At 68.9% G+C, this 42,596-nt stretch carries 33 protein-coding genes and 2 pseudogenes; 14 read left to right on the top strand and 21 right to left on the bottom strand.

All coding sequences use genetic code 11. The features are described 5' to 3' along the window. The 3 genes from ACWGKS_RS19695 to ACWGKS_RS19685 all read right to left on the bottom strand — a co-directional run. Window positions 1–630, bottom strand: a 630-nt coding sequence (locus ACWGKS_RS19695; RefSeq protein ID WP_452523464.1) for a saccharopine dehydrogenase NADP-binding domain-containing protein, incomplete at its 3' end; no start/stop codon positions are given. Further along, on the bottom strand, window positions 627–6,122 hold the full coding sequence (locus ACWGKS_RS19690; protein WP_358505364.1) for a non-ribosomal peptide synthetase: 5,496 nt from the start codon (window positions 6,120–6,122) through the stop codon (window positions 627–629). The genes ACWGKS_RS19695 and ACWGKS_RS19690, both read right to left, overlap by 4 nt. A gap of 83 nt (window positions 6,123–6,205) precedes the next feature. Beyond that, complete coding sequence (locus tag ACWGKS_RS19685; protein ID WP_452523463.1) at window positions 6,206–12,784, bottom strand: amino acid adenylation domain-containing protein; 6,579 nt, start codon at window positions 12,782–12,784, stop codon at window positions 6,206–6,208. A gap of 136 nt (window positions 12,785–12,920) precedes the next feature. Here ACWGKS_RS19685 and ACWGKS_RS19680 point away from each other — a divergent pair, with 136 nt between their 5' ends. Further along, on the top strand, window positions 12,921–14,546 hold the full coding sequence (locus ACWGKS_RS19680; RefSeq protein WP_358505369.1) for a (2,3-dihydroxybenzoyl)adenylate synthase: 1,626 nt from the start codon (window positions 12,921–12,923) through the stop codon (window positions 14,544–14,546). 48 nt (window positions 14,547–14,594) lie between these two features. Here the strand turns inward: ACWGKS_RS19680 and ACWGKS_RS19675 are convergent, their stop codons facing one another. The 3 genes from ACWGKS_RS19675 to ACWGKS_RS19665 form a co-directional block, all read right to left on the bottom strand. Continuing rightward, window positions 14,595–15,197: an isochorismatase family protein gene (locus ACWGKS_RS19675; protein WP_358505444.1), complete on the bottom strand. Its 603-nt coding sequence runs from the start codon at window positions 15,195–15,197 to the stop codon at window positions 14,595–14,597. A gap of 110 nt (window positions 15,198–15,307) precedes the next feature. Further along, window positions 15,308–16,123, bottom strand: a complete 816-nt coding sequence (locus tag ACWGKS_RS19670; RefSeq protein WP_358505372.1) for a 2,3-dihydro-2,3-dihydroxybenzoate dehydrogenase — start codon at window positions 16,121–16,123, stop codon at window positions 15,308–15,310. 71 nt (window positions 16,124–16,194) lie between these two features. After that, window positions 16,195–16,590, bottom strand: a complete 396-nt coding sequence (locus tag ACWGKS_RS19665) for a Fur family transcriptional regulator (RefSeq protein WP_358505375.1) — start codon at window positions 16,588–16,590, stop codon at window positions 16,195–16,197. A gap of 263 nt (window positions 16,591–16,853) precedes the next feature. On the opposite strand from ACWGKS_RS19665, the gene ACWGKS_RS19660 reads away from it, so the two are divergent. The 5 genes from ACWGKS_RS19660 to ACWGKS_RS19640 all read left to right on the top strand — a co-directional run bounded on the left by ACWGKS_RS19660 (window position 16,854) and on the right by ACWGKS_RS19640 (window position 19,347). Beyond that, entirely contained in the window at window positions 16,854–17,957 is a 1,104-nt protein-coding gene (locus ACWGKS_RS19660; protein ID WP_358505378.1) for a CobW family GTP-binding protein, read from the top strand. A gap of 2 nt (window positions 17,958–17,959) precedes the next feature. Beyond that, window positions 17,960–18,211, top strand: coding sequence for a 30S ribosomal protein S18 (gene rpsR, locus ACWGKS_RS19655; RefSeq protein ID WP_358505381.1), 252 nt, complete (start codon window positions 17,960–17,962; stop codon window positions 18,209–18,211). A 16-nt stretch (window positions 18,212–18,227) separates the two neighbouring features. After that, window positions 18,228–18,464, top strand: a complete 237-nt coding sequence (gene rpmB / locus ACWGKS_RS19650; protein WP_358505383.1) for a 50S ribosomal protein L28 — start codon at window positions 18,228–18,230, stop codon at window positions 18,462–18,464. Beyond that, window positions 18,464–18,769, top strand: a complete 306-nt coding sequence (gene rpsN / locus ACWGKS_RS19645; RefSeq protein WP_358505386.1) for a 30S ribosomal protein S14 — start codon at window positions 18,464–18,466, stop codon at window positions 18,767–18,769. Before rpmB ends, rpsN begins: the two co-directional genes overlap by 1 nt. Before the next feature lie 104 nt (window positions 18,770–18,873). Further along, window positions 18,874–19,347 carry a hypothetical protein gene (locus tag ACWGKS_RS19640; protein ID WP_358505389.1) on the top strand — a complete coding sequence of 158 codons (474 nt, stop codon included), beginning with the start codon at window positions 18,874–18,876 and terminating at the stop codon, window positions 19,345–19,347. A 392-nt stretch (window positions 19,348–19,739) separates the two neighbouring features. Here ACWGKS_RS19640 and ACWGKS_RS19635 read toward each other — a convergent pair whose 3' ends face one another. Further along, a complete protein-coding gene (locus ACWGKS_RS19635; RefSeq protein ID WP_358505392.1) occupies window positions 19,740–20,600 on the bottom strand; it encodes an alpha/beta hydrolase in 861 nt (286 codons plus the stop codon). A 222-nt stretch (window positions 20,601–20,822) separates the two neighbouring features. Between ACWGKS_RS19635 and ACWGKS_RS19630 the strand changes: the two genes are divergently transcribed. Continuing rightward, the gene (locus ACWGKS_RS19630; protein WP_358505395.1) at window positions 20,823–21,629 is read left to right on the top strand and encodes a hypothetical protein; all 807 of its coding nucleotides are present in this window, start codon (window positions 20,823–20,825) and stop codon (window positions 21,627–21,629) included. A 142-nt stretch (window positions 21,630–21,771) separates the two neighbouring features. Here the strand turns inward: ACWGKS_RS19630 and ACWGKS_RS19625 are convergent, their stop codons facing one another. Together ACWGKS_RS19625 and ACWGKS_RS19620 are read right to left on the bottom strand one after the other, a co-directional pair. Next, window positions 21,772–22,458, bottom strand: a complete 687-nt coding sequence (locus tag ACWGKS_RS19625) for a glycoside hydrolase family 11 protein (protein ID WP_358505398.1) — start codon at window positions 22,456–22,458, stop codon at window positions 21,772–21,774. Between the two features lie 567 nt (window positions 22,459–23,025). Next, a pseudogene (locus ACWGKS_RS19620) lies at window positions 23,026–23,359 on the bottom strand (DUF1330 domain-containing protein); the annotation flags it as partial. 617 nt (window positions 23,360–23,976) lie between these two features. On the opposite strand from ACWGKS_RS19620, the gene ACWGKS_RS19615 reads away from it, so the two are divergent. The 3 genes from ACWGKS_RS19615 (at window position 23,977) to ACWGKS_RS19605 (ending at window position 26,687) form a co-directional block, all read left to right on the top strand. Beyond that, window positions 23,977–25,665, top strand: a complete 1,689-nt coding sequence (locus tag ACWGKS_RS19615) for a sodium:solute symporter family protein (protein ID WP_358505401.1) — start codon at window positions 23,977–23,979, stop codon at window positions 25,663–25,665. 15 nt (window positions 25,666–25,680) lie between these two features. Next, window positions 25,681–25,812, top strand: a complete 132-nt coding sequence (locus tag ACWGKS_RS19610; RefSeq protein WP_358505404.1) for a putative transporter small subunit — start codon at window positions 25,681–25,683, stop codon at window positions 25,810–25,812. Between the two features lie 440 nt (window positions 25,813–26,252). Next, window positions 26,253–26,687, top strand: coding sequence for a hypothetical protein (locus tag ACWGKS_RS19605; protein WP_358505406.1), 435 nt, complete (start codon window positions 26,253–26,255; stop codon window positions 26,685–26,687). A gap of 9 nt (window positions 26,688–26,696) precedes the next feature. Here ACWGKS_RS19605 and ACWGKS_RS19600 read toward each other — a convergent pair whose 3' ends face one another. Beyond that, on the bottom strand, window positions 26,697–27,488 hold the full coding sequence (locus ACWGKS_RS19600; RefSeq protein WP_358505409.1) for an SAM-dependent methyltransferase: 792 nt from the start codon (window positions 27,486–27,488) through the stop codon (window positions 26,697–26,699). Window positions 27,489–27,729: 241 nt separating this feature from the next. Here ACWGKS_RS19600 and ACWGKS_RS19595 point away from each other — a divergent pair, with 241 nt between their 5' ends. Together ACWGKS_RS19595 and ACWGKS_RS19590 are read left to right on the top strand one after the other, a co-directional pair. Next, on the top strand, window positions 27,730–28,020 hold the full coding sequence (locus ACWGKS_RS19595; protein ID WP_358505412.1) for a hypothetical protein: 291 nt from the start codon (window positions 27,730–27,732) through the stop codon (window positions 28,018–28,020). 111 nt (window positions 28,021–28,131) lie between these two features. Beyond that, window positions 28,132–28,719 (top strand): annotated as a pseudogene (locus tag ACWGKS_RS19590) (metallophosphoesterase family protein); the annotation flags it as partial. A 107-nt stretch (window positions 28,720–28,826) separates the two neighbouring features. Here the strand turns inward: ACWGKS_RS19590 and ACWGKS_RS19585 are convergent. Then, window positions 28,827–29,948 carry an IS630 family transposase gene (locus ACWGKS_RS19585; protein ID WP_358516399.1) on the bottom strand — a complete coding sequence of 374 codons (1,122 nt, stop codon included), beginning with the start codon at window positions 29,946–29,948 and terminating at the stop codon, window positions 28,827–28,829. Window positions 29,949–30,044: 96 nt separating this feature from the next. Between ACWGKS_RS19585 and ACWGKS_RS19580 the strand changes: the two genes are divergently transcribed. Continuing rightward, complete coding sequence (locus ACWGKS_RS19580; protein ID WP_452523456.1) at window positions 30,045–30,260, top strand: hypothetical protein; 216 nt, start codon at window positions 30,045–30,047, stop codon at window positions 30,258–30,260. 167 nt (window positions 30,261–30,427) lie between these two features. Here ACWGKS_RS19580 and ACWGKS_RS19575 read toward each other — a convergent pair whose 3' ends face one another. The 4 genes from ACWGKS_RS19575 to ACWGKS_RS19560 all read right to left on the bottom strand — a co-directional run bounded on the left by ACWGKS_RS19575 (window position 30,428) and on the right by ACWGKS_RS19560 (window position 34,054). Continuing rightward, window positions 30,428–31,399, bottom strand: a complete 972-nt coding sequence (locus ACWGKS_RS19575) for a peptidoglycan-binding protein (protein WP_358507821.1) — start codon at window positions 31,397–31,399, stop codon at window positions 30,428–30,430. Between the two features lie 325 nt (window positions 31,400–31,724). After that, complete coding sequence (locus tag ACWGKS_RS19570; RefSeq protein ID WP_358507822.1) at window positions 31,725–32,891, bottom strand: RNA-guided endonuclease InsQ/TnpB family protein; 1,167 nt, start codon at window positions 32,889–32,891, stop codon at window positions 31,725–31,727. 42 nt (window positions 32,892–32,933) lie between these two features. Continuing rightward, a complete protein-coding gene (locus ACWGKS_RS19565) occupies window positions 32,934–33,419 on the bottom strand; it encodes an MFS transporter (protein WP_358507823.1) in 486 nt (161 codons plus the stop codon). A gap of 77 nt (window positions 33,420–33,496) precedes the next feature. Next, window positions 33,497–34,054: a maltokinase N-terminal cap-like domain-containing protein gene (locus ACWGKS_RS19560; protein WP_358507825.1), complete on the bottom strand. Its 558-nt coding sequence runs from the start codon at window positions 34,052–34,054 to the stop codon at window positions 33,497–33,499. Between the two features lie 270 nt (window positions 34,055–34,324). On the opposite strand from ACWGKS_RS19560, the gene ACWGKS_RS19555 reads away from it, so the two are divergent. Next, complete coding sequence (locus tag ACWGKS_RS19555) at window positions 34,325–35,683, top strand: MFS transporter (protein WP_358507827.1); 1,359 nt, start codon at window positions 34,325–34,327, stop codon at window positions 35,681–35,683. A gap of 158 nt (window positions 35,684–35,841) precedes the next feature. Here the strand turns inward: ACWGKS_RS19555 and ACWGKS_RS19550 are convergent, their stop codons facing one another. The 6 genes from ACWGKS_RS19550 to ACWGKS_RS19525 form a co-directional block, all read right to left on the bottom strand. Beyond that, on the bottom strand, window positions 35,842–36,714 hold the full coding sequence (locus ACWGKS_RS19550) for a sulfite exporter TauE/SafE family protein (protein ID WP_358507829.1): 873 nt from the start codon (window positions 36,712–36,714) through the stop codon (window positions 35,842–35,844). 122 nt (window positions 36,715–36,836) lie between these two features. Next, complete coding sequence (locus ACWGKS_RS19545) at window positions 36,837–38,252, bottom strand: MBL fold metallo-hydrolase (RefSeq protein ID WP_358507831.1); 1,416 nt, start codon at window positions 38,250–38,252, stop codon at window positions 36,837–36,839. A 112-nt stretch (window positions 38,253–38,364) separates the two neighbouring features. Next, complete coding sequence (locus ACWGKS_RS19540; RefSeq protein WP_358507833.1) at window positions 38,365–38,937, bottom strand: rhodanese-like domain-containing protein; 573 nt, start codon at window positions 38,935–38,937, stop codon at window positions 38,365–38,367. Window positions 38,938–39,157: 220 nt separating this feature from the next. Continuing rightward, a complete protein-coding gene (locus ACWGKS_RS19535; RefSeq protein WP_358507974.1) occupies window positions 39,158–39,409 on the bottom strand; it encodes a metal-sensitive transcriptional regulator in 252 nt (83 codons plus the stop codon). 228 nt (window positions 39,410–39,637) lie between these two features. Then, window positions 39,638–42,217, bottom strand: a complete 2,580-nt coding sequence (locus ACWGKS_RS19530; protein ID WP_452523452.1) for an MMPL family transporter — start codon at window positions 42,215–42,217, stop codon at window positions 39,638–39,640. A gap of 43 nt (window positions 42,218–42,260) precedes the next feature. Next, a partial coding sequence (locus ACWGKS_RS19525; protein WP_452523450.1) for a hypothetical protein occupies window positions 42,261–42,596 on the bottom strand: 336 nt, incomplete at its 5' end.

Below are 42,596 nucleotides of genomic sequence, written 5' to 3'. Positions count from 1 at the left end.
ACGGACCCCTTCCCGGGCGCGTAGGGCGCCTTCCACGACGGCTCCGTCCCGCCAGGCCGACAGTGGGTGCCCGAACACCGCTTCCGAGGCGCTCGCCCCGGGGAGGGAGAGGAGCAGGTCTCCGGCTGCGGCCCCGGTGCACCGCTCCAAGCCGCCGGCGTGGACGGTCATCTCCCGCAGTCCGTGGCCTCGTGCGAACCAGCGGGGCAGCAGCGCGGACAGGCCCGGCAGGGTCCCGGCCGAGAGCAGGACACGGTGTTCCCCGGCCGCGGGTGATCCGGCCAGGCGGTCGTGGACGGGGGTGTCCCCGGTGACGTCGACGTAGTCCGCGCCGGTGGCCAGGGCGGCCACCGCGACCCGGTCCAGGATCCGGTAGGAGGGCCCCGCGCAGTTGAGCACCACGTCGCAGCGGTGGCAGAACGCTTCGAGGGACTCGGCCGAGTCCACGTCCACGGGGACCACCTCGACCGGGCCGCCGAGTTCCTCGGCGAGTGTGTTCAAGGGGTCGGTGCGGCGGGCGCCCAGCACGAGCCTGCCATGGCCCAGGGAGCGCAGGGCGTGCGCGGCGTGCCGGCCGACCGCACCGGAGGCGCCCACCACACCGATCACGGCGTCGTTCACGGATCTCACCGGACCACGTCACCTCCGGTGACGGCCTCCAGGTGCTTGAGCACACCGGGGGCGTAGGGGGCGCCCAAGAGGCTGAAGTGGTCGCCGGGGACCTCGACGACGTCCAGGTCGCCCAGGACCAGGCGCTCCCAGTAGGAGATGACGCTCTCCTTGTTCCCGGGGAAGGGGTAGGCGCCACCGTGGCGCAGGAAGGTGACGTCGCCCGCGTAGGGCTCGGGTTCGTACCGGGAGATGGCGAAGACGCTCTGCCGGAAGATGTGGAACATCTCGGTCAGTGCCTCGGGCGTGTAGGTCCCGGCGGAGGGCGGCACCGCGGCGCACATCCGCTCGATGCGCACCGCGCGCGGTACCCGCGCAAGGGCGTGGAAGCAGGCCGCGACATCGGCGTACTCCCCGGTCAGGCGTCCGATGGCGCCGTCGGGCAGCAGCCCCGGGGTGTCGGCCAGAAGCAGGTCGGAGGCGGCCGAGACCCGGTTCTCGTCGGCGGGGAACCCGACCGCGACCGGATCGATGCCCATCATGACGGCGAAGGCGTACTCGGAGATGAGTTCGTCGTCCAGGCGGAACGGCGGCCGGTGGGTGCTGATGGCGGTCAGGGAGGCGACCTCGGCACCGGCCTCGGTCAGGGTCCGGGCGACCTCGGTGGCGATGAGCCCGCCCAGGCAATAGCCGACGACGTGGAAGCGGTCACCGCCCCGGTCGAGCAGGGCGCGGGCGTAGTCGGCGGCCCACCCCTTGATGACGGTGGCGGGTTCGGCGGCCTGGAAGGCCGGGACGTCGGGCAGTTCGAGGCCGACCAGGGTGGCCTCTCCTCGCGAGCGGCGCCGGATCTCGGTGATCAGGGAGCGGTAGGGGATCAGCGTTCCGGTCCCGGCGTGGACCAGGGCGGTGACCGCTCCCCCGCCGGGGCCGTTGAGGGGGACGTAGGGGTCGGCTCGGCCGGGTTCGGCTGCCTCGACCTGGCCGGACAGGTCCCTCAGGTAGGAGGCCAGCCCGGCGATGGTGGGGGTGCGGAGCATGTGGCGCAGGACCACCTCCCACTCGATGTCGGCGAGGCCCGGCAGGGCCTCGCCGAGGCGACCCACCATGCGCGCGACCAGGAGGGAGTCTCCGCCCAGGTCGAAGAAGTCGTCCTCGCGGCCGACTGTGGTGCGTTCGAGGAGGTCGGCCCAGAGGGCGCTCAGGGCGCGTTCGAGGTCGTCGCGGGGTTCGGCGGTGACCTTCGCGGTGTCGGTGCCGCGTTCCTCGTCGGGCAGGGAACGCACCAGGGCGGCCCGGTCGACCTTGCCGTTGGTGGTCAGCGGCAGGGAGTCGAGCAGCCCCCACCGGCCGGGGACCATGTACTCGGGCAGGCGTTCGGCGGTGTGCCGGGCGAGTTCGTCGGCGGTGACGGGGACGCGGTCGGTCTTGAGCCTGGTCAGGTACAGGCTCTGCCCGGTTTCCGACAGGCGGTCGTCGGCGCCGGGCAGGGCCAGGGGCTCGGTGGCCCCCGCGGATTCCAGGGCCCTCGCCCACTGCTCTCGGGTGAGGAAGGTCTGGTCCCGTTCGGCCCGCGCGTCCCGGTGGCCGCCGTCCAGGCCTTCCAGGAACTCCATGGAGACCAGGAGGGCCGGGTCCCGTTCGAGGGTGGTCTCGATGAACAGCAGGTGCCCTTCGGGGGCGAGCAGCTCGCGAACCCGGGCCAGGCCCATTCCGACGTCGATGGCGTTGTGCAGGACGTTGGCGGCGATGACCACGTCGAAGGAGTTCGGGGCGTACCCCTGGTCGATGAGCGGACGGTTCAGGTCGAACAGTCCGAAGCCCACCCACGGGAAGTCGGCGAAGCGCTCCCCGGCCTCGTTGACGAAGAACGGCGACACGTCGGTGAACAGGTACTCCACGTCGTGTCCGGCGAGTGCCCGCACGACCTCCTCGGTGGTTCCACCGACCCCGGCACCGATCTCCAAGACCCGCAGTGGCCGGTCGGAGGTCCTGGTGGACGCGGCCTCGGCCAGGGCGGCGGCCGCCGCAGAGTTGAGGTGGCGGATGGCCAGGTTGTCCCGGTAGGCGCCGGCGGCCGTGTCCGTCCCGCTGCCGGGGAAGAGCAGGCCCCTCACGTCCAGGTCGCCGCGGAGGAGTTCGGGCAGGCGCTCGGAGCAGGTGCGCATGTACTCCAGGACCTCGGTCCCGTAGTCGACGGAACGCTCCAGCTCGCCCAGGAGGGTCCAGGCCCGGCCCTGGTCCCGTGCGGAGACGCGGGTGAGGCCGTCGAACCGGTCGCCCTCGCGGCGCAGCCGTCCGGCCTCGCACAGGGCGTCCAGCCACCGTCGCACCAGGCGGTGGTGGCGTCGATCGGCGTCCAAGACCGCGATGACCTCGTCGAAGGTGTGACCTGCCTGCTGGAAGAGGCCGGCCTCGGTGAGGGTGCGCGTGATGGCGCCCAGGGCCGTGGACCGCATCGCTTGGAGGAAGGTCTCCAGCGCGTCCCGGTCCAGGTCGGTGGTGGCGGCCCCGACCGCGCTTTCGGCGGCCGTGACCATCGCCTCGTCGGTGGTGCGGTACCGGCGCAGGCGGTGGCGTGCGGGCTCGACGAAGGCGGACAGCCTCCTTTCCTCCCGGCCGCCCACGGCCAGGACCGCGGCGGCGTGGACCGCCGGGTGGGACAGCAGCGCGGACTCGATCTCGGCGAGTTCGACGCGGTGTCCGCGGATCTTGACCTGGTCGTCCTCGCGCCCCAGGAACTCGATGTCGCCGCCGGGGCGGTACCGGCCCAGGTCACCGGTGCGGTACAGGCGTTCTCCCGTGTCCGGCCGGGTGACGAACCGTTCGGCGGTGCGGGCCTCGTCGCCCAGGTACCCCATGGCCACGCCCACGCCGCCGATGTGGAGTTCCCCGGGAACCCAGTCGGGGCGGTCGCGCATGTGCTCGTCCAGGACGTGGAAGGTCTGGTTGGCGAGCGGACGCCCGTAGGGAACGCTGGGCCAGGCGGGGTCGAGTTCTCCGATGGGGTGGTGGATGGACCAGATGGATCCCTCGGTCGCCCCGCCCAGGCTGAACAGGGACACCTGTGGCAGGTGGGCGCGTACCCGTTCGGGCAGGGTGAGCGGGACCCAGTCACCGGAGAGCATCACCAGTCGCAGGGAGGCGGGGGCGGCCGAGGAGACGGCGGTGAGGTAGTCGGTGAGCATCCCCATCTGGGCGGGCACGGAGTTCCACAGGGTCACCCCGTGTTCGGTGGCCAGCTCGGCCCAGTGGGAGGGATCACCGCGGCGTTCGGGGGCGGGCAGGACCACCGCGCCGCCCTCGGCCAGGGGACCGAACAGGTCGTACACGGACAGGTCGAAGCCGAGCGCGGCCAGCCCCAGGACCCGGTCCTGATCGGTGACCCCGAACCTGCGGTTGACGTCGGTGATGGTGTTCAGGGCGGACCGGTGGCTGATCATCACCCCCTTGGGGGTTCCGGTGGAGCCGGAGGTGTAGATGACGTAGGCCGGGTCGTCGGGGCCCACGGGCCGGGGCGGGACCCGCGTCGGGGCGGCCTCGGCGGGGACGGTGTCCACCTCGATGGCCTGGACGTGTTCGTCCCGCCTGCCGGTTCGCCCCAGCCAGGACTGGGTGAGGACGTGGTTCACCGCGGCGTCCCGCAGGATGGCCTCGCGCCGGGCGGTGGGCTGGGTGGTGTCCACCGGAACGTAGACGGCCCCCAGCACCAGGACCGCGTAGGCGGCGACGACCTGTTCGGCGCCCTTGTCCATGACGATGGCGACCCGGTCCCCCGGTGCGCAGCCCCGGGCCCGCAACGCTCCGACCACTCCCCACACGCGTGACCACAGGTCACCGTGGGTGAGCGTGCCGTCAACGCCGATGACGGCGGGGGCTTCGGGGGCGCGCAGGGCCGCGGTGAGGGGGCGTTCGTACAGCAACGCGTCGGGCACGGGCGCATCGGTGGCGTTGACCCGGGCGCGCACCCGCGTCTGGTGTTCGGGGAGGGCCGCCGGGGACCTCTCGGCCCAGGTTTCGTCGTGCAGGGCCAGGCGGGTGAGGAGTTCGGTGTAGGCACCGAACGCGTCGGAGGCCAGACCGGGGGGCAGGACGCCCTCGCGTACGTCCCACCGCACCCCCAGGGAGTCGCCGACGCGGGAGACCTGGCAGTCCAACCAGACCTGAGGGGTTTGGGACAGCCCGTACACCTCGCGGTCGGCCCAGGACTCGGTCGGTGTCTCCGCCTTGGCGTGGGCCTCCGTCCGGGTGCTGATCGCTCCGGTGAAGACCACCGGCATGAGCACGACGTTCTCCTCGCGGCGGCGGGAGAGTTCGGCCAGCACCTCGTTGCCGGTGTACAGGCCGTGTTCGAGGTCCTCGGCCAGACGGGCCTGTCGTGTGCGCGCGCGTTCGACGAAGGTCTCGCCGTCCTCGGCGTGCACGGCCAGCAGGGACAGGGAGGTGAAGTCGCCGACCAGCCGGTCGGTGTCCGGGTGCAGCGGCAGGCGTTGGGACACGGGGAGGTTGAGCGTGAAGTCCGGTCTGCGGGACCACAGGGACAGGACCTCCGCGTAGGCGGTCAACGCCACCGAGGAGGGGCTCAGGCCGTGCTCCGCGGCACGCTCGCGCAAGGCGTCCCAGACGTGTGGCGTCAGGGTGGTCGACAGGCGGGTGAACCGGCCGGAGGTGTCGGTCGCGTTCTCGGCCAGGGGCGGTTCGGGGGCCGGGGGAAGCTCGTCGACGCGCCCCGCCCAGTAGGCGCGGTCTCGCAGGTAGCGGGGTCCTTCGCGCAGGGAGCGACGGGCGATGACGTAGTCGCGGAAGGTCGCTTCCATGTCGGGCAGGGGGTGATCCGGGTCCTCGTATCGGGCCGCGAGCTCGTCCAGGAGCAGCCGGACGCCGGAGTAGTCGACGGCGAGCAGGTCCACGGACAGGTGCAGCCGTGCGCCGGTCTCGCCCCGGGTCAGGTGGAGGCGGACCAGCGGCCAGGTGGAGGGGTCGGGCACCAGGTCGCGCATGCGTTCGCGGGTGCGGGTCGCGTGCAGGTCGAGGTCGGCGTCACCGATCTCGGTGACGGTCAGTGAATCCCCCGGTGCCTCGGGCAGGACCTGCTGGTGTCCCTCCGGGGAGACCACCACCCGCAGCATGTCGTGCCGGGCGACCAGGCCGGTCCAGGCCCGGCGCAGGCGAGCGGGGTCGAGGTCGTCGAAGGCGAGCTCCACGTAGGCGTGGCAGGCCACCCCGCCGAAGTCGTAGGCGGAACCGCGACCGATCAGGTAGGCGGTCTGCACGTCGGTCAGGGGGAAGGGCTCGTGGCGGGAGGCGGGATCGGGGACCAGGGTCGGTTCGGACTCCTCGGCCAGGAGGGCGAGGACCTCCTCGCGGTGGTCCCGCAGCATCGCGCGGTCTTCGTCGGTGAGGGCGTTCCGCGGCGCGCGGAAGTGGACGCGCCCCTGTGAGGACCAGAGTTGGACCCCGCGGGAACGGAGGTCGTCGAGTAGTTCGGTCAGGGTCGCGGAGGTGATGTGCACGGTGGGTTCTCCCGAAGAAGTGATGGGGGTGTGCCTCGGCGCGGGCTGGAGCGGCGGGCCCGGTGGGGGATCGGCGAACGGCGTCAGATCACCCCGGTCCGAACGTCGTCGCCGGTATAGGCGCGGACCTGGTCGGCCAGGGCCGCCAGGGTGGGGTCGGCCAGGAAGGAGCGGACCGAGAGCCGGTCGTCGACCCGTTGGCGCAGCAGCGTCATCATGCGAACGGCCAGCAGGCTGGTCCCGCCCAGGACGAAGAAGTTGGCGTGGCGGTCGTCGACCGGCGCTTCGAGCAACTCACTCCACAGCTGCGCGAGCATCTCCTCGTCGGGGCCCGTGAGGGGTTCGCCGTCCGCGCCGTTCCAGGCCGAGGCCGAGTCTTCCAACGCCGTGGTGTCGACCTTGCCGTTACCGGTGAGGGGGAGCTCGTCCAGCACCGTCACGCGCCCGGGAACGGCGTGGCCGGGCAGGTACCGGGTCAGGTGCCGGGTGAGTTCGTCGGGGGTGGGCGTGCCGCTGCCCGAGGCGACGAAGGCCGCCATCGTGCGGGTGCCCCGCTCCCCCAGGGCGACCACGGCGGCGCGGCTCACGTGCGGGTGCGTTTCCAGGGCGGCCTCGACCTCACCGAGTTCGAGTCGGTGCCCACCGACCTTGACCTGGCGGTCGGTGCGTCCGAGGAACTCCAGGATCGTGCCGGGTCGGTAACGTCCCAGGTCTCCGGTCCGGTACCAGCGTCGCCCCTCATGTTCGACGAAGCGGTCCGCGGTGCGCTCGGGGTCTCCTCGATAGCCCAGGGCCACTCCGGCGCCACCGATCCACAACTCTCCGGGCACCCAGTCGGGGCAGTCCCGCCCATGGGGGTCCACCACGCGGTAGCGCTGGTTGCGCAGGGGGTACCCGTAGGGCACCGAGGGCCAGCCGCGAGGTGCGTGCCCGCCTTCGAACGCGTTGGACCAGATCCCCGCCTCGGTCGCCCCGCCCAGGGCCACCAGGTGCGTGCCGACGCCATTGGCCCGGCGCAGGGCGGAGGCCAGGTCGGTACCGACCCAGTCGCCGGAGACCAGGGCCAACCGTAGGGCCCGGGGGAACCCGTCCTCACGGGAGGCCAGGATCAGCATGTCGAGGAGTGTGGGGACGGTGTTCCAGACGGTCACCCCATGGTCGGCGCACAGGGCGCGCCAGCGTTCGGCGTCGCGGCGCTCCTCCTCGTCTGGCAGCACCAGCGCACCGCCCGCCCCCAGGAGTCCGAAGACGTCGTAGACCGACAGGTCGAAGTCGAGCGCGGACAGGGCCAGGATCCGGTCGCGAGGGCCGATGAGGTAGCGCTCGTTGACGTCGGCGACGGTGTTGAGGGCCGCGGTGTGACTCACCTCGACGCCCTTGGGCTCTCCGGTGGAGCCGGAGGTGAAGATCGTGTAGGCCGCCTGAGCGGGGTCGGGACGTACCGGGGCCGCCAGGGGCGAGGACTCCAGCAGCGCCGCCACGGTCACCGACCGTGGGGCGCCGGTTCCGTCACCGATCGCCCAGGCCGTGCCCGCCGCCCGGTGCACGCGTTCACGGCGCGGCTCGGGCTGTCCCACGCCGATGGGTACGTACACGGCTCCGGCGGCCAGTACGCCCAGGACCGCGCAGACCTGGTCGGGCCCCTTGGGCAGGCAGATCGCCACCGCGTCACCGGCGCGAACCCCGCGTTCCTCCAGGCCGGAGGCGATCCTCAGGGCCCGGTCGGCGACCTGACCATGGGTGAGGGTCTCCTGGTCGGTGATGAGGGCGGGGGTGTCCGAGCGTTGGGGGACACCGTCGAAGAAGGCGTCCTGCAACAAGCCCGCGGCCGGGTCCGTCGCGGGCCGGTGGGCGGACGCCCTGGACCGGCGCGTCCCCTCGGGCAGCAGGGTCGTCACCGCGTGGTCCCAGGCCTGCTCCCCTTCTCGGGCCAGGGTGCGCAACATGTCGAGGTAGGCGTCGAACATGCCGTCCAACACGCCGGGACGGAAGAGTTCTTCGACCGCGTCCCAGGAAATCTCCAAGGTCCCGCCGCTCTCCATCACCTGGTTGTCCAGGTGGACCTGTGGCGACTGTGACAGCCCCCAGACCCTCCGGGGGAACCCGGCGGACCGGTCCATGGACACGCCCGAGCCCAAGCCCAGGGATCCGGTGAACACCACCGGGATCGCGGGTTGGGAGGTTCCGGTGTGCCGGGCGAGTTCGCGCAGCACCCATTCGGCCGAGGCCTCCCGGTGGTCCAGGTCTTGGCCCAGGAGGTGCTGGAGCGACCTGGCCGCCATGATCGGGCGTTCTCCGGGCCGGCGCCGGTAGGAGGCCAGGGAGAGGGAGGTGAAGTCCCCCAGGACCCGTTCGACGTGAGGATGCAGGTCCTGGCGGTTGAAGAGCGTGAGGGTCACGCTCAGGTCGGTCTGGCCGCTCCAGGCGCTCAATACCTCTCCGTAGCAGGCCAGGAGCAGCGTCGAGGGGGTGATCGCGGCCCTGCGCGCCAGGTCGGTGAGGGCGCTCCACTCCCACGGGTCCAGACGTTGCGAGCGTCGGGTGAACCGGGGACGTTCGATCCGGTCCGGGTCCACGCGCAGGGGAAGGTCCGGAGCGGGAGGCAGCTCGGTGATCCGCTCCCGCCAGTAGTGGCGAGAGCGATCCTCCGCGTCGGGGTCGGTCTCGACCTGGGTGAGGTAGTCGCGGAACGTCACGTCCACCGGTTCCAGGCGCGCGTCGGGTTCGCGGTAGAGCAGGTCCAGTTCGGTGTAGAGGGTCATGATGCTCAGTGCGTCCAGCACGAGGTAGTCCAGGCCCACCCCGAGCCGGACCCGTTCGACGCCCTCGCGTGTGTAACGCAGGGCGCGCACGTCGAACAACGGCCACCGGGTCGGGTCCAGGACCTGGTGGGCCATGGTGTCGCGGAAGGTTTCGAGCGCGGGATCGGGATCATCCTGTTCGCGAGCGTCGGTCACGAGGACGCGTACGGGTGGGGCGCCGGGCAGGACCCGCTGGTTCCCGTCGGTGTCGAACACCGCTCTGAGCATGTCGTGTCGGGCCACGAGGCGGTCCAGGGCGTGTTCGATGAGCCGGAGGTCGACGTCGTCGCCGTCGAACTCGGTGTAGTGGTAGGTACCGACCCCGCCCAGGGTGAAGTCCGGGCTGCGGCCGGTCAGGTAGGCCCGTTGGACCCCGGTGGCGGGGAACGGGTCGTGACGCGTGTCGGCGTCGTGGTGGATGCGCTGGTCGTCGGCGACCTCGCCGCGTTCGGTCAGGGTGGCGGCGAAGTCCTTGAGCACCGGGTGGGCGAACAGTCGCGACACACGCGCCCCGGTGTGGCCCGCGCGACGGAGGGCGGCCACCGCGCGCGTGGCCAGGAGCGAGTCGCCGCCCAGGGTGAAGAAGGAGTCCGTGCGGGCCGGTTCCGGTGTGTCCAGTAGCTCGGACCAGACCCGGGCGACCAGGACCTCGACCTCCCCCCGTGGAGGGTCGACCCTTCCGACACCGCCGGACAGCCGGTCCCGCAGGAGCCGGGCGATGGTGTCGAGGTCGGGTTTGCCGTTCGGGGTCAGGGGGATCTCGGGGAGTTCCAGGACCGGGTCGGGGATCATCGCCGGGGGCAGCAGGGCGCGGATGTGCTCGGCGGCCGTGCCGGCCGTGCCGTTCCTCGCGGGCCGGGCCACGATGCCGCTTCCGGCGGCCTCTCGCGCAACGACCACGGCGGCCGGCCGAGGCGCGGGGCCGTCGAGTACGACGGCCACCGCGGCGCGGACGTCGGGGTGCGTGGTCAGGGCGGCCTCGATCTCACCGGTCTCCATCCGCACACCGTTGACCTTCACCTGGTGGTCGGTCCTGCCCAGGAACTCCAGGGAGCCGTCGGGGGTGTAGCGGGCCGAGTCCCCGGTGCGGTACCAGCGTCGACCACGGTCGGTGACGAAGCGTTCGGCGGTCAGGTCGGGGGCTCCCCGGTACCCGCGGGCGAGTCCCGCCCCCGCGACCCACAGCTCTCCCGGGACCAGGTCGGGCCGGTCGCGCCCCTGGGCGTCCACCACACGACAGGAGACTCCGGGCAGAGGAAGTCCCCAGGGCACACAGGTCCAGGAGGGGTCGGTGTCGTGGACCTCCAACAGGGTGGAGTGGACGGCCGCCTCGGTCATGCCGCCCAATGCGAGAAAACGGCACTCGGGGGCCTGGGCCCGCAACCGCCGCGCGAGAGCGGGCGCGATCCGGTCACCGCCCAACAGCACGGCCCGCAGGGGCGGCATCGGCGCCGTACCGGTCTCCACCGTCGACAGGAGCATGTCGAGGAAGGCGGGTACGCAGTTGAGGACGGTCACCGCCGCGTCCGACGCGGTCCGGGCCCAGCGTTCCGCGTCACGGCGGTCGGTCGACTCGACCAGTACCGCCGCACCTCCCACGGACAAGGGGGCGAACAGGTCGAAGACGGACATGTCGAAGTCGTACTCGGCCAGGCAGAGCGCCCGGTCGTCTCCACCCGCCCCCAGCGCGGTGGTGAGCACGTCGATGGTGTGGGCGGCGGATCGGTGTTCGATCTCCACCCCCTTGGGGTGACCGGTGGATCCGGAGGTGAACAGTACGTAGGCCACGGAGTCCGGTGACGTGTTCCGTTCCGTCCCCGGGGCCAGGTGCCGGGTCTGTTCGACGGTGAGGACTGGCACCCCGGAGCCGGCCGGTCGACCGGGGGCGTCGGTGATCACCAGTTCGGGGGCCCCGAGTGCCAGGATCCGGTCGCGCCGCACCACGGGTTGGGCCTGACTCACCGGGAGGTAGGCGCAGCCCGCGGCGAGTACCCCCAGGATCGCCGCGACCTGGTCCGCGCCCCGCGGTAGACGCACGGCGACGGTCGCTCCGGCGGGCACCGCGGCCTGGATGGCCCCGGCCACGCGCAGGGCCCTGTCGGCCAGGTCCCCGTAGGTGATCGCCTCCCCGTGGTCCGGTACCAGGGCGATGTCCTCGGGGCGGGTGCGCGCGTGGGCGAAGAAGGGGGCGTGGAGCGTACGCGGGGTGGGTTCGGGGAGGTCGAGGGCGGTCGTGGCCCGGGCCCGCGCCTGCGCGTTCGAGAGGAGGGGCTCGAAGCGGCTCTCCCACACCCGCGGATCGTCCACCAAGCCCTCGACCAGGTCCCGGTAACAATCGAAGGCCGCCTCCATGGTGCCGGGCTCGAAGACGCGCGCACGCAGGTCCCAGTTGAGCAGCAGACCATCGTCGAGTTCGGTGACCTGGGCGTCCAGCAGGACCTGGGGACCCTGGGAGATGATCCAGGAAGGGCGGCCGAAGCACTCCTGGACCTCGTCTGTGAACAAGGGACCCAGCCCGATGGCGCTGGTGTAGACCACGGGTGCCAGGACCGGGGTTCCGCCGTTGCGACGGGTCAGGTCCCGGAGCACCTCCACTCCCCCATAAGCGCCGTGGTCGACGGCACGGTGCAGGTCGCCCTGGAGGGTGCGGGCACGTTCGACGAAGGTCATCGGGGCGCCGGTGTCCACGCCCAGCAGCACGGAGCTGCTGAAGTCGCCGATGAGCCGGTCGATCTGCGGGTGCGACGGCGCACGGTCGAACAGCGGCAGGTTGAGAGTGAAATCCGGGTCGGTGTTCCAGGCACCGAGTACCTCGGCGAAGGCCGTGGCCAGGGCGGCGGCGGGGGTGACTCCGAAGTCACGGGCCCGTCGCTCGAACGCTCGTGCCCGCTCCGGGGTGAGCCGGTGGTGCAGACGGTGGGAGCGGGTCGTGGGGTCCGTGGGACGGGCCGGTGCCTCGGCGTCGGAACGGACCGGCAGTGTGGGCGCAGACGGAATCTCCGCCAGGCGCGTCCGCCACCAGGCGCGGGCACGCTCGCGTTGTTCGTGCCCGCGCTCGCGCCGGTCGGCGAGGTGGTCGGCGAAGTCGTACTCCAGGGGCGAGGCGTCCACTCCCAGGTAGGCACCGCGCAGGTCCTCCAAGAGCACGCGCAGGCTGAGCGCGTCCGCGACGATCATGTCGAGGTCCACGTGCAGGCGGGTGGCACCCCCGGGGAGCAGGCTCAGGGCGATGTCCAGGACTTCGCCGGCCGCGACGTCCATGCGTCGGTGGGTGGCCTCCTCCCTGATCCGCTCCAGGTTCCGTTCGACCCCGCTCGCGGGCAGGTCGCGAAGGTCGTGCACGGTGACCACGGGTTCGGCCCCGGCGGGTTCGACACGTTGGTGGCCGTCGTCGTCGAAGCGCACCCTGAGCATCGGGTGGCGATCCACCACGGTCCGAAGCGCGTGCGCCAAACGTTCGGGCTCGACCCCGGTGCCGTCGAACTCGGTGTAGAAGTGGGCGGCCACGGCGCCAAGGGGTTGGTCGTCCTGCCGGCCGATCCAATAGGCGTGCTGCATGGTCGCCATCGGGAACGGTTCCCCCTCGTCCCGGTGTCGGGTGTTCACCGGACCCGCCGGGAGGTGGGTCACGCGTGCCTCGTGGAGCAGCGCGGTCCAGGCGGCGACCGTGGGCACGGCCGAGAGGTCCTCGAAGGTGACGTCGAAGCCGTCCTCCCTCCAGGCACCTGAGAGCCGGATCATCCCGAGTGAGTCGAGCCCGTGCTCGAAGAGGTCATCGGTGTCGGTGAAAGCCCCGGTTCCGAGTACTTCGGACACCTGTTCGCGAACGGTCTCGATCACCGGTCCGGCTTCGCTGGTCACTGAACCGCGCACCCCCTGTGGTCACGTTGGACCCGATAAGCAATAATGAAAACCGTTTTCATTGTCGGTATGTCCATGTATAGCACCGGCGGGAGTCCGGGGTCGACCCCGGTCCCCGCAGAATTCGGAGGGATCGATGTCACATGACTGGCTGCGGCGACCGGAGAGGGCGGACCACCGCTACCGCGAGCAGGGCTTTTGGGAGGACGGAACGCTGGACGACCTGCTCGAAGAACAGGCCGCCCACAGGGCGGACCATCCGGCGCTGGTCTCGGGTGGGGAGCGTCTGACCTACGCGGAGCTGAACGCGCGTGTGGACCGCCTGGCCTCAGGACTGGCCGGACTCCCGATCCGTCGAGGCGAACGCGTCCTCGTGCGATTGCCCAACCACACCGAGTACGTGGTCACGATCTTCGCCCTCTTCCGGATCGGGGCCGTACCGATCCTGGCCCTACCGGCGCTGGGCCCCGCGGACCTGGAATCGCTGGTGCGCGTCGGTGAGGCCGGCGCCATGATCGTCGCCCCGGGTCGGGGGCCGAGGGCCTCATCGGCGGTCGTCGAGAGGATCGCTCTCTCCGCCCCGTCCGTACGGCACCTGGTGGTGACCGGTGACTCCGGAGACGGCGCGGCACTGCCGTGGGACTCGCTCCTGGCCCCCTCCTCGGGCTCCCGCCCCACGTCCATCTCCTCGGAACGCTCCCCTGACGACCTGGCGTTGCTCCTGCTGTCCGGCGGCACCACGGGCATCCCCAAGCTGATCCCCAGGACCCACGCCGACTACCGCTACAACGCACGGGCCTCGGCCGAGGCGAGCGGAGTGGACGAGAACGCCGTCTACCTGGCCGTCCTTCCCGTCGCCCACAACTTCACGATGGTCTCCCCCGGCATCGTGGGCACCTTCGCGGTCGGGGGCACCGTGGTCCTCGGCCCGGACCCGAGTCCAACGACCGCCTTCGAACTGATCGAACGCGAGCGGGTGACCATCAGCGCGCTCGTTCCGGCCCTGGTCGGTCCGTGGTTGGACGAGGCTCACAGATCGGATCGGGACCTGAGTTCGATGAGGGTCCTCCAAGTGGGAGGATCACGCCTGGACGAGGCCACCGCCCGCCGTGTGGGGCCGACACTGGGCTGCCGTCTGCAACAGGTGTTCGGCATGGCCGAGGGCCTGAACAACTACACCGGTCTGGACGACCCCGAAGACCTGGTGTGCACCACCCAGGGTCGGCCGCTCTCCCCCGCCGACGAGGTCCTGGTGGTCGACGAACAGGGAGATCCGCTCCCCGCCGGCTCCGTCGGTGAACTGCTCACCCGGGGCCCCTACACCCTCCGGGGCTACTACCGCGCACCGGAGCTGGACCCCCTGTGTTTCACTCCGGACGGGTTCTACCGCACCGGAGACCTCGTCACCCGGTCCGAGAACGGCGACCTCACGGTCGTGGGCCGGGTCAAGGACCAGATCAACCGGGCGGGAGAGAAGATCGCCGCGATCGAGGTCGAGGAGATGCTCATGGGCCTTCCGGGGGTGCGGGCCGCCGCTGTTCTGGGCCTTCCCGACCCGGTGCTCGGTGAGCGCTCGGTGGCACTCCTGGTCGTGTCGGGGCAGGAGTGCCCTACCAGGGACGAGGTGCGCGCGGAGTTGTCCGAGCGTGGAGTCGCGGCCTTCAAGGTGCCCGACGAGGTACGTCGAGTGGAACGGCTCCCACTCACCGGGGTGGGCAAGGTGGACAAGAAACGCCTTCGGCGGGAACTGACCGGAGCCTAGGAGAACGGACCGCGGTGGGGACGGGTCGGCTTCCGCCCCCACCGCCGGTCAGGCCTGGAACGCGACGAGGGTCTCCTCGGTGGTCACCGTGACGGCGCATCGGCGAGCAGCGTAGGACAGGGCCATCTCGTGATCGCGAGCGGAGAAGTCGGCCACCGCGTCCGCGACGACGAACGCCTCGATGTCCCGCATGAAGGCGTCACAGGCGGTCATGAGGACACCGATGTGGGCGTACACACCGCACACGACCAGCTGGTCCCGCCCCAGGGCACGCAGTCGCTCCTCCAGGTCGGTACGGACGAAGGCACTGTAACGCCACTTGGTCAGGACCACCTCGTCCGAGGCGGGGGCCAGGTCCTCGACGATCGCACTGTGCACGGGGTCGTCCCTGAGCCCTTCCCCCCACAGGTCCCGCAGCAGGCCCCGCTCCTGTTCGTTCTGGGATCCGGGTTGGGCGGTGAAGATCCGGGGCACCCGGTTCGATCTGCACCGGTCGAGCAGGGCGCCGATGTTGGCCAGCAGTTCCGGGACCGGTTCACCTCCCGGTGTGAAGGCGTCGAGAAAGTACCGCTGCATGTCGTGGACCAGTAGGACACAGCGCGCGGGGTCGATCTTCCAGTCCATCCGTTCGGCGGACGGAACCCCCGGCATGGGATAGGGGGCGATGGAGGGCAGGGCGGACACAGGAGTCTCCTTCGAGATGGTGGTGTGGGGATCGGGGCATGGGTGGGCGGGCGCGTGATCGGCCGTGTCGGTCCAGATCAGGCTCCTAGACCGGCCCCGCCGTCCACGCGCAGGTCGTGCAGGGTGATGTGGCGGGCTCTGGAGGAGAGGAGAAAGGTCACGGCGTCGGCGATGTCCTCGGGGGCGGCCACCCGCCCCAGGGGAACCCCCACCCGGAAGTCGGTGAGGTCCGGCCCGTTCGGAGAGAGGGTCTCCTTGGAAGCGCCATCGCCCCACAACTGCCGACGCATCGGTGTTTCGGTGGAGCCGGGGGAGACCACGTTGCACCGAATCCCGTGAGGGGCCATTTCGAGTCCGAAGCACATGGTGAACTGGGTGGCGGCGGCCTTGGAGGCGGCGTAGGCGGCCATGGACACCCTGGGAACCGAGGCGGCGTCGGATCCTACGGTGACGAAGTTCCCGTGTCCGCGAGACATCATTCTCGAAGAGACCGCACGGCAGACGTTGAAAACCCCCAAGGCGTTACTCGCGAAGAGTTCGTGCCAGTGCCGGGTCGGGAAGTGCGAGGTCGCCCCGTGGCGCAGGAGACCGGCGACGTTGGCGACGGCGGTGATCGGCCCGAGGCCCTCCTCCACCTGGTGGACCAACCGTTCCACGGCGTCCTCGTCGCCGATGTCCACGCAGTAGTGGATCACCCGATGGCCTTCGTGTTCGAGTTCGGCCGCCAACCGTCGAGCCGGGGACTCACGGCGGTCGACCGCGGCGACGGTGTGGCCTTCCGCCGCCAGGCTCCGGACGACGGCGGCGCCGATACCTCCGGCGGCACCGGTGACCAGGGCGACACCCTTGTCGGATCCATTCGACCTTCCCGGTCTATCCGGATGAGAGGTCACAGCGCTCCCTTCACGAGCGTTCCGCGCCGCGTCCGGAGCCCTCCGAGGCGAACCAGGGCGGTCTCGCGGAGTCACAGACAACGTGGACAGACACCGGTCAGTTCGAAGGTGTGGTCGACCTGAGCGAAATCACTCAAGTAGCGGATCTTTTCCACGACCGCCGCGATCTCGGCGACCTGTGCGATCTCCTCCACCTCTCCGCAGACACGACAGAAGAGGTGGTAGTGGCGGACAGGTGTTCCACACCGCCGGTACAGACGCTCTCCTTCGGGTGACCGGATCGTGTCCAGCACACCCTCCTGGGACATCCGGTGGACCGTGCGGTAGATGGTGGACAGGCTCGGCGGACCCGTGGCGGAGGGGTTCGACCGATCCAGGTCCCGCAGGATCTCCCGACAGCTGCGAAAGCGGGAACTACGGTCCAGGACCTTGAGCACGGCTTCGTCGTACTTGGGTGTGTTGACCATGTCAGTCGACCGCCTGGCGTTGGGGCACCAGAGACAAGCGACCGACTCGGTATCGGCATCGCCCTACGCACACGAGGGGGACTCCCGGGGACGCGACTCGATTAGATGAAAATGATTATCAGTACCGTAGCACGCGCGTGAGTCGGTTCGCCCGAATCACCCCATACTCCGGGCGGGCGTACCGAGCACCCTCGCGGCTGTGTAGAGTATGGAAACGATTTTCATTTCCATTCCAGAGAAGGCACCTCGGAGAGGAGCATCCGATGCGCATCGCCCTGGTCACCGGGCTGCACGCGACCGCGCGACGTCAGGCCGTGGACGACTTACTGGCCACCGTTCCGCGTTCCATCGCCGTGCACCACGACCTGGAGGACATCGGCGACGGCGCGGTACATCGCGTGGTCCGCGACCGCGCGGGCCCCGCTGAGAGCGAGCAGGTGGACCTCGACCACGCCTGCGCCTCCTGCACCCTGCGCGAGGACCTCATCCCCTTCCTCCTGCGCACCGCGGACGCCCGCCGACACGACCTGTGCGTCGTGGAGTCCTGGGACGGGGTGGAACCCCGGCTGATCGCCGAGAACATCGCCGCGCAGGAGGGGCTGCTCCTGGCCACCGTCGTCACGGCCGTCGACCTCGTCCACCTGGTCGCCGACCTGAGCTGCGACGACGACCTGAGCGACCGCGAACTCGACATCGCCCAGGACGACTCCCGCACGGTCGCCGAAGTCCTCAACCGGCAGGTGGAGTATCCGAACGTGATCGTCCTGCACGGAACGGGGCCCGACCGTCATGCGCGGACCCTGCTCCAACAACTCAACCCCGCGGCCGCGATCGTCCGTTCAGGCTCGGACCTGCGAGGGTTCCTCGGCGGACGCTTCGACCCCGAGTCGACTCACACCCGGATCAACCCGGCCTGGGCCCAGTACTCCGATCACGCAGAGGAGCAGGGCGTGAGTTCGGTGACCTGGACCAGGACCCGACCGATGCATCCCCAGCGGCTCTCCGACGCGCTGGAGGAGATCGTCGCCATGAGCCTACGAGGCAGAGGCAGGTTCTGGCTGGCCGGCCAGCCCGACACCCTCCTGGTGTGGGACTCCCACCAGGACCTGCTCATGGTGGAGAGCGGCGGCCCCTGGATGGCCGCGCTCCCCGAGGCCGCCATGGACCTGGTCTCACCGGCCCGACGATCCTCCGCCCTCCTGGACTGGGACCCGGTGGCGGGTGACCGCCGCCAGCACCTGTCCTTCACGGGGATCGACATGGACAGCGCGCGCCTGTTGTCCCTGTTGGAGTCGTGCCTGGTCACCGACACCGAAACCGATCAGGACTTCCACAACGACCCCTTCGCCGAGTTCTCAGAGAGGTGACCATGCCCACCGGCCATCGCCGCACCATCAAGCCACCGCGCGAACGCCGCTTCGCCAACCCGCTGGGCGACGCCGACCGCGTCGACTACAAGGACACCGCCCTTCTCCGCAAATTCATCTCGGAGAAGGGCAAGATCCGTAGCCGCCGGGTCACCCGAGTCACCGCCCGCCAACAGCGCCTGATCGCCGCGGCGGTCAAGAACGCCCGCGAGATGGCCCTGTTGCCGTACCCGTCCTCGACGAAACAGAGCTGACCAGGAGGAATCCAGCATGTCCCGTGTCTGCCAGGTGACCGGAAAGTCACCCGGTTTCGGCAATGCCGTCTCCCACTCACACCGCCGCACCAAACGTCGTTTCGACCCCAACATCCAGAACAAACGCTACTGGCTGCCCAGTGAACGGCGATTCGTCAAGCTCCGGATCAGCACCAAGGGGATGAAGGTGGTCGACGCCCGAGGCATCGAACGCGTGGTCGCCGACATTCGAGCCGAAGGGGGGAGGGTCTGATGGCCAAGAAGAGCAAGATCGCCCGCAACGAACAGCGCAAGGCGGTCGTCGCCCGCTACGCCGAGCGCCGCGCCGAGCTGAAGCGACTCATCAAGAGCCCGCACACCGGCGAGGCCGAACGAGCCGCCGCCGTCACCGAACTGCGCCGACAGCCCCGGGACGCCAGCGCCACCCGTGTGCGTAACCGCGACTCCGTGGACGGCCGCCCCCGCGGCCACCTGACCAAGTTCGGCCTGTCCCGGATTCGTTTCCGCGAGATGGCGCACCGAGGGGAGCTGCCCGGGATCACCAAGTCGAGCTGGTGACCCCGGGCGAAATCCGCCGTTCGTGATCCGAGCGGCCCGCGGGTTCCCGGGGTAGGCGCCCCTCCTCCGGGAACCCGCACCCACGGTGGCGCTCAGGACGCGGAGTGTTCGTCCCAGTGGCCGTCGTGCCGACGGTGCAGGTGCCCGTCATGCACATAGTCCACATGGTCGTCGTGGGGTACGGACACGTGCCCACAGCCCTCCCCGTGTTCGTGCGGGTGGTCCTCGTGTACGGCGTGTCTCTCGGTGGAGCACTCGTCCCAGTGATCGTCGTGGACGTGGTGCAGGTGCCCGTCATGCACATAGTCCACATGGTCGTGGTGAGGCACGGCGACGTGACCGCACCCCTCACCATGTTCGTGTGCGTGGCCCTGGTGCGTCGGATGTGCGGTCGCCATGCTCTCCCCCGAATACGGTTCCCCAACGATGACCCGAAAGCAGCAACAACGCATCCATTCTATATCGCCTCTTCAAGGATCCACGGCGACGGAAAGAATAATTTGCTCCGACATATACAGCGAAATGAGGTCGACGGCCGATGCGAACCCTCACCTGCGTCGATGACGTCGATAAAATGATTCCCATCACCACGACAGATGGCGAACAGGGACGATCTTTTCACCTCTCATGGCTTTCCCACCATCGACCGGGAGGGCATGGTGCTTGATTCGCATTGCCCGGAAGAATCGCCTTTCCGCGACGAGATCCACTACGTCTGGCGGACGCTCTCCGAAGGGGCACTGCGCGCCGAAGCCACTCCGCGTGGTCTGCTCGTCGTACCCCGCGATCCGGTCGAGGCGGGAAGTAGGGACGGTCTCTTCGATGACCCGACGGGGCCGACGCGCACCGTCCCACCCCTTGGCCCGGGTCCAGGGGATCGAACCCGAGCCGGGAGGACCCGCCCACCCGTCTCGGAGGAGGAAACGACGGGCTCGTGGTGAGCGCGCCCGGGGATCGACAACCACACCGCTCACAGGTTCTTGCTCTGCGCGTCCCACTCGGGGTCGACGCACAGGCCACAGTCCTCGCCCACGAACACGCCCGCGGCCTCGGTGTCGTCCTTGAGTTGCCAGCGCAACCACGCGCCACCGACCCGCCCGTACTCGCCGCCGTCGGGTTCGGGGAAGGTCCCGTAGTGCCCCACGTCGAGGTGGCCCATGAACGCGGGCAGCCCCTCCGGAAGGTCGCGCCAGTCGTTGAGCGCGTTGCCGTAGGCGATGTCGCTCGGCCCGCCGGTGAAGTAGGCGATCGGGGCGTGCAGGTGGTCGAGGCGTCCCGGGTCCCTGTCACTGAACATGCCGCTGTTCCAGATCACCGTGGTCGTGATGCGAGGGTCGTCGGCGACGTCGTAGGTCTCCAGCCCACCGCACGACTGCCCCATGACGGCGATCCGTTCGGTGTCCACGTGTCCGCGGTACTCGCTCAACAGCCGGGTGTTCTCATCGACCGCCCAGTCCACGGACTCGATGAGCATCTCCGCGTCGGTGCTGCCCGAACCGTCCGGGCGACCGTTGGCGATGACCAGGAAACCGTGTGAGGCGAACTCGGTGAGGATGTTCTCGAACCACGTCCCATCAGCGCGGCAGGCGCCGTTGCCCCAGGCCACGATCGGCAGGGGCTCGTCCTCGGGCAGGTCCAGGGGTCGGTAGACGGTGTGGGCGGGCAGGCGACGATCGGTGACGTATCCGGCCTCATGGGGACCGCTACCACCGGCGACCTCTACGACGTCGGCGGAGGCCGCGGCCCCCGAGGGGACCCCGACCAGGGCGGCGGCCAGGAGAGTCCCGGTCAGGAGTGCGGCGGATCTTCGGGCGGGGGTCGATGTTCCCATCGCTGTCTCCCTTGCATGGAGGAGAACACCGGCCATCCGGTGTTCAGGAAGCGAATATCCGCGCCGCACACCGGGGCGTCAACGGGGCCTGTCGACGAACGGGTGGGATCACCGATCCCAAACCCGCGCGCCGCGAACAGATCGCGGTGTTCCACCGATGCGTGCCCCGCGTCCGAGGCGGAGAGTGAGACGGAGAACATTCGACCGACAAGGGAGACCCGCGTGGACGACAACCCCCTGCGCATCTACGACTTCATGGCCTGCGACGTCTTCTGGGATTTCGACGGAACACCGTTTCCGGCGGAGCAGCACAAGTTCCTCGTCTCCTTCCACCCCACCCCGGGGGTCCCCACCCCGGAACTGATCCGGTCCATCACCGCGCGCGGCCCGGACGGGTATCGGGTGGAGTTCGCCGACCAGGAGTTCACCCCCGCCAACACCAACGGCCACATCTACGACCACGCCCTCGACCACTACTGGTACATGGTCAACCTCCCCACCGGTTTCCTGCCCGGGGGCGTGTACTCCATCGAGGTATCGGGGGTCGACGGGGAGGTCCGGACCCGTTCGCGTCACCACGACATCGCGGCCTCACGACGTCTGGTGGAGTTCTACACTTCGCACCGGACCGAGCTCGCGGAGTCCTTCACTCCCTCGGGCCGAACCGAGTTGGGGACGGTACCGGCCGACGATGAGCTGGAGTGTTCCTGGTCGACCTTGAAGGATCTGGGCGGGCCCGACGCCCACTACATCTTCCGTCTGTCCACCGGGGGGTCGGCCAGGGAATTCGACACCCAGAACCTCACCTGGTGGGACAACATCTTCGTCGAGCACATGCGCGGGCACACCGACGCCGGCCTGAACCGTTCCTCGGTGCGGGTGGGCGCCGATCTGGCGGCCGACACCCCCTACGCCTACTTCGTCGAGGCCACCGACTCCAACGTGCAGAGCGAGACCAACATCTGTCTCTTCCAGCCGCACCAGTACTTCCACACCCCGGCTCGGGCCGAGGCCGGCACCGGGACCTGAGCCGAGGGCCCGCACGGTCCGGGTAGGTCCCAAGAAGCCACTCGGAGATGGATCTAGCGCTCGGGGCACACCCGTGCACCGGGCCACGAGTCGGACCCGGAGAGCGGGGGCGCGACGGTCGGGGTCCGTCGCGCCCCCGCTCTCAACCGCTGACGTTGAGGTCGGAGCTGCCGCTGCTCTGGTAACCCTCGGTCGCCAGGATCATGTAGTGCACGAAGTCGCCCAGTTGCATGCCCGCGTCGTTCCAGGCGTCGAAGTGGTTTCCGGTGGTGATGGTGCCACCCGTACGAGTCGACTGGCGAACGCTCCAGAACTGCGGGAACGTCTCGCTGTCTCCCTCCACCGACGGGGAGTCATAACGCATCGTGTGGTAGAGGTCGTAGCTTCCGCCATCACTGTCCACCGTGCCGCGAAAGTCGCCCTCGGGCCGGTAGGTGCCGAAGTTGTCGACGATGTAGTACTCCACGAGCGGGTTCGAGGTCCACCCGTACAGACACAGGTAACCGTTGCCGGAGGGGTTGAATCTCCCCGAGTAGGCGACGTTCCTGCGGCCACCGGTGCTCCAGCCCTTTCCGCATACGAAGTTGCCGGTGTCGCTCCACTGGGTGCTGTAGGAGCCCCCGGAACCCAGGGTCATGGAGACCGAACCACCGCCGTCGGTCCAGAACGAGTAGAAGTAGCCGTCGTGGGTGCCGGTCTGGTTCTCGGTGATGGTCTGGGCATGTGCGGTGCCGGGCAGCAGCGTGGGCATCGCCACGGCCAGGGCGCCGGCTCCGGTGAGTCCGATGAATCTCCTGCGGTCGAACGGGGGGTGGGGGGTGTCGTTCATGGTCGTCTTCCTCCTGGTGGGCCAGGCGGCGCCGCACGGAAGGGACCTCGGCGACCAGGGGTGCGTCACCGTGTGTCGGCGCCGTGTTGCGCAGCGGGGTCGGTTTTTCGCCGTGTCCCGAAGTATCCGCACGAGACGAACGCGAGTCAATGTTTTCCGGAAAATTTCGGATACATTAACAATCATTCAGTCATCATTCCTGCTGGTCAACCATCATTTTTACAAACTCATCCTGGAATCTTCCCTGGAACTCGGTTCCGATACACATGTCGGGATCGATCATGATTCCGAAACTTTTCGGCCCCCCTCGGGCCGCGAAAACGAGCCCGGACCCTGCGGGTCGGGCTCATCAACGGAACGGCCGGAGGGCCCTGCCCGGTCCGCGCCCGTTCGCCCTGGGGCCACGAGGCTCGACCTGCTCGACCGCAACATCTCCGGTCGAGCCGGACCATCCACCCCCGAAAGGATGGAGACCCATCGGGGCCCGAGTCCGACGGGCCTCCATCTCGGATGTTCTCCACCAAAGCCTCGGGAATCGAGGCCGCACCGAAGGACACGTTCAGGAGAACGGCGCGAGCCCCAAGGCCGGGTCGGCTGGAGCACGGCCTCGTTCAGGGCGGCGGGGCGCAGATGGGCGATCTTCTGGTATTCGCGGCCGGTGACCATGCGACCGAACGTTTTCCGATCGGGATAACGCACCAACGGGACCGCGTCCCACCCACGCCCGTCATCGGCGACCAAGGATGTGGACCGTCGCCGGCATAGAGCGGTTCGGCTCCGTATTCCCGCGAAAAAAAGGGGCCGCCCGTCGTGGGTACTCCTCGTAGGAGGAACGACCTTCTGGAGTGAAGCGCAGCAGGTCGAGTATGACCACGGAGCCCTCCCCATCCTCCTCCAGCATGTCCGCGAGGGCCGTCCCCGGAGGGGGCGACGGCCGTGGGTGACTCCTTGCGCGGTCGTTGGGCGCACCGAGCGTGAGCGGTGACGTCCACCACAGAAACCGCCTGGTCGGTATGTAACGCCGGCGACCCCGACCGCCCGCCATCGTCGCACGCCCGTCGAGCACCCCACCCCTCGCGGCCAGGCGTGCCACCCCGGACACGGAAGCCGGTCGGAAGCGGTGTTCCCACAGCTCACAGCGCACACCGAAGGTCCTGAAATGTAGTGCATTCTGCCACAAAAGATCACGCTGAAATAACAGAACGATATCGCCAAATCGCCCCCCTGTGACCCACTTCAGGCTTATACGACACCCGAAAATCATCCGACTTGAACCTTTTGCTATAGTCCGCCTGTTGGTCCCAACCGCCCCATGCGTCCCACACGGAGCGCGCAACTTCGGGCGGCGGACAAACGGCCACCTTCCCCGCCGATCCGCAATCGGCGGGCCCACGTATCGACGAAACCACGGCCGGATGCCCAGCGCACAGCGTCGTGCGCACGGGCCGAAGCTCCATGGTCGTTACGTGCCACAAAAACCGACGGGTGATCCGGCGCCCGTCCTCAGAAAGGAAATGAATGAATTCGGAGGAAATGGCGGTCCAGCAACTGAGCGGCCCCGTCACCATTTTTCTCATCGCACTTTTCTTCGGTGGAACGCTGTTCATGTCGATCCTGATCAGCAAGAAGAAAGAGAACGCCGATGGTTACATGAATGCCGGGCATAACATCGGTTTCGGCATCGCAGCCACCTCCATGACCGCGACATGGATCTGGGCGTCCTCCATGTACGCCTCGGCCACCGCGGGTTACACCTACGGCATCTCCGGCCCCATCCACTACGGGTTGTGGGGCGCGTTGATGATCCTGTTCATCTACCCCTTCGGACGACGCATCCGTGCGGTCGCCCCTCGCGCGCACACTCTCGCCGAGGTCATGTACGCCCGTCATGGACGCTCCAGTCAGTTGATGCTCGCCGGCTCCAACGTTCTGGGCAGCGTCATCTCACTGACCTCCAACTTCATCGCCGGTGGTGCGCTGGTGGCGATGCTCTCGCCCTTCAGCTTCACCCAAGGCATCGTGGTGATGGCGGCCGGTGTCCTGCTCTACACGCTGTGGTCCGGCTTCCGTGCCTCGGTGCTCACCGACTTCGCCCAGGCGATGGCGATGCTGGGCGCCGTGGTCGTCATCATCCCGGTCGTCTTCTTCGCCGCCGGCGGCACCGGCATGTTCGAGACCGGGGCGCAGAACCTGACCCCCCAGCAGTCGAACTTCTTCTCCTCGGACGCCTTCCTGAACCAGGGCGCGCCCTACATCGCCGCCGTGCTGGCCTACGCGATCGGCAACCAGACCATCGCCCAGCGCCTCTTCGCGGTTCGAGAAGACCTCATCAAGCCCACCTTCATCACCGCCACCATCGGTTACGGTGCCACCGTCATCGGCATCGGCATGCTCGGCGTGATGGCCCTCTACCTGGGCATGGAACCGATGAACGGGGACGTCAACAACCTCATCCCCCAGATGGCGACCACCTTCCTCGGTCCGATCCTGCTGTGCGTCTTCTTCATCATGATCATCGGAGCGCTGGCCTCCACCGCCGACTCCGACCTGGCCGCTCTCTCGTCGATCATGATGGCCGACGTCTACGGTCAGAACGTCGCCGGGCGCAAGAAGGCCAACCCGAAGACGATGCTGCTGATCGGCCGCGTCACGATGATCGTCGCCACCGCCGCGGCCCTGTACTTCGCCAGCGGTCAGATGAGCATCCTCGACCTGCTCGTGTTCGTCGGTGCCCTGTGGGGCGCCCTGGTCTTCCCGGTCATCGCCTCCTTCTACTGGGGCAAGGTCACCAACGCGGCCTTCACCGTGTCCACCCTGGCGGCCGTGGCGATCTTCATCCCCGTCCGCTTCGAGATGCTGCCGATGGGCACCCCGGTCGGCCTCGTCGTGGACGTGCTGTCGGTCATCGGTGTCGGCGTGGTCCTGGGTCTGATGTCCTTCGGCTTCTTCGGGCTCAAGCCCGCGCTGTGGATCGGTTCGATCGCCGCGATCGTCACCGCGCCGTTCGGGATCGGCTTCTTGCACGACTACCACGTGCTCAGCGGGTCGCTCGTCGCCTACGCGGTGAGCACACTGGTCTGCTACCTCCTGAGCTTCCGCAACAAGGAGTCCTTCGACTTCGCCCTGATCCAGAAGCGCATCGGTTCGTTCGACAGCGACGAGGAACCGGAGAAGGCCCTGGACGACGACACCGCTTCGAAGCACTGACCAAGAGAGGAACCCATGTCGACCCTGCTGTTGACCGGCTACGTACTCATCTGGCCCATCATCGTGGCCTTCGTACTCTTCTTCCTCCTGCGCGGCTTCTTCAAGGACTGGAGTCAATCGCGTAAGGAAGGTCGTCCGATCATCTGATCCTTCCGACCGCTCCGGCCGGGTACCGATTCCGAGGAGTCGGTGCCCGGCCCCTCGCGTCGAGTTCCCCGGAGAAGGCACCGGCCGCGTGCACGCATGTCCAAGCGGGCTCGCCGGCCGATGCCCGCCTCGGCGCCATGGACAGCGTCTCTTCGATCGTGAGGGTCACCGTCGTCCACGCCGCCACGCCGTTCCCGGGCCTGGTGGCCGAAGTGGAACAGGCTCGCGCGTTCATCCGCGAGGCCGGCCCGACGGCGCGCGTCCGGTCGCCTTCCCCCAGACCCACCTTCCCGATCACCCGTACCGGGTCCGGTCCCACACCCCGGCACCCCGCGCAACGCTCAGGCCCACGACTCCCCGGCAGGGGATCACCCGGAATTCTTCGGATCGGGCCTGTGGACAACCCGATCCGGACCCCTGTCGCGGCGCACACTGGAATCATGCTCTCCACCAACGCGCACACCCTGTTGCGTACCCTCTTCCAAGACCTGTCCGGTGACCGCCACATCCTCAACCTGAGTTTCCGATACGTCATGTCCACCGCCGTCGACCGGCGGGCGGATCACTTCGAAGTGGAACACCCGGTGGTGATCGAGCGCCTGTACACGGCTCTGATCGGGCAGGCCCCGGCCGCCCTGATCGTGCGCACCTTCACCGACCGCGTCCACGAAACGCGGCCCGATGGCACGATCATCCCCGTCAAGCTGGTCCGCGGCTGGCGGGTGGGACACCGCCGGCTGGTCCCCTTGGACGAGGCGCAGATGTTCGACGCCCACTGCATGGACGCCGCGTCCGGGGAGCCCGTGCCACCCGAGGCCGGGGTGGAGTACGTGGGCGCCCCCGAGGTCGACCTGTCCGACCTGGAACAGTCGTGAACCCGACGCTCAGGGCTTGCGGGCCACACCCCCGTAACCGTCGACCTCGGGTGGGATCCCGAACCCGGTCTCCTCGTAGCGCCACCGGCTCACCCAGACCACCCCCGGTTCCACGATCTCCAGGCCTTCGAAGAAGGCCGCGATCTCCTCCGGTGAGCGCTGGACGTAGGGCTCTCCCCCGCTCTGGTTGTACTGTTCGTGCGCTTCCACGTTGGCCGCACCGTGCACGTTGGTGCCGTCGTTGATCGTCAGGAAGCTCCCTGAGGGCAGCGGATCCACCAGTCGACGGACCAGGTCACGGGCCTGGTCATGGTCGGCGACGTGTCCCAGGATCCCCATGAGCATCAGGGCGACCGGGCGGTCCAGGTCCAATGTCCGGGCCGCCGATTCCAGGATCCGTTCCGGTTCGCGCAGGTCGGCGTGGAGGTACTCGGTGGCGCCCTCCTCGGTACCCCTCATCAACGACCGGGCGTGGGCGAGTACCAGGGGGTCGTTGTCGACGTAGACGATCCGGCTGTCCGGTGCGAACGCCTGGGCCACCTCGTGGGTGTTGTCGGCCGTGGGCAACCCCGCGCCGATGTCCAGGAACTGACGGATCCCCACCTCTCCCGCCAGGTGGCGCACCGTTCGGCCCAGGAAGGCCCGTGAGGCCCGGGCTCCCTGTGCCATGCCGGGGAACACCTTGAGGAAGGCCTCACCGGCCTCTTGGTCGACGGGGTGGTTGTCCTTGCCGCCCAGCCAGTAGTTCCACACTCGCGCCGAGTGCGGAATGGAGGTGTCGATCGGGGGGTGTTCGCTCATGGGGGGCTCCACCTTCGGTGTCGGAGCGGGGGTTCGTTCGCGCCATGATAGGTCCACGCGTACCCGGCCCAAGTGTCAGATCCCTTGGCCCACAGCGCTTCCCACCCCGAGCTCCCGGTTCGCGCACCGACCCGCCCGTTCATCGATGGGCACAGCGACGGTAGTGGCGTGTTCACGGGTCGTTACCGCGGCCTGGCTAGGTTCGCCGTGTTCACGCCCCCACACGGAAAGCAGCCCGACCATGTCGGTCACCCGCCGTTCGACGGCCCACCGCCCCCTCGCCCTGCTCGCTCTCGGCGCGCTCACCGTGGCGCCCGCGGTGGCCCTGCCCTCCACCTCTTGGGCCCAGACCTTCCCCGAACGTGTCCTGCTCTCCCCCACCGCCGACCCCGCCACCTCTCAGCACGTGACCTGGCGAACCGAGGACCTGGACGAGGGAGCGCACCTGGAGCTCATCCCGGTGCGCGGCGCGTCCTCGACCGCGCTCCTGCCCGCCGAACCCACCGGGCGGACCGCGGACCGTCAGTACTAACGGGTCACCCTCACCGACCTGGCCCCCGACACCGAGTACCGCTACCGTGTCGTCCCCGGTGAGGGCGCGGCCGGTCGTTGGCAGAACTTCACCACCGCCGACAGCGACGCGGTGCCCTTCGACTTCCTCTACTTCGGCGACATCCAGAACGACATCTCCGCCGGGGCCGCGCCCGTGGTCCGGGCCGCCCTGGCCGCCGAGCCCGACGCCCGACTCGCCGTGCACGCGGGTGATCTGATCGACCACGCCGAGAACGACTCGCAGTGGGGCGAGTGGTATGACGCGTTCGGCTCCGAGGGCACCGGCGGCATCAACCACGTGACCACGCCCGGAAACCACGAGTACTCCTCCAACGCGCTCAGCGGTCACTGGGACCTGCAGTTCCCCGGCGCCGGCAACGGTCCCGAGGAGGGTGTGGACCTGAACGAGACGGTCCACCACACCGATTACCAGGGCGTGCGGTTCATCAGCCTGAACTCCAACTACCGTGACGCCGACGTCGACGACGTCGACGCGTGGTTGGAGTCGCAGACCGAGTGGCTGGTCCAGACCCTGCGGGACAACCCGAACGAGTGGACCGTCGTCACCTTCCACCATCCGCTGTTCTCCAACAGCCCCGGGCGGGACAACGAGCCGCTGCGCCGGGCCTGGTTGGAGGTCCTGGAGGAGTACGACGTGGACCTGGTCCTGCAGGGCCACGACCACTCCTACAGCCGCGGCAACCTGGTGGAGAACCGTACCGAGGACCCCGACGTGCACACCGGACCGGTCTACTGCTGTGACCGGAAACGTTCACCCGGGTGTCCTCACGCTGCGATGGGTAGCGGTCGGCCTCCCCAACGAACACCTTTCTCGCTGCGTACCCGGGCGCGTTCTCGGCGTTGGGCCGCGAGCACGTCCGGGTCACGGGCGTTGGCGTTGCGCCACCGCAGGTAGGCATGCAGCGCCCGCGTCTGGACCGTGTGGTTGGGGTGGTGGGAGTTGGCGATGGTGAACTGGCGCAGCGGCCCGAAGTGCGCCTCGATCGGGTTGGCCCAGGAGGCGTAGGTGGGGGTGAAGCACAACTCGACCTTGTTGCGCCGGGCCCAGGAGCGGATCTTGGGACCCTTGTGCGCGGACAGGTTGTCCATGATCACGTAGACGGGTGCGCCGTCCGGGCGGGCGGCCCGAATCGACTTGAGCGCCGTGAGCGTGTTCGCGCCGCCTTTGCGCCGGTGGTTGATGCCCCACAGGGTGTCGGAGCCCACCGAGTAGCAGCCATGGAAGTAAGTGACGCCGTGGGTGCGCCGATAGGTGGCCGCGATGCGATCGGGCAGGCTCTTGCGGGCCCAGCCCGTTCCGGCGGTGGGGCGGATGCCCAACGGCCCGAACTCGTCGAAGGCGAAGATCCGGTCGGCGAAGTGCTCCATGACGTGCTCGATGCGGTCGAGTTTGGTATCGCGGTCGGGGTCGGGTGAGTCCTTCCAGGTCGTGGTGCGTTGGAAGGTGACACCGTGCCGGTGGAGCAGGGTCCGCAGGGTCTCGCGGCCGATGCGCAGGCCTGGTCCGGGGCGGCGGGCCAGGTGGGCGGCGAGTTTACGCAGCGACCAGCGGGTGAAGGGCTGGCCGAGCTTGGTCGGGCGGGTCGTGGCCGTGTGGATGACGAGGTCTTCCTCGTCAGAGGTGAGCAGGCGGGGACGGCCTCCCGCCCACTTAGGGTCCAGGCAGCTCAGCCCTTGGTCGTTGAAGGCGTGGATGACCTCGCGCACGGTCTTTTCGTCAGCGGCGACCAGGCGAGCTATGACCGGGACGGTGTTGCCGCTGGAAGAGGCCAGGATGATCATCGCCCGCCGGTAGCGAACCGTGTTGGTGCTGCCCCGGCGGACGATGCGTTGCAGTTTTTGGCCCTCAGGATCGGTGAGTCTGCGGGCTTTGAGGGGTGCGGACACCGCGGCTCCCAGGATCGGCTGCTGGTGTTGCGGTCAACCCTGACACCGATCACTCACCCAGGCGAACGTTCCCGGCCACGGCACTACGTGGTCGCGGTGACCGGCCCCAAGATGTACGAGGCCGGCGACGTGAACTGGACCTCCAACGGCGCCGAGGCGCGGGTTCAGGTCACCCATACCCAGACCTTCCAGTCGGTCTCGGTGGACGGCTCCACCCTGGAGTACGTGTCCACCACCGCCGATGGTGAGGTCGTGGACGCCTTCACCATCGACAAGGGCGAGGACGGCAAGTCGGTCACCGACGACCGTTGACCCGTCGGCGCCCATGATGTGCGCCGTGTGCCCGGTCCGGGTGGGTGCGTCGAGGGACGTCTCGGTTCTCCGTCCCGACGCGCCCGCCCGGACCTCGTCGGCCCCGTGAACCGGTGGCCGGCCCGGGCCTGGGTGGCCCCGGGCCGGCGATCCCGGCCCGGGGGTCGTCAGCCGACCAGGGCCTGCCAGGTGATGGGCCCGGCCTGGCCGTCGGAGACCAGACGGTTGGCGCTTTGGAAGTTGCTCACCGCGGTGTGCATGACGGGCCCGAAGTTGCCGTCGACCTCGACCCCGGCGCTTCGCTTGTTCATCACCGTTTGCAGGGCGCGCACGTGCGAGCCGTCGGCCACGCCCTCCTCCAGTTCGTAGACCAGATGCGGCCAGGTCAGGGGGCCGACCTGGCCGTCGTCGACCAGTCCCTGATCGCGTTGGAAGGCCTTGACCTCGGCCACGGAGACGGGCCCGTGATAGCCGTCGACCTCCAGTGAGCTTCCGCGCTGGTTCATCAGGTGCTGGATGGTGCGGACGCGGGCTCCGTTGGATTCGGGGTCGATGCTGGACCATCCTCCGCCCAGGTCGACTCCGCGCGCGGCCATGAACGGGACGGGGTCGGTGTGTGATCCCAAGGACCCGTTGTGGGTTTCGAAGTGCAGGTGGGGTCCGGTGACGTTGCCGGTGGCGCCCATGTCCGCTATGCGTTGCCCGGCCGAGACCGAGGCGTTCAGGGCGACGCGGTAGGCGCTCAGGTGGCCGTAGTAGGTATAGACGCCGCCTCCGTGGTCGAGAACGAGCGCCTCACCGGTGCGTCCGGGCAGGCCGCCACCCCAGGATCGACGGACGACGGTGCCCGCGGCTGCGGCGTAGGCGGCCGTTCCGGTGGAGTTGGTGACGTCCTGGCCCGCGTGGGGGCCGCCGCCGCGTGGGGCACCGTAGTGACCGCCGTTGGGAAAGTATCCGAGTGCGGGGTTGCACCAGGCACCGTTCATGGCCGAGGCCGCGTGGGCCGTGGCGCCGCCGAGGCCGGCCACGGCGACGGTCGCGCCCAGTCCGAGCCCGATGAGCGCGCGTCGGGACCATGGGGCAGGGGATGGGTCAGTACCGCTCGGAGCGGGGGTGGGGGCCGAGCAGGAACCGCACATATGGTCTCCACAAAGATTAGTTTCACATGTAGCATCTGTTGCGTTGGTTTCCTACATACGAGGGAGAATAAGGGCTTCGGACCCGCTTGAACAGGGGGTCACCGCTCCTTTCCTCCGACCCACCGCCCTTGTCCTGGCCGGTCCCCACGCGCCCCACCAAGGGCCATCTCCCCCGAGACCGATACGACACCGGCGCCCCCGCCGCGTGACACCCCCACCACCCCCGCAGGAGTCACAAGGTCAACTACCCGTGGCTGAAGCCCACGGGCTTGCGGGTAGGCGCCCATCTGGTGGATGGATCCTTCCTCCCGCGTCCGACACCCACTCATCTGGTGGGTGCTGGGGCGGTTGACTCGCGCCCCGCAGCCCACGCCGCCTGGCCTCGGTGGGCGAGGTTGCGTGCAGCGTTCACATCGGCGTGCAGCACCACACCACATTGGCGGCACATGAACCGGTTCCGGGTGGGCCGGTTGCGTCTGGAGGTGTGGTCGCACTCCGAGCAGGTCTGAGAGGTGTAGGCCGGATCCACGATCAGGACCGGCACCCCCGTCCTGCGAGCCTTGTAGGCGATGAAGTCCCGCAGTTGCGCGAAACTCCACGAATGCAGCATGGAACGCTGTTGCTTGGCCAGCCGTACCCGGCCACGGATGCCCCGAAGGTCTTCCAGGACGATGCCGTGATCGGTGCGTTCAGCCCGCTCCACGATGCGTTTGGAAATCGTGTGGTTCACATCCCGCGCCCGCCGTGCCTCCCGGCGGCGCAGACGCTTCAACACGCGTTTGGCGCTCTTGGTGTTCTTGGCCTGGAGTTTGGCGCGAAGCTCGTTCTGTTGCCTGCGCTGCCGGTTCAGGTGGCGTCCGGCGAAGCGGTCCCCGGTGGAGGTGGTGGCGATCTCCACGATCCCCAGATCCACCCCTACGAACCCCACCGGATCCGGGTTCTCCTCGGCCTCGGGCACCTCACAGGTGGCCGCAAGGAACCACTGCCCGTCCTGACAGAGCAGGTCGCTCTCACCCTGGCGACACTCGGCCAACAGCTTCAACTGATCAGGCGAAGAGGTGAAGCCCAGATTCTTCATCCGCCCCACCACGGTCCAGATCGAGACGGTGCGCGCGTCCATCTGCCAGGACAGACACCGATCATCGAAGGGTTGCGCCGCATCGGAGCGGAAACAGATCGGGGTGGACTCGATCCGCGCCCGCCGCGCAGAATCCTTCCGGCCCAGGTTTCCGGCTTTCAGGTTCGCGTGCCGGGTGGTGTAGGCGTCCGCGACCTTGCCCAGGACCCGCACCGTGGGCTGCGCCGACAACCCGAACCTGGCTTTCAGCTCGTGGTAGAGGGCCCTTTGCAGGGTGTACTTGTCGCGAGCCCCGGTGGTCTGAGCGATGCGGGAGGCGTGGTCGGCGGCCTCGTTACAGGCGTGCAGGGTCGCCTCAAGCGCCTGCGCCTGTTCCGGCGAAGGCAGCAACTTGACCCGCACCACCAGCTTCATCACCGAACACGCTAACCACCCCGACCAGGAGGTGGGGCCGAATCAGAGAACTTCTCCGCCTTTTCCCGGTCTTCGATGGCCGGGAAGAGTGTGCGGGGGTGTTTCCTCCCGGCCCTGAAGGACCGGGCTTCCACACCCAGAAATCAGGTGAACATGCATGGCCACGTCGGTGACCGCGTCCATGGTCCCCGCGAAGAACAGTCCCGCCATGAAGACGGCGGTGGAGGGCGCCAGACCGGCGGCGATCGACCCGAGACCGGTGAGGACGGTGCCCGCCACGGCCACGTTCGCCGACCCGAGCCGCCGTACCAGTACGGCGGCGACCAGGCCGGCCAGGAACGCCCCCGCCGGAAAGGCCGCCACGGCCACACCGTAGACGGCGTTGTCGATGCCGATGTCGGCCTTGATCTCGGGGAACCGGGGGACGAGGTTGGCGAACAGGGCACCGTTGGTCAGGAACAGAGCGGCGCCCGCGATCCGTGCCCTCCGGTCGACGCGGGCGGCCCGATTCCGTGTGTCGACGCTCACGGGTTCGAACCTATCCGCCGCACGCCCTCGCCGGTGGGACGGGGGCGTGCGGGGACAGGGCCGGTTCGGACCAAGGATCAGGTCAGCGCGGCGACCACCGCCTCCTCCCCATCCCACCGGGCACGCAGCCGCCACCTTCCTCGGGGCTCGGACTCCAGCACGTGCGGGAGCAGGATCCGATCGCCGGGCTCACCGACCTCGGGCTCCGCACCGGCTTCCCTGGTGATCAGCACCTTCTGTGGACGTTGCCCCACCCGACCGCCGTCCTTCCAGATCTCCAGTTCCGCCTGTTCCTGCACACCGTTCAGGGCCCGCCGGAAACAGTCGAGCGCCACCTCGTCGGCGGTGCCGTCGTAAACCCAGCGCCACCCCAGGACGGAGTGGTCCAGGGTGCCCACGAGGTGCTCCTCGTGATCGGTCAGGGGCGCGCCCCGGTAGGTCAACGGGAGGTGGTGCAGGCGGCCGGAGCGTCGCAGCAGGAACACCTCCACCCCGACCTCCCCCTTCGGGTCGTCGAACCGATAGGTGCCCAGGACCTCATCGGGTCCCTCTCCTGCCCACGGCCTACCATCCAGCCAAGAGCCGATCAGGGTCGGTTTGTCCGGTGTCAGAGTCGCGTCGTAGATGATCGCCATGGGGCCAGTATCCGCCCGAGACAGTCCGGCCGCACCCTCCGGTGCGCCACTTCCCCGGAAAGAGGCAGGGTTTCATCGTGGTGGGGAAGCCCTCGGGGCGTATGGCGGCTTCACCCGAGATCCGGTACTCCTTCCCCGGGACCGATTCTTCGTGGAGGTCGGCCTTCGATCGTTGTTCGGGGGTAGGGGTCCCGCTGTGCGCCCGAGCCGGCTCCGATGGCGGAGTGGCGCACCCGGGCCACGACACCTTTCATCCCTAGCGTTGAGGACATGACCCCGACCGAGAGAATCTACTCAGCTCTGCTCAGACGTGATCGGGAGAGCGAGTCCGAGCTGCCCGCCCCCGTGCGCGCCGACGTCGCGCGCAATGGGCTGCGCCTGGTGTCGGCCAACGCTCTGCAGTCCTCCGGTGACCAGACGGTCAACGCCTCGACCGTGCTGCCCTGGCTGTTCCACTCCTTGGGGGTGCCCACGGCGCTCGTGGGGTTGCTCGTGCCCATCCGCGAATCCGGTTCGATGCTGCCGCAGGCGTTGCTGACCCCGCTGATCCTGCGGGTGCGGTATCGCAAGTGGGTGTTCGTCCTCGGTGCCCTGGTCCAAGCGTTGTCGGTGGCGGTGATGGCGGCCACGGCCGCGCTCGCGCGGGGGCTCACCGCCGGTGTGGTCATCGTGGTGGCCCTGGCGTTCTTCTCCCTGGGCCGGTGTCTGTGCTCGATCTCCTCCAAGGACGTCCAAGGTCGCACCGTTCCCAGCGGGGAACGCGGCCAGATCAACGGGCTGGCCACCACCGCCGCCGGGCTCGTGGCCATCACCCTGGGGGTGGCGATCCGAGTGCTGGGTGGGGAGGACCTGGACGCCGGCCGGCTCGCCTGGGTCCTGGCCGGTGGCGCCGTCCTGTGGGTGGGTGTGGCCTGGGTCTACGCGGGGGTTCGGGAACCCGCCGACGCGTCGGCTTCGACGATCGAAGGATCGGGGAGGGCATCCGACGACGAGCCGGTGCGATGGCACGACTGGTTCGTCCAGACCCTTCGTCTGCTGCGCGATGACCGTTCCTTCCGACACTTCGTCACGGTGCGCGGTCTGTTGCTGGTCTCGGCGCTGAGCCCACCGTTCGTGGTCACCCTGGCCACCGACTCGGGCACCACCGGTCTGTCCGGGCTGGGCGGGTACGTCATCGCCTCCGGGGTCGCGGCCCTGGTGGGTGGTCGCCTGTCGGGCCGGCTCGCCGACTGGTCGAGCCGCAGACTGATGACGTTCGGTGCCGCGATCGCCTCGGCCATCATCCTCGTACTGGTGCTGGTGGTGTCGTTGCCCGGTTTCAGCGGGGAGAGCGCGTGGGGGTCGGCCGTGTTCATCGGGGCGTACTTCCTGCTCACGCTGACGCACACGGGAATCAGGGTGGGCCGCAAGACCTACGTCATCGACATGGCCGAAGGCGACCTGCGCACCACCTACGTTGCGGTGTCGAACTCGGCGATGGGACTGATCCTGCTGGTGGTCGGCGGTCTCAGCTCGCTGCTGACGCTCCTCGGCGTGGAGTGGACGCTGCTCTTCCTCGCCACCCTGGGTCTGGCCGGGGTGGTCGGCGGCGGCCGGCTCCCGGAGGTCTCCCGAGGGTCCCGAGGGTAGGGGCCGGCCAAGGTACGGCGAGGGCCGGTTGAGAGCGCGGCTCGCACGAATCCCGGGAACCCCTGAACCTCAGGAACGACTCCGCCTTTCCGCCAAGACCACCCATTATTCGATGCGTGGATCCGACGAAGAGGTGTCCGCCTACCGGAAACGCGATGTCAGGTCCGTGGTCGCAGGAGCGGCATCAACGGGCAGTGGGCCCCGACCATGCGGCACAAAAGCACCACCCCGGCCAGGGACACCACGACCGCCGCCGGGACCGGGCCGAAGGGATCCGGGAGTTCCTGCGTCAGCACGAGCACTCCCATGACCAGCACGAAACCCCCGAAGCCCTTACGCAGTGCGGCCTCGGGCACTCGGGAGGTAAGGAGCGAGCCCACGAGCGACCCCGCGACCGCGGCGGCGGTCACCATCGCCACCAATGCCCAGTCCGGGCTCACGCTCGTCAGGTAGCCGGTGAGTCCGGCGAAGGACTTCATCGCTATCACGAGCAGGGAGGTTCCCACCGCCGCCGGCATGGCCAAGCCACCGAGCAGGGCGAGCGCGGGCACGACGAGGAACCCTCCCCCGGCGCCGACGAGTCCGGTGATCGCCCCGACCGCCACACCGTCCAGGATGATCCGTCGCAGGGGAAGCGCTCCGGACTCCGCGTCCCGATCGGTGCCCCCGGCTCTGGCCCCGAGCATGGTCACGGCGGTGGCGACCATCATCAGGGCGAAGGCGATCATCAACAGGGTGCCCGGCAAGTACCCGCCCGCCAGGCCGCCGAGGAAGGCCCCCGCCATACCGGAGGCTCCGAACACCAGTCCGGTGCGCCAACGGACGTTGCCCGCCCGCGCGTGCGTGAACGTACTGACCAATGAGGTGACACCGACGACGAACAGGGACGCGACGATGGCCTCCTTGGGCTCCATCCCCGCGACGTAGGTCAACAGCGGGACCATCAGGATGGAACCGCCGCCTCCGAGCAGACCGAGCGCGAGCCCGACCACCACCGCGAGGCCCAGGACAAGGACGGGTTGGAACTCCATGTTCGACTTTCTTTTCGAGGACGGGCGACGTGGGCACGACCGACCACCGTCAAGGGAGCGGGGCGGTGCCATTCCCCCTGTCGGACGAGACAGCGGGTCCGGCACCGTCCCGGTCAGGGTGATCAACCGCTGATCGTCTCGGGGGCGGACCGGACTCGCCCCCATTCCGGCCGGTCCGAGTAACCTCCGTCGAGTTCGACGACGTGGTATCCGGCACGACGCAGCGCCCCGGCCGCCACCGAGCTACGCGCACCCGACCGGCAGTAGCTCACGATGGTGCCCTCGCTCGGCAGAGCATCGAGGTTCCACAGGATCCGACCGGCGCTGATCTGCATTGATCCCGGGATGTGTCCTTGGGCGTGTTCGGCCTTGTCGCGCACGTCCAGGACGAGCGCGACGTCGGCCTCGGCGAGCTCATCCGGGGTGACGCGTTCCGGCACGAACGTCGGCAGGCCCTCCATCGTCGTGGTATGACCGGCCACGTGGTCGATGCCGACACGGAGCAGGTGGTCGCGCACCTTCCGGGCGGCGTCCGCGTCGGACGTGAGCAACACCAGGGGCCGGGTCTCGGTCTCGGGGTCATAGGCCCAGGCCCCGAAGGTCGCGGCCTTGTCCGGGCCGGGGATGTTCAGCGCCCCGGCAATGGTTCCCCGGTGGACATCGGTGTGGGATCGGGTGTCGACGAGGACGACCTCGTCCTGGTCCAGGGACCGTCGAATCTCCTCGGCGCCGAGTTCGGGCGGCGGGGTGAGCGGGCCCAGGACCCGCGGTCCTTCCTTGTTCTGACGTTTCATCCGCGCGAAGTAGGCGTGGACGTCGGGTTGGCCGTCGAGCAGTTCCTCGACGAAGCCGTCCATGTCGTCTTCGCGCAGGTACGGACCCCACCAGGCGTTGAGCCGTTCGTAGCCGACCGTGGTGGCCGGGAGCGCGCCGAGGGCCTTACCGCAGGCACTGCCCGCGCCGTGCCCGGGCATGACCTGTACGTGGTCGGGCAGGGTCAAGAACACCTCGCGCAGACTGGTGAAGAGCAGACGTGCGCCCTCGAACCGGGTGTCGACCCCTCCGGCGGCCTCGTCGAGCAGGTCGGGGCGGCCCAGGTCCCCCGCGAAGACGAAGTCGCCGGAGAGCATGTAGCCCGGTTCCTGACTGAAGGCGCCATCGGTGACCAGGAACGACAGGTGTTCGGGTGTGTGTCCGGGTGTGTGGCGTGCCCGCACGGTGACGTTGCCGATGGTGATGGCGTCGCCGTCGCGGAGCCTCCGCGCCTCGAAGCCGTACTGCCAGTCCCGGCCGCCTTCTCCGGAGACGTAGACCGTGGCGCCGGTCGCCGCCGCGAGTTCACGGGTGCCGGAGAGGTAGTCGGCGTGGATGTGGGTCTCGGTCACGGCCACGATCCGCATGCCATGGGCTCGGGCCAGGTCGAGGTGGTCGTCGATGTCTCGGCGGGCATCGATCACGATGGCCTCTCCCCTGGCCTGACAACCGATGAAGTAGCCGGCCTGGGAGAGGTCGTTGTCGTAGACGCGTTCCAGCAACATGGTTACTCCTTGGACGAAGTGTTCGGTGTGGAGGGTTCGATGTGGCGTACTCGCGCGGGTCACATACTCCGGGGAGTATCCGGAAGACAGGGTTCGGCCCTGCCCACGACGCTCAGCGGCGAGCGCCGATCCGCGAGAGGGAGTCCTCGATGTCGACGTCGTTGTAGGGCTGGTTGTAGGGCAGGCGCGCCAGTGCCATGCCCATGGCACAGGTGTCGGTGATGGCGGCGAAGGCCAGTCCGGCACCGACGATCCCGGCGAGGGCCACCGCGGGGGGCCACACCAAGGAGGCGAGTACGGAGGTCAGGACGATGGTGCCGGCCACCAACCGAACCTGGCGTTCGAGCGCCCACTTCTGAGGGCCCCGAACGACGGGGGCACCCTGGGCCGCCCAGGCGTTCATGCCACCGTTCATCACGACCGTGTCGCTCAGCCCGGCCCCGGCCAGCTTGTCCCGGCATTGCCCGGCCCGACCTCCGGACTGACAGACCAGGACGAGGCGGCCGCCGGCCTCGGCGACGATGCGCTCCAGGTGCGCGTCCACGCGCCCCAGGGGCAGGTTGATCGCACCGGAGATGTGGGAACTCTCGTATTCGGCGGGGGTACGCACGTCCACGAGCAGGGTGTGCGGATCGGTTTCGATCAGGTCGCGCACGGCGCGCGGGTCGATGCCGTGGTCGCTCATGGTTTTCCTTCCGTCGTGGTGAATCCGATCCAGATACCCCGGGGAGTATCGGGAGAGCGGATGGGGACCTTGGTGCGGGACAGCGTCGGCCCACCGGGGCCTCCCCCATACCGGGGGGAGTATCCGAAAGCCAGGGATACACCCCGGCCGAGAACAGGTATGTCCCTACAGAGGTCGGCCGCACGGACGCGGACCCGTAAGGTCGTGCGCCCGCGCGGTGTCAGGCCAGGGCCAGGAAGAGCTTCTCCAGCTCCTCCTCGGTGAGCTCGGGTTCCTCACCCCGTTCGCGCGCGGTGTTGCAGTGCCGCATACCACTCGCGACGATCTTGAACCCGGCCCGGTCCAGGGCGCGGGAGACCGCCGCCAACTGCTGGAGGACGGCGGCGCAGTCCTCCCCCTCCTCCATCATGGAGATGACACCGGAGAGTTGGCCTTGGGCGCGCTTGAGTCGCGTGATCGCGTCGCCCACCATTTCAGGCTTCAATGCAGGTCTCCTTTCACCCTGTGGATGACAACATACCCCCGGGTGTATCCATTCCGCCACTCGGGTCACGCACGGCACCAAGGGGTCCACCCCGAGCCCACCTCGTCCTCGGTTCCCCGCCCACACGCGAGTCGACGCGCCGACACGGCGGGCTCACGCGGACCGGTGGCCACCGGTCGTCGTCGACTCGATGGCCACCACCCTGACGAAACGGGATCAGGGCCGGTCCGCCCCGACTCGTTCAGAGGACTCGTCCGAGGCCTTGGTGGGCTGCGGCCGCTCCAGTGCCGCGCCCTCGACATCGACGCCGGGCAGGATCCGGTCGAGCCACTTCGGGAGGTACCAGGCGGCGGGCCCGCACAGGTGCAGTAGGGCGGGCACCAACAGCAGTCGGACCACGAAGGCGTCGATGAGCACACCCACGGTCAACCCCAGTCCCAAGGGAGCCGACATCGGGTCCGGGCTGAACGCGAAACCCGCGAAGATCGACGCCATGATCAGCGCGGCCGCGACGACGACCGAACGTCCCGCGCGCAGACCCTGGCGGACCGCGAGCCGTGGGTCCGATCCCCGGGCATAGGCCTCGCGCATCCCCGAGGCGGTGAAGAGCTGATAATCCATGGCCAGCCCGAAGAGCACACCGACCGCGAGGACCGGCATGAAGGTGAGCACGGGCCCTGGATCACCGAAGGGGAAGAGCCCACCGAACCAGCCCCACTGGTACACCGCGACGACGGCTCCCATCGCCCCGGCGAAGGATCCTACGAAGCCGAGGGTGGCGATCACCGGCAACAACAGGGACCGGAACACCATGATCATCAGCACCAGGGACAGGGCGATGACCAACACCAGGTAGAGCGGTAGCGCGTCGGCGATGATGTCGGAGATGTCGATGTTGGCCGCGGGCCAACCGGCGACCGACAGCTCCGCGTCGTCCAGCCGGGTCCCCTCCAGCGGATCGCCGTCGCGGAACTCGTGCACCAGCGCTTCGGTGGATTCGGCGGTGGGGCCGTCCACGGGGATGATCTGGAAGGCCGCGACCGTCTTCTCGTCGTTGAGGGCGACCGGCATCACCGAAACGATGTCGGGGTGGCGCCCGAGTTCCTCAGCGATGTCGATCCGGTACTGTTCGGCGGTCTCGTCCCCAAGACCACCGGGAAGGTCCGCGACGGCGAGGAAGGGGCCGTTCCAGCCTGCTCCGAAGGCTTCCGCAGTGGCGTGGTAGGCCTGGTAGGGGGCGGTGTCCTCCGGTTGGGCGCTGTTGTCGGGAAGGCCCAGACGCAGGTCGAGGGTGGGCACCGCGAGCACGGCCAGTCCAAGCAGGCTCAGCGCCACGACACCGATCGCCTTGGGGGTGCTCATCGGCCGGTCGATCGCGATTTCGCGCGCGGGTGTCCCGCCGGCGACGGCGTCGTCCCGCACCTCCTCCAGGGCTCTGCGTTCCCTTCGTGCGAGGATCCGCGGGCCGGCCAGGGACAGCAGTGCCGGGGTCATCGTGATCGCCATGAGTACGGCGATGGCCACGCAGAACGCGCCCGCCGTCCCCATCATCCCGAGGAAGGGCAGGCCCGTGACGTTGAGCGCCAGCAGCGCGATGATGACCGTGGCTCCGGCGAACATCACCGCGTTGCCGGCAGTGCCGTTCGCCAGCGGAATGGAGTCCGCCACGCTCATGCCCTGTTTGAGCTGGGTGCGGTGCCGGTACAGGATGAACAGCGCGTAGTCGATGCCCACCGCCAGGCCCAGCATCAGACCGAGGGTCGGCGTGATGGCCATCATGTCCACGAACGCCGAGGCGGACACGGTCAGCAGCACGCCCACTCCGACGCCGAGCAGCGCGTTGAGCAGCGGAAGACCGACGCCGATGAACGTGCCCAGCATGACGAACAGTACGACGGTGGCCACCACGAGGCCGATGACCTCGACGATGCTCATCAGGTGCGGTTCTTGGACCGAGAGTTCCTCACCGGCGAGGAGCTCCACGCCGTCGATGTCGGCTTCGGTGAGCGTGTCGGTGAGTTCGTCGAGACGTTCAGGGTCGACGCCGTCGAGTTCACCGTCGAACCGCAGGGTGATGATGGCGGTGTCTCCGCTGTCGGAGACCAGCGCCGCGTCCTCGACGAGTTCCAGCATCGCCTCGGCGCGCTCCAACTCCGCGCCGCCTTCGGTGTGTTCACGCTCGGCCTGTTCCAGGTCCTGCTCGGCGGCCTCGATCTCGGTGAGGGCCTGGTCGAGCTCTTCTTGGCGCTGTTCGAACTCGGCTGCGGCGGCCTCGCGGGTGCCGTCGTCGCGGGCTTGCTCGATGGCCTCGTCGAGGTCTTCCTGCGCGCCTTCGATCTGTTCCCGCGCGGGTTCGGTCTCCTCTCGTGCGGTGTCGATCTCCGCTCGGGCGGAGTCGAGTTCCTCGCGTCCGGTGTCGATCTCGTCGTATCCGGCGGCGATGTCGGTCTCGGTGGCGAACGGGTCGGCGACCGTGGTGACGGGTTCGTGGTCTTCGAGTCGCTCCATCAGTTGCCTGAGAGCGCTTTCCTGATCCTCGGTGAACGGAGCCTCGTTCGTGGTTCGCACCACCACGTCGGCGCTGCCGCCGGCGAGTTCGGAGTCGGGGAACTCCTCGGCGACGCGGTCCGCCACCTCCAGTGTCTCCAGCTCCGGCAGGGATATCTCGGTGGTCAGCTGCCCGCCGAAGCCGGCAACGGCCGCGAAGGCCAGTAACAGCAGTGCGAACCACGAGGCGATGACGGTCTTGGCCCGGCGCGCGGCCAGGCGACCAAGACGATGGAGTAGTAGTGCCATGCCGGAAATATTAAACGCTACGTAGCGTATCGAATATCAGGGTTCACCCTGACAAACCCCTGAGAACGAGGCCCACGAGATCCTCACACCACTGCTCCGAGGGCCGGGCCCCGGCCAGGATCCGAATCGCCATGGTGTGACTGAGCGAGGCCGCCGCCGCCGAGAAGTCCTCCCTGGGCTCGATGGCACCGCTCTGGGCCGCGCTGTGCAGCCGTCGAACGAGGTGCCGGTCGTCCCACACCCCGACGTAGCCCTCGGTACTGCGTCCCACCGCGTCCAGGTCCGCCGAGAGCACCGCGCGCGCCAGGCTCATGTGACCGGGATCGAACGCCTCCTGTCGCAACCCCAACACCCAGGCGAGCAGATCGGCACGAAGATC

The organism is Nocardiopsis sp. NPDC055879 (genome assembly GCF_053615935.1).
The sequence above is the reverse complement of the archived record's forward strand: the minus strand, read 5'-3'. Positions and strand labels throughout refer to the sequence as shown.

Coding starts and splice junctions, on each gene's coding strand:
- ACWGKS_RS19680 (WP_358505369.1), top strand. CDS start 12,921: ATGTCACATGACTGGCTGCGGCGACCGGAGAGGGCGGACCACCGCTAC.
- ACWGKS_RS19675 (WP_358505444.1), bottom strand. CDS start 15,197: ATGCCGGGGGTTCCGTCCGCCGAACGGATGGACTGGAAGATCGACCCC.
- ACWGKS_RS19665 (WP_358505375.1), bottom strand. CDS start 16,590: ATGGTCAACACACCCAAGTACGACGAAGCCGTGCTCAAGGTCCTGGAC.
- ACWGKS_RS19660 (WP_358505378.1), top strand. CDS start 16,854: ATGCGCATCGCCCTGGTCACCGGGCTGCACGCGACCGCGCGACGTCAG.
- rpsR (WP_358505381.1), top strand. CDS start 17,960: ATGCCCACCGGCCATCGCCGCACCATCAAGCCACCGCGCGAACGCCGC.
- rpmB (WP_358505383.1), top strand. CDS start 18,228: ATGTCCCGTGTCTGCCAGGTGACCGGAAAGTCACCCGGTTTCGGCAAT.
- rpsN (WP_358505386.1), top strand. CDS start 18,464: ATGGCCAAGAAGAGCAAGATCGCCCGCAACGAACAGCGCAAGGCGGTC.
- ACWGKS_RS19635 (WP_358505392.1), bottom strand. CDS start 20,600: ATGGGAACATCGACCCCCGCCCGAAGATCCGCCGCACTCCTGACCGGG.
- ACWGKS_RS19625 (WP_358505398.1), bottom strand. CDS start 22,458: ATGAACGACACCCCCCACCCCCCGTTCGACCGCAGGAGATTCATCGGA.
- ACWGKS_RS19615 (WP_358505401.1), top strand. CDS start 23,977: ATGAATTCGGAGGAAATGGCGGTCCAGCAACTGAGCGGCCCCGTCACC.
- ACWGKS_RS19610 (WP_358505404.1), top strand. CDS start 25,681: ATGTCGACCCTGCTGTTGACCGGCTACGTACTCATCTGGCCCATCATC.
- ACWGKS_RS19605 (WP_358505406.1), top strand. CDS start 26,253: ATGCTCTCCACCAACGCGCACACCCTGTTGCGTACCCTCTTCCAAGAC.
- ACWGKS_RS19600 (WP_358505409.1), bottom strand. CDS start 27,488: ATGAGCGAACACCCCCCGATCGACACCTCCATTCCGCACTCGGCGCGA.
- ACWGKS_RS19595 (WP_358505412.1), top strand. CDS start 27,730: ATGTCGGTCACCCGCCGTTCGACGGCCCACCGCCCCCTCGCCCTGCTC.
- ACWGKS_RS19575 (WP_358507821.1), bottom strand. CDS start 31,399: ATGTGCGGTTCCTGCTCGGCCCCCACCCCCGCTCCGAGCGGTACTGAC.
- ACWGKS_RS19570 (WP_358507822.1), bottom strand. CDS start 32,891: ATGAAGCTGGTGGTGCGGGTCAAGTTGCTGCCTTCGCCGGAACAGGCG.
- ACWGKS_RS19560 (WP_358507825.1), bottom strand. CDS start 34,054: ATGGCGATCATCTACGACGCGACTCTGACACCGGACAAACCGACCCTG.
- ACWGKS_RS19555 (WP_358507827.1), top strand. CDS start 34,325: ATGACCCCGACCGAGAGAATCTACTCAGCTCTGCTCAGACGTGATCGG.
- ACWGKS_RS19550 (WP_358507829.1), bottom strand. CDS start 36,714: ATGGAGTTCCAACCCGTCCTTGTCCTGGGCCTCGCGGTGGTGGTCGGG.
- ACWGKS_RS19545 (WP_358507831.1), bottom strand. CDS start 38,252: ATGTTGCTGGAACGCGTCTACGACAACGACCTCTCCCAGGCCGGCTAC.
- ACWGKS_RS19540 (WP_358507833.1), bottom strand. CDS start 38,937: ATGAGCGACCACGGCATCGACCCGCGCGCCGTGCGCGACCTGATCGAA.
- ACWGKS_RS19535 (WP_358507974.1), bottom strand. CDS start 39,409: ATGGTGGGCGACGCGATCACGCGACTCAAGCGCGCCCAAGGCCAACTC.
- ACWGKS_RS19530 (WP_452523452.1), bottom strand. CDS start 42,217: ATGGCACTACTACTCCATCGTCTTGGTCGCCTGGCCGCGCGCCGGGCC.